Genomic DNA, 57,671 nt, shown 5'->3' on the forward strand with positions numbered 1-57,671 from the left:
CCATTGTGTCCCACACCGAAACCCTGAGCGATCTGCTTGAGATACTGGTGCTGCAGCAAGAGACGGGGCTCATCGTCCCCCCTTCAGGCCACGCCTCTGCGCAGGCCGACCAGGGTTTGATGGTGGTGCCGCTGTTTGAGACGATTCCCGATCTGGAACGCGGGCCCGAAATCATGGCCGCCTGGCTGGACCTGCCCGAAGTCGCAACACGCATACGCCGCACCCACGGCGGAATCCAGGAAGTCATGCTGGGCTACTCCGACAGCAACAAGGATGGCGGCTTCCTGACCTCGAACTGGACGCTCTATCACGCCGAGCGCCAATTGGTCGAAGTGTTCAAAAAACACAAGACGCGCCTGCGCCTGTTTCACGGCCGCGGCGGCTCGGTCGGACGCGGGGGCGGCTCGAGCTTTGACGCCATACTGGCGCAACCGCCGGGCACTGTCAACGGCCAGATTCGCCTGACCGAACAAGGCGAAGTCATACAAAGCAAATACAAGGATACGGAAGTCGGACGCTGGCATCTGGAGCTGCTGACGGCCGCCACCCTTGAAGCCAGCCTGACTCCGCACCAGCCGGCGTCTCAAACCGAAGACGAAAATATGGCTCGCTACGGTGCCGTGCTGAACCTGATGTCGGCCACGGCACAAAAAACCTACCGGGAACTTGTGTACCAGACTCCGGGCTTCGCCGACTATTTCTTTGCCTCGACGCCGATACTGGAAATTGCCGGCCTCAACATCGGTTCGCGGCCGGCCGCGCGCAAGCCCAGCCAGCGCATCGAAGACCTGCGCGCCATACCGTGGGGATTCTCATGGGCGCAATGCCGGCTGATGCTGACCGGCTGGTTCGGTTTGGGCACGGCCATGCAGTCTTACCTGGAACAAGGCGGGCCTGGCTGCCCTGTTCATCGCAGCGAACGCCTGGACCAATTGCGCAGCATGGCACGCGACTGGCCCTTCTTCTACACTCTGTTGTCCAATACGGAAATGGTCCTGGCCAAAACCGATCTGGCCATCGCCAAACGTTATTCAAAACTGGTGCCGGACAAATCGCTGCGCGAACACGTGTTTGGCCGCATCGAACAGGAACACGCCCTGACCCTGGCCATGTTCAAGCAAGTAACGCAACGCGAACTACTGGACGACAACCTGCCGCTGCGCGTGTCGCTGGGCGAACGGTTTGCCTACATCGATCCGCTCAATCACCTGCAAGTGGAACTATTGCGACGTCATCGCGCCCAGCGCCCGGCCACACGTCAAGCCGGCGAAGAAAGCAGCAGCCAGCGCGCCATCCACATGACCATTAACGGAATCGCAGCGGGGTTGCGCAATTCGGGGTGATTGTGGGATTCGGGGGATTGCGGAGTTTGTGCGATCACAGAATTTGAGCGAAAAATGGCAGCCACAAGGGCTGCCGCTACAAAAACGTGCCAGTAAGTTAAAAACGTGACGGTGACTCATGTAGCGGCAGCCCTTGTGGCTGCCATTTTCTATTTCATGATCCTGTAGCGCTATAAAACTATTTGGCCTTCAGGCAAGTGCTCATATATGTTTTGCGGGCATCGCCCTTCAATGCCTTGGCCGAGGCGTCGGCATTGCATGTTTTCATGCGTTCTTGCGAGGACGTCAGCTTTTTCTCGGGTTCGGCTTTCTCGCCTTTGAGGCATGAGCTCATGAACGTCTTGCGTTCATCGCCCTTTTTCCCTGCGGCGTCTTTGTTGCATGTGGTCATACGTTCTTGTTGAGCCGTTTTAGCCGTGGGAGCGGCGGATGCCGCAGGCGTGGCCGCAAAAACAGGGGCTGCGATGAAACCGCTTAAAGCAGTGGCAATCAGTAAGGCACGAGTCGATGCAAACATAAAACACCTCATTAAAAGTAAGGCATGAAAGGTATGCCCATCTTGAGGCAGCAGGTCAATCTGCGCAAGGCCGCAGCCCCCCGTCTTGACTATTCTTTTGCAACAAATCTTATATATCAATAAAGTATATATACATAACCAAAAATAATTATAATACGGCCAATCCATGTATTGCCAGTAACGCTAAAGGCCGCTTTCTTCTTGTTCAGAAACGTCAAATTTATGATCCAGCCTGCACACCGTCCATTTGTAGAGGCCGTCCTGGCTGTTCACGTTTCGGCAGTCATAAGGGCTGCCACTACATTTACGACACGTTTATGGCAGCCACAAGCGCTGCCGCTACATGATTCACGGGCATGTTTTTGTAGCGGCAGCCCTTATGGCTGCCATTTGTACGGAGAATGAGATGCTGCTGGTAACTTTTTTAGGCGCACTCATCGGCCTGGTCCTGGGCCTGACGGGGGCTGGGGGCGGCATCCTCGCCGTACCGGCACTGGTCGTGGGGTTGGGATTCAGCATGACGGCAGCCACTCCGGTGGCGCTGCTGGCCGTTGGCGCTGCCGCCATGGTTGGCGCCATGGATGGACTTGCGAAGAAAATCGTCCGCTACAGAGCCGCCTTGCTCATGGCGGTTTTGGGCTCGCTGGTTTCACACCTGGGCGTCAGGCTGGCCCACATCATTCCCGAAACGATTCTGATGACGCTCTTTGGCATGACCATGTTTCTGGTCGCCTATCGCATGATGCTAAAGGCCCGGCAGGCCCGGGGCGCCGCCCTTGCAGGCACGTCGGATGAGAAAAACTGCATGCTCAATCCCTCCACCGGCAAGCTGCTCTGGACGCGGCGCTGCGCGATCACACTGGCCGGCATCGGCGCCGCCACGGGTTTATTTGCAGGCATGCTGGGCGTAGGCGGCGGGTTCATTATCGTGCCCGCCTTCAAACGTTATACCGATATCGAGATGCACAGCATCGTGGCCACCTCGCTGATGGTTATCGCATTGATATCCATCAGTACCGTCATCGGCATATTGCTTGCAGGCGCTCACATATCCAGAACCGGCCAGATATTCGTGGCCGCCGCCATCCTGGGGATGATATTGGGCCGCCTGACGGCGGCCCACGTGCCGGCGCAACTACTGCAGATCACATTTTCAATTCTCACGGCCCTGGTCGCCGTGATTCTATTGACCAAGACCTACTTTCCAGGCGCATTGGCATAAACCCGGCTGTGCACCACCTAATTGCCGGACTCCCCACGACGCCCTTTATCGCCGCCCGAAGGCCGATCGCCGCCAGACCGGCGGGGATTGGCTTCACGCTGCTGAGGTGCTTGAGGCCGGGGCATTGCCGCCCGTTCCTGCGGCCCGGCATGCGGGACAGCCCGCTGCTGCTGCACTTGCGGGCGCTCGGCGGCAGGCTGTCGGGGCGCTTGTTCGCGTGGCACGACGCGTTGTTGAGGCGCTTGCTGACGAGGCATGGAGTCACGCTGTTGAGGCGCTTGCTGGCGAGGCATGGAGTCACGCTGTTGAGGCGCTTGCTGGCGAGGCATGGAGTCACGCTGCTGAGGTGCTTGCGGGCGAGGCATTGCCGCCCGTTCCTGCGGCCCGGCATGCGGGACAACGCGCTGTTGCTGTGATTCACGCGGCGCCGTATTCAATGACCGCGGCGCTACCTGTTGCGGCGCGACGGCATTGGGCCGGCCTGCCGCATCGTCCCGACGCATATCGCCTCGACCCGGCCCCGAGTTGGGCGCGCCACGCTGCGGGCCTGCCTGGGTTTGCCCACCGGAAACAGCGCGTTCAGCCGCCTGCCTATGCGCCGGATCGTTAAGCTGCTGACGCTGCGTATTCGCGGTATTGCGGTACTGTTCGCGCACGGCTGAACGCGCCCCGGACTGATCGCCACGCTGAAAACGCTCGGCCTGGGCCGGGCCGCGATAATCCACCCCACGCCGGTGATCCGCATTATGGATCCACCTGTTATTGGTAATGTGGGTATTGTTGAACCTGTTGTAACGAATGACATTGATATTTACGTCGCGCCGATGCCAATCTACATGGCCCCACAAGGCCGGCCCCACCACCAGGCCCACGCCAAAGGAGAAGAACACACCCGGAGCCGGAGAATACGCCGGGGGATACCAGTAAAAAGGCCTATACGCGGGATACATCCAGGGGCCATACACCACCAGCGGATTGTAGATAGGTACATAGACAATATCGGGTTGAACAGGAACGATCTGAATAATGGGGGTACTGTCATCGCTGACCAGCACCGTTTGCTGCGGACTCGTGCGCAAGTTTCCGGCCGCGCGGGCACGGGCACGCAAACGTTGCACCGCGTCCATCACATCCGGCTGCTGGCCCAGAAAGGCATCGCCCAATTGCTCGGTCCAGTCGATCTTGTCGCTCATCATGCGCAATACATCGGGAAACGCAGCCAGAGACTTGACGCTGGGGTCCCAGGGTTCGTTATACAAAGCCGCCGACAATTGCGAATCGGACATGGACCTGGGCTGCGTAGCCCGCCAACGCGCAGCCTCGACCACTTCCAGCGGATACGTTGACGCCATCAGCACCTGCGACAGCAGAGAATCCGGATACAAGGCCACGGGGGCCACCAATTGCTCGAGTTGAGGAGGGCTTAGCAGCACGGCCGCGCGGGCGGGCACTGTTGCAAACGCGAAGGCTGCCAGCAAACAGGCGCAGACCGACGCCACAGACGTCAGCTTGCGCCATACGACACTCAGCAGCGCGGGCCACGTGGTGCTTACGGTTTTCGACAAGCACATAGCATTCATTTTTATCTGGCTCCAAAACCAAGGAATGACACACACGGAATACGCAAAGGCTTTCCGGTAAGACTATGCTGCCCAGGTTTCGTTCACTGGCGTGAAACACAGCGAAACACTTCATTGCCTGTTCCTACCCAGGCTGGCGCCGCCTGTCCAAAATAACCACGGCAGCGCCGCCGAGTATTGCGACGGATGACACAATCAGATGCCAAGTGATGGGTTCGGCCAGAATCATCGCGCCGCCGCTTGCCGCAATGGCCGGCACGGTCAGCTGGGCCGTCGCCGCCTGGGTCGAGCTTAGCCCACCCAGTGCGGTGTACCAAACGGCATACCCCAGGCCAGAAGTAATCACGCCCGATGTGACGCCATACAAGACCCCAGCGGCATCCAGCGACAGCCATGGGAAGGCAAGAAAACCAAAACCTACCGCGAACGGGACGGCTCGCAGAAAATTCCCGGCCGTTGCAAGAATCGGATCAGCCGAGCCTTTACCGAGGATTGAATACACCCCCCAAGCAACTCCTGCCACCATCATCAGCAGCGAGCCCCTTAACGGAGGCGCGGACAAACCTGGCAGAACCAGCCAGCACAGCCCGCCAAAGGCAACCGTAAGGCCAACGATCTGCCGCACTGACGGACGCTCTCCGGACCACAAACCATGGCTGATCATGGTGATCTGCACCGTGCCGAACAGAATCAACGCACCCGTCCCGGCCGTAAGCGCCAAATAGGCAAGCGAAAATGAGGCGCAATAAAGAAATAATGAGCCCGCCGAGACCCAGTTTCCGTGACGACGCAACGCCGCACCGCGGAAATGAATAATCAGCCACAACGCCAAGGCTCCAGACACGATCCGAACGAGTGTAAAACTGGCCGGATCTATCACTGTCTGCGTCAGCGCCATGCGGCAAAGCAGCGAATTCGCCGCAAAAAACACCATTGCGAACATCGTCAGAAAAACAACTTTAGCGTGTTTGTTCATAACGACCCCCCTACGGGATTTTTATTCTACGCCGTCGGTCGACGCAAGCCCAGCCTTTGTGTTTTGCACATAAATAACCTTTCGACGGGCCATAATGAAGTTGCGCCACTTGCAATGAGTTGCCTCCAGAATAGCGGTTGGCAGTATCGATGAACAAGGTGCCATTCTCTAAGGGAAACCGCTAAGTCGAAAAGGCATGATTTCATTGGTCGTAATCGCATGAAATCGGTCCCAGAACAATATAATAGGCAGCAAATCCTGCGCTTCGCATGGGAAACCGCACATCAGCAGAAACTACATGGCCATTTTCCCTAGAAGAATAGCGCTACCCCCCACACCCCCATTCAAGCGCCCCCGCAACCTGGTGTACGCGTCGAATGAAAAACCACCCCGCTTTACCCTGTCTACACTGGCGCTCCAGCATGCCGCCACCGCGCTCGCTCTTATTGCCTACGTTCTGGCTTCGGCCAGCATAGGTGGCCTGGACGCCGAATCCACACGGCGCATGATCACGGCAACTGTTCTTGGCATGGCCCTGGCTACGTGCCTACAGTCGTGGGGTGGCCGCCTGGGATCGGGCACGTTGCTGGTGCAAATTCCCTCGCCGCTGCATGTCGGGATTGCGGGTATGGTGCTGGGTAAATACGGCCTTGGCGGTCTGGTCATGCTCGGCCTGGTGAACGGCGCCGTAGGGCTGGCAGCCAGCTCTATCGTTCCCCGCTTGCGAGCCTTATTGCCGCCTATAGTCGCCGGCGTAGTCGTTTGCATTGCCGGCTTGTCCCTGATCAAGCCCGCCCTGATCCACACCAGCAGCATGAGCGGCACGGGCACCATGGACGGGACCAATGCCCTGATCGGAGGCGTCACCCTGGCGGTAATCGTCACCTTGTCGGTTTGGGGAAACCATCGCATCAAGCTGTTCGCGTTGCTGATCGGGATTGCGACCGGCGTTGCACTGGCGGCTGCGCTGGGCACGCTGCATGGTCTGGAACAACTACAGGCCGCGCCCATTTTCGGGCTGCCCCGCCTGCCGACACCCGTCTTCAACGTCGACCCGGGCGTATTGGGTGCGGTCGGGGTACTGGCGTTAATGACCGAGCTGGATACCTTCGCCTGCGTCGTATTGATGCACAAGATGAACGACGCCGACTGGCGCCGACCCAATATGCGCATGGTGAGCGGCGGCATCCGCGCCAATGCCCTGAGCAACTTTCTGGCCGCCTGGATGGGCGGCTATCCAGGCGGCGTGTCTTCGACCAATATTGCCCTGAACCACATCAGCCGCTCGACGTCGCGCTGGGTAGGACTGCTTGCAGCCGCAATGTTGGCCTGCATCGCATTCCTGCCGCAAGTCACGCTCGCCCTGATCCTGATTCCCACGCCGGTCATCGGGGCCGTCGAATTGTATGCAGCGGCTTATCTGATTGTGTCGGGTATTGAGCTTATCGCATCGCGAGCCATGGACTCCCGAGGCATCTTCATTGTCGGCCTGTCTTTCGTTGCCGGCCTGGGCGTCATGTTCCTGCCTGAAATGGCGCAACTTGCGCCCGAGCCCATCCGGTTCATGGCAAGCAACGGCATCATCGTCGGCGGCCTCACGGCCATCGCATTGAATCTGGTATTTCGCCTGGGCATATCGCAATCGGCCCGGCAGACGCTCGAGTCAAAAGCCGGCCAGCCGACGCTCGCACAACAAGTGGTGGATTTCGTCGAAGGGCACGGCGCCAACTGGAGCGCGCGCCGCGATGTCGTGTCGCGCGCTGCACAGGCGGCACTTGAAGGGGCCGAGGCCATCCAGGCCGCGGGCGACGGCCGGCGCCTGTTGGAGGTTCGCGGCAGCTTCGACGAATTCAACCTGGATATCGAATTGCTGCATCACGGTTCCGCGCTCGTCCTCACCACGCAACACGCCACATCGGCCGCCAGCTTGCTCGACGTCGACGACGATGCTTTCGAAGCGGAGCTGGAGCGCACGCTGGCCAATGTGTCCGGCGTGTTGCTAAAGCGGCTGGCAGATCGCCTGAGCAGCGGGGCACAGGGCAAATATTCCTATCTCCGGCTGCATTTTGATCATTGATCTTTAGCGGTGGATATGCTCTATTTTAATCGAGCATATCGAGTCTAGGTGCCGCCTGCAGCATGGCCTCGATCTGCGCTTTAGCTTGCTCGTGCGAAAGCCCAAAGACGGCGCATTCTGACAGCAGGTTATAAAGGCTGGCGGACCATCTTCAATAATGCCTTACAACTGAACTCATAAAAATAGTGACTCATCAATTTTGTAGCACTGAAGGTACTAAATTATAAATTTGATCAATTATGATCCTCAAGAGCTACAAATAGCTTTACTGATTAGTATCTTATAGGCTACATTAATATGTAATTTGCCAATCTTTGATGCTTTAGGGCTACTTTTGTGACAACTCTTGCTGACATCGCCGCAATGTTGAAGGAAGCCCGCCGCGACGCGGCGCTAACGCAGAGCAATCTGGCCAAGCATGCCGGCGTGGCCCGTACGACCGTTGCACGCATGGAAACGCTGGCCAAAGGCGATATGAGCGTTTCTGCGCTAGTGCGCCTATTAGAAGCTGCGGGTTACGACCTGAAAGCGGTGAAACACGGCCATACCCGGACTCTTGATGATATTTTGGCTGAGCAGCGCCAAGATGATGTCGCACCATGAAGCTTGATGTGCAGGTTCTAGGCAAGATTGTCGCGCAACTGTACCGTGAGCGAGACGAATATGTTTTGAAATACCTCCCTGACGCATCAGCGGACGATTTCGTCAGCCTCACCATGCCGGTTCGCGAAGAGGCATGGAGGTGGCCACGAGATCTACATCCCTTTTTTCGGCAGAACTTGCCAGAAGGTTATTTACTAAATGTGATCCGAGAGGAGTTCGGCCCTTTACTGGACGGAACCGATTTGTCGCTACTGGCGATTATCGGCGGAATGGGAATAGGTCGGGTTACAGTTACCCCCGAAGGGGTTGCTCCGGGGACAGAACTGGAGCCTTTTCAGCTTGATGAGATTCTTACTGGAGAAAATGCGGCAGATCGCTTTACCACACTTGTGCATAAGTATGCGCGCGCGGCGATTTCGGGTGCCGTTCCCAAGTTTATTGCTCCAGAACGTCCTTCGCAAAGCGAAGCTATTGCAGCTTTGGGCAAATCGACGCTGCATACCAGTCACCATATTATCAAGGGATCCGACAACAACACGCCATTCCTCGGGTTCAACGAGTTTTATTCCATGCGGGTGCTGGAGCGTTTGAAGGTGGCTAACGTTGCCAACACACAGATGTCGGCGGATGGGCGGGTGCTGGTAGTCGAGCGCTTCGATGTCAATGAAAACGGCCTTCCAGTCTATGGGTTGGAGGATGCCTGCGGATTGCTCGGCTTGCCGCCCCATGAAAAATACAGCCCAACGACAGAAAAGGTGCTTAAGGCCACGCGACCTTATTTGCCTGCTTCTGAGTCTCGGGCGCAGCTCGCGCAATTTGGCTGGCTCTTGTTAAGCAATTATGTTGTCCGTAATGCGGACTGCCACGCGAAAAACATAGCCCTCTATTACACATCGCGTACCAACGTGGCGTTTACGCCTGTTTACGATATCGTGACGACACAGGCGTATCCTCGCTATGCGTCAAATACGCCTGGCTTATCTATTGATGGACGTAAAACATGGGCGGTGGGTAAAACGCTCGAACGGTTTTTTAATGCCAGGCTTGGCATAAGCCCGCGAGAGTATGCCAGCATGGTTGAGCGTTTATGCGAATCGGCCGTGGAAGTCGGGCGTGAAGTAATCGATGCCGCTAAAAACGAACCGCAATGGCATAACGTAGCCAAGCAAATGGTGCATGCTTGGAATGACGGGATGGAGTCGCTGCGCAGCTCCAGACCGGCGCCACAATTTAGAGGATTAAGCTCCGCGATCGAAGAGGCAAAGTTTTCCGATCCCGAACCGCCAGATACGTCGCGCGAGGTAATAGGATGGTCTGAGCTTCTGGCAAAGCCGCGCAGGCCGAAATAAGTACGCCCATCGCGGAAGATAAACCCAAGAAGTAATCCCATGACGCTAACCCGCAATTTCAAACACACCGTGGTCGAACGCGTCGAACGCGACCCGGCCTTTGCCAAGGTGCTTCTGGACGAAGCGGCCACACTATTTCTGAACGGTGAAACTGAAACCGCACGCCTTATTCTGCGCGACCCGGTCAACGCAACGTTCGGTTTCGAACAACTAGCGGAAATCACAGACAAGCCCAGCAAGAGCTTGCACCGAATGCTCTCCTCAAAGGGCAACCCAAACATGGACAATTTAGCAGCAATTTTCGGCGCCATGCGTCAGCGACTAGGGGTGGGCCTGGAAGTCCATGCGGTGGAAGCTCACGTCTAACGGCCAGCAATGACATTCCAAGATGGAAATTACGGTCGGGGCGAGAGGACTTGAACCTCCGGCAGGAACCTCGACGGAAACCAACATTTACTCCCGCAGTGCCTCATCAAAGTCATAGTTTGTAATAGGGTGGCCACCCAATAGCTCCTCCAAACGGGGCCGATCAATCAGCTCAACCTGATTGGCAACGGCCTGCCCGCAAGCACTAGGAGTGAATCGTTGATTCGTGACCGCCAACCTGCGAAAGCGCGTGTCACGATATTGCGACTGGTAGCACGCTGCGCCTGCCGTAACCTCTTTGATGGCATCCCATCCAATTTTGGCCGACTTTGAACTCTTACATTGAAGAAGCTCGCCATCTTGCCCCTTAAGAGCCACGACGTCAATTCCGCCATCACCACCACGCTTTTGCGTGACCGATGCTTGAAATCCTCGCTTGCTCCACATGAGGCAGCAAAATACCTCGAACGCCTCCCCATCCATCCGGTCGACGTCATCCATAGTGAGGTATCGCTTCGGAACATCATCGCCAACACCACCATCATCAACGAGATCCCTAAAAGTGGCATCCTTACCTGCCCCATTCAGCATCGACGTCAGTCCTCCATCATCCAATGTCGCTCCGGCGAGGCCAGCTTTGCGCTTCAATAGCTGATCGAGGCGAATCTCGAAAGTGGAGAAGTCGTCTGCCACTACCGTTGGGCAGTACACATATACGTCGCGCTCCTGGCCAATACGAAATGCCCGATCCGTCGCCTGTGTCTCCTTAGAGGGGTTCCAGGCACGCGTGAAGTGAAAAACGTGATTCGCTGCAGTAACGTTCAAGCCGGCACCGGCGGCGAGGGTCGACAAAATGATAACGTCGAAACCAGGCTTAGCCGAGAACTTGTCAATGTAGCTCTGACGTCCCTGCGAATCACCGTTGATAATGTAGGGCCGAAGGCCGAAGCTTTCCTTGAGAAAGTAGTGCAGCGCCGCCTGCACTTCACGGATCTCCGTAAACACGATAGCTTTCTCACCTACAGCTTTGACCTCTGCAAGCCTATTCAGTAGCCAACTGAGCTTTGGCGAGTTTGCCAAATGCGTATCCCACCCGGCCTTGTCCACGAGAAACTTGGCTCCCGGTAAACAATATGGTTCTGCACAGACTGCCTTCATCAGATGAAGCGCGCCAAACGAGAGTCGCGCTCGTTTACGCCCATCAGACTCACTCATGGCGTCCTGCAACTTTTTCAGGCCACCCTTGTAGAGAACACGTTGATGCTCAGCGAGCGGTATCTCTAGCCGCTCATCATCGCCAGGCAACAGCTTAAACTCGAGTGCCGCCTGAGCTACTTTCTTGACAGCAAAGTACTTCTTAGGAAGTTCATCCGCGATGTCCACCTTCGTACGGCGCAGAGTCTGGGGGATAATCGCAGCCTGCAAGCGCTGAAGAGCCTCCTTCTGTTCTTCTGTTTCGCACTCGATAGGCCGGCGATAGGTTTTGCCGAACCCTTCCAGTCCGCCCAACAAGCCCGGTTGCACCAAATCAAACAAGCACCACAGATCGGCCAGTGAGTTCTCCACCGGTGTTCCCGTACACGCAATACGGAAGTCTGCTTTCAGCTTCTTAGCAGCCAAGGTAACCAACGTACCAGGGGTCTTGATGCGCTGCGCTTCGTCGCATATGAGGAAGGCGAACGGTTGTTTGGCAAGCGAGAACTCGTAAGACGTCAGCATCTCGTAGGTCGTCACAATAACCTTCGCAGTTCCAACCCAACTTGGCTTAAGCAGATCGACGATTCCTTTGTCTCGAAGCTGACTGTCTATGAGTCCAAGAGGCTGCTTGCGATCCATTAGCTCGTCGCCATAAAGGACAAGCATCTCAGGAAAGGAATCATTAAAGAATTTATGCGACTCGTTAACCCAGTTCTCCAGAAGACTCTTCGGCGCAAAGATGATGGAAGGTGAGGCGTTGGGGTTGCCTTCGTAGTACCACGCCAGTACAGACAGTAGCTGAAGCGTCTTGCCAAGGCCCATATCGTCAGCGAGCAAGGCACCTCGACACTCTGTTACCCCTCTGGAAACCAAATGCTGAAACCAAGCGATGCCGTAACGCTGATGCTTCTTGAGCTCAATACCCGGACGCTGGCACCGTGGGATTTCTGCCTGCCAGTCGGCAGACAACGCAAGTGACGCCCTGCGTTCCTCAAGGTAGTCCACCCCATGAAAATTCATCTTCACCAGAAGTGTTTGCCGCGCGCCTTTTTGCTTCCGCTGTTGTGACAAACCATCACTTCGGACTTGGCTCTGAGCGCCAAGCATACTTTTGAATCCATCAACCAACGTGCGGGCGTGTTGCGTCGTTATAGAAGTTGGCAAACTATCGCTCTGGACCTCTGTAATGCTTCGCTGCTCCGCATCTGCCACCTGCGCATCAAACTGATCGACCCACTCCTTGGTCAAAGGAATGAGCACCTGCCCCTCATGCCCTTGCAGAATAACCTTCACCATCGGCGTAAGGTCTGAAGGCAGCCAACCATCGTCATCTTCGCCTTCCTTCTTCTCCTTCTGAAAGACCGGCACATAGATGGGTTTGGCAGCACCGATTCCTTCAATGCGGCCACTGTAGCCGTCGAGTTCGTATATGTCGTCGAATTCAATACGCTCCGCCGGCTGGGTTCGCCAAAGGTGCGCCAACTGTAGTCCTCGTTCAAGCTGTATGGTGGATTCAGCATCGACTGTCAAATCATACTCATCCCAGGGAAACTGCTCACGGTCCTGTTCCAACGCGCTACGAAGTGCCGCAAGGAAGGCATCCAGTTCCTCCTGCGTTTTGAATGCCTTACGGTGAGTTTGTGCCGAACCATCACCGTAATGCTCAGTGACCGAGAGGTCGATTGTGTTGATGCGACCATGATCCATGCGGCTAACGATGCTGAAGACGGCAGCAACAGAGCCAGCCTCCGCCCGGTCTGCCTCAAATTCGTCTTCCCTCAGAACGTCATGCGCCACATCCCCGAGGAACGCAAAGGGGTTATGAATGAGCTTCTCCGCCTTGGCTCCTGCCACACGGCGGCTGGGCATCTCCCGCTTGATGGCCGAGAGAACCTTGCGCACAGGGTCGGAGATAACCACCCGAACCCGGCCGGAACCCCGGGTCAGGTCGTAATGTGGTTGGACCGAATTGAACCCATCGAATGCATTCAACCAACCACTTGGAGCCCCTTCAAACGTCGGTGAAACTGTCAAGACTCGCCCGAATGGTGTTTCCTCTTTTGCTAGGGGTAAGCGTAGGGCATCCGGGGTCAAGACCAGCGTCGTTTCAAGGTAGGGACTCGCATAAAGAGCACCTGCTCGGTCGGCGATGCGCCGAATTCTTCCCCAAGCCAACTCCTGGGCGTGCTGTGTCCTCTCACCGTCGCCACGAGCACGGAAGGCTGACAGTTCCGAGACAGTTTCCCATGCTGCGGCTGACAGCAGTTGCGGCTTCCCCGCCACAGTGGCTACCGCACCATCCAGCCGCTCTAGCTGCACTCGCTGGTTACCATCAGTCCACGCAACGACCGCTAATTCAAAGTCACCGCCTGAAAGCGTTCCCGTGCTGTCGAGAACTGGACGCAGTGGCCCCTGCGTGGGCAGGCCTAATAGATTTATCGCCCCGACATGCTCAGTCGAGCCCTGTAGCTTGTATAGGTCGCGCCAAGGAATAGTCACACCTTTGCGATCTAGGCGACAGCGATTCTCCGTGGCCAGCTGTGCGAGATATGCGCCAAGTACTGAGTCCTCTGCGCCCGCTTCATGGATAGCTGCTAGAAGCCCCTCCGGTGACGCCTCCATCAGTTCACCCATGAACTCGATGCGAATCCCGTCGTTGATCCACGCTATTTTGAGCGACGGCTCATCAGACTTGGGTCCTGCGGGCCGCTTGAAAAATTCGAATAGACCCATCAGCGCTCCACGTAGTACCAGGCTTGGCGGCTGTTCGCCCACTTGAATCCACGCTCCTCCAGTCTTGAGGCGAGCGCGACTCTCTGATCCGGATCCTTAATCCACAATCGCCCGCCACCGTCGGCTTTACGCAAGTCATCCATGAGCGCTCCAGGAAACCGCGAAAGAAGGGCCCGCAAAGACGGGACATCAGAATCGCTGGCCGACGCCTCTTTGCGGAACACAGTCACGCCAGTGTCGGCATTTCGACCTCTCATTGTCGATGCGGTTGCTGCGCCAGTAGACACGGCACGCCGAACATCCGGTCGATCTGGGCTTATCCCAAGACGGCGCAAATCAGCTTCGGCTCTGGAGGCCCAGCCCTCCCGGTGAACGATGCGCAGTGCGCAGTTGGTGTTGTAGCCGGCAGCAAGATCCGAAGTCCCACCGTCATAGTGCCTGAGATACGGCTCGAAAGGCAGTTGGTCAGATTGGTAGACGTAGCAAGCATTAGGCTTTTTGCTGAATTCAATAAAGAGATAAGAGCCTATCCGCATCATGAATGCGTCTACCTCAGGCTTGCCTGTGAGTTGAGCATAGGCGCCCTCCTCGCGAGCAATCAAGTCTCTGATATTGGGATTTTCCCGTTTGAGTATCATGGTGTCACGCCCGAACACCAGTCTGGTCCAGGTGACTTGCGTGAGATACTTCGACCAGAAGTCCAGGCGGCCTTCATCGGCGTTGTTGCGAGCAGCGAGGATACCGAAAAAGTCCTCGAGGTTTTGTTTGTTCACCCAACCCAGTACCATTTCCCACACGGTGTCTGGCACTCGGTTCCAGGCAGTGGCAATCCCGGCTGCCTTGAGCTTTGGGTTCTTCCAGACTGTTGACTGACAAACGTAATCGCGAAGCTGCTCATCTTGAGGAGATCCCTTACACGCGTGGTATCGAATAAGAATCGCTTCCAAGGCTTCATCTCGAAAGCCAGGCTTACCCTGGATGAGGTTGAGAAGCCGTGGAAGTAATCCCCGAAACTCCGCATCAGTGTCGTCCGTAGCACGCTCCACCGTGTCAAGTACCAGCGCGTGCCAGAACCAACTCGAGGGAGGAATCCCGAGATCCGCAGCCAGACGATCCGTGACCTCTGTTTCACCTCGCAAGTAGGCGCGTGAGTATTTCTCGACAGGCGCCGCCGTCAACACTTCATGCTCCTTGCGAAGTATTCCTATCCAGTCCGGCACGAGCTCCCGACCGACCTGCTGGTCAATCAACGGCCAGGTGCGCTCCAAGAACGCCCTCAACGCCTCCCAACCCGCCTGCGTGCTTTCGTCCCTGGCAAGGCTCGGGACATAATTAAAGTAGGAATACAGCAATCCGTGCCAAGTAAGCCGCCAGAGATCGCCACGCTTAGCCTCGGCCTCGTATGAGCCTAGCAACTCCAAAAGCCGCCTGGACCCAAGAACCGTGACGCCCGACATTTCCTGAATCGGCTCAGCAACGGCGGAGGCCACCAAATCTTTCTGCCAGGCATCCAGCTTCTGTCCGCGTAGAAAGGCCCGAGCCGCCGCGTAAGCGTCCTCCTTACTCGGCTTGGCCTTCGCATATCCCTGGAAGATTTTCTCAGCCTCGCGCGCTGACATTTCAACCAACTCGGGCTTTCCAAACTCGCCCGTCTGTAACCCCATAGCTCCTATGGCCGCCGCTAGGTCATGTGTGAGTTGGCGAAGTGCTGCTACCTCTAACACCGTCCAAACTCCTTATCCTTGAGAATATCGGTAGCCTCAGGAAGCTTCTCATCAAGCCCCCAAAAGTCAATCTTGAACTCCACCCGACGGCTTTCAGCCTTGTCCTTCTTGATGGAATTGAACGAATATCCACCTACCAAGAACAGTTCCTGCACCTTGCGTAGTTCCTCCGGGCTGAGGGCGTTGGCGCCTGTCGCCTGAAACAGCGAGCAAACGACGCTGCGGCTACGATCCAAGCTTAGTTGCAAATTGTAGAGATACGTCCCGTCTTCGTCAGTGAAGCCTTCCACCACAATGCTGCGCATCCAGCGCCGCCCCTCCGGCGTGTCTTTCGCCCGCAGAAGAACTGGAACGTAGGCACGCAGGAACTGTCCCGCCTGGGCGTCGATAGTGTAGCTTCCGCTCTCGAAGCGCACCTCTTTGCCAAGATCGATTCGGTAGTTCATCTGGTCAACGCCAACGCCGGTGCTCTGAGGATCTTCAGCAATCATTGTCATGATTGTTTTGATGGCCTTATTACGCTTGATGATGGGACTAGTCATTACGTCAATGCGTTGAGTGACTGAAACCAGAGAGACAGCCATCATAACCAGGAACAGTATCATCAATGCAGACATAAGATCCGAGAAGGAAATCCAAAACGGACTTTCCCCCTCATGCCTTCCCCCACGCTTGACGAAGACGCGAGCAAACACCTCAGGCCCTCTTCATCCGCTGAACCGCGCTCGCGAGCTCCTGAACAACACCATTAAGATGACCCGTACCCTGGGCGAGGTGGCGATCAGTCTCTGCGATAGTCGACTTCACTTGGCTCACCAAAGAGTTACCAAAGTCAGTGAACGCCTTGACCAGGGCTACATTGACCTGATCGAGGTGACCACGAGCCTCCGTTTCCGACTTTCGCATTTCTTCGGCACTCGCCTTAATATTGTTAACCAATTCCTGGGAAATACCAGCCTCCTTCTTGGCCGCGTCAATGAGACCCATTAGAGCCACTACCTGGGTGTCGACGGCCTTGCGGGTAGAGTCGTACTGTTCAAATCCTTGCTGAACCGCAACAGAGGCTGCTCGCAGCGTGGCAGACGCCGAAGATAACGCTTCTACCACATTCGTCGATCGCTCTAACACACCGGTCACTGCCGTACCCGCAGTCTCGAAGCGCTGTGCAGCTGCACCCATCGTGAGGGCACCTTGGTTCATCCCGTCGATGGCATGCAGCGACACCTCGCCCAGCGCGTCAATGTTGCGTTGGGTCTTTGTGACTTGATCCGAGACGGCGCTTAGGAGAGTATCCACCTGCGCAGTCAGGCCACCAACCAATTGAGTGGTCTGACTCGTGAGGAGATCGTTCCGCCCATGCTCATCTACAGCCGCTGCTTTGCGGACGTTCTCCAGGCCCGCCATGGAGGTGGCGACTTCGCTGAGAACCTTCATCACTGCCTCGTCCATCGCCTGCTTTGACTTGTTCTGCTCCTCAGTGACTAGGCGCCGGAAGTCCTGAACAAACTCCCTCATCTGATCTGTCAGCAACTGCTGATTGTCTGCCGCCTTTCTCATCGCATCCTCAAGGGTGCCAGTCATCTGCGTGGAGGCTTGCTCGTTGGTGCTCTTGATGTCCGCTAGAAGGCCCTGGAGGGAAGATTGGACCGCCGACATGGAATCCATGGACCTCTGCATCTGCTCATTGATGCCTCGCATCTGACCACCGAAGGTGTCCTCCAGCTTAGCCATGAACCCCGTTAGCAACGTCTCAAGCATGGAGTTGACCTGGTCTCCATTACCCCGCGCCGTCACCTCCATAGCCTCACCGACGCGCTTCATGGGCTCCGCAATAGCGGTGGAGATGGCCTCCCCAATATGCTGACCCAGGGCCGCTACAGAAGCCTCTTGCGCCGCGATCTGCCGATCCACAAGATTGGTCATCATTTTGTGGAGATCTTCCACAAGGGCGTCTTTGAGCTGGGCAGTACTGGCGGCGTTCTGCTCAGAAGAGCGAACCAGCCGCGCAAGGTACTCTTCACCAGCGCCTGTCGAGTACAAGCTGTCGATGCCCTGATTGAGCTTTTCGACAAGGCCGTAAAGTTTGGCTAGAACCAGACGGCTGAAGAACACGACCAACATCGCGCAAAAGATAGCTATGCCGGAGACAATAAATGCGTGTTGTACTCCCAGTAACAACGGCCCCAGGCCCTTGACTGCTTCTTCGATAGGAAACGGCTTGAAGCCTTGTAGTCCAGCCAGCAGCCCGGCGAACGTGCCGATAATCCCCAGGCCCGTCAACACCCCAGGGAGGTGGCGTATAAAATCATCGAATAGGCGACCGTCTACGAGTACCTCGCGGGTGAACATAGTCTCTGCTGGAACTGTCGCTCGAAACTCTGTCAGCGCAATGGTTCCAGAGCCAGCCTTATGCAGTTCATGCAGAGTGTCTTGATACTCTTTCCAGAGATGCTGGAACGGTCCCCCTCGAAATGCCTTCTTGACGTCCTCGGGGTTGGGAGCCCGTTCCGCTTGGTGCACATATTTATTAACAGAACTAAGCTGCCACCAAACCCGCGTACCCTGGATAAGGTAGAGAACCGCGAACATGCCGGTGAGGACGATGACCAGCAGGAACATGTAGAGTGGAATACCGACGAGTGATCCCAGCGACGGATGCACCGTCCCGAGGAACTTCGATACCTCATCCATTCGCCCGACCTCCTCGCTTGATGCCTCTCAGGGGCATCCCTTCTGGGTCCTCAATATTATTCCGAGCACAGAAACCCTCTACAAGCACCTCGAGCATATTCGTCAGGCTACGATGCTCATGCTGTGTGGCTGCGTAAAGCAGACGCTTGGTCTTCATGGCTACCTGAAACGACAGCCTAATAGTTTTTTCGTCACTCATGGATACAATGTACTGTACTTTACAACACATTGCCCGTTGAATGGGGCCAAGCACAAAATATCTCTACTCCGCAACTGTCATCGTAGGACGGACCAAGATACTCAAGATGCGTTCAAATATTCGACGCAACTGAGGACCTCTGAGCCATAGCGGACTCCAAAAAACGTGAAGTACGGTACAGGCAAAAAAACCTGTTTTCATGCAAGGTTTTTGAAAAGATCTCGCGCATTGGAGCATAAGGCGATTCTTATGCTCCAACACCCCCGCAGTAAAAAAACAAAACCCTGAATAATCAGGGCTTTTTGTTTGAAATTATGGTCGGGGCGACATGATTTGAACATGCGACTCCTGCGTCCCGAACGCAGTACTCTACCAAGCTGAGCTACGCCCCGACTTAAGGCTGACTATGGGTTGGATTTTGCTTTGCTAATCCGACCTACTACATACATGGCACCCACTAGGGGTGCCGCTACATGTTTGGCGAAGGGGTGATTTTAGCAAATTCTGGCAGATGCGTTCGACCGCGATCTAATGATCCCTCTCGACAGCAAAAGCGCAAAACTTTAGCAACGTTTCCCGATAGGCCGAGGGCGGGTAGGCGGCGATGGCCCGGCGAGCCAGGCCGGCTTCGGCCACGGCGGCCTGGCGGGTATAGTCCAACGCGCCGGTATCGTGTATGGCTTGGGCCACGGCCGCGAAATCGGCTTCACCGGCTTTGATCGCCTCTTGAATCAACTGCTTCTGGGCGGGGCTGCCCGTTTCCATGACACGAATCAGCGGCAGCGTGGCCTTGCCCTCGCGCAGATCGTCGCCCACGTTCTTGCCCAGCGTGTGGACGTCGCCGCTGTAATCGAGCACGTCGTCGATCAACTGGAAGGCCGTGCCGATGTGCCGGCCATAGGCGGCGGCGGCCGCCCGCTGTTCAGAAGTCGCATGGGCGATCACCGCGCCGACCTGCGCCGAGGCCTCGAACAACTTAGCCGTTTTGAAACGCACCACCTGCAGGTAGCGATCCAGCGAAATGTCGGGGTCGTGCACATTCATCAACTGCAGCACTTCGCCCTCGGCGATGACGGTCGTGGCTTCGGACAATATCGACATGACCGCCATGGTATTGGTTTCAACCATCATTTCGAACGAGCGCGAATACAGGTAATCGCCCACCAACACGCTGGCGGCGTTGCCGAATACCGCGTTGGCCGTGTGCCGGCCGCGGCGCATGTCGGACTCGTCGACCACATCGTCGTGCAACAGGGTGGCCGTGTGTATGAACTCGACCACGGCAGCCAATAGATGATGATTATCGCCCTGATAGCCCAGCGCCTTGGCCACCACCATCAACAAGGCCGGGCGCATACGTTTGCCGCCCGCACCCACGATATAGTCGCCTATTGTGCGGATCATGACAACATCGGAATTCAGGCGTGCGCGTATCACCGCGTCAACCGCCTTCATATCGTCGGCAATAGGAGCCATCAGCTCGGCAAGATTCAAAACGTAGCCCGGGTTTAAGAGTAAGTATTAAGACAAGGCTTGGATTATACGGGCGCGCTGCGCTGCAAGAAAGCCGATAAATTGGCGATAATAGCGATTTGCCCCAGGTTTTCCGGAGAAATCATTGAGTGCCACCGACTTGAGCACACTTATCCACCGCGCCGAACGTGTATTGGCGCAGCTCGAGGCCTGGTTGCCTCCCGCACCCCCCGACACCGATTGGACCGCCCACGCGTTTCGCTGGCGCAAGCGCGGCAATCGCGGATGGCTCGACGCCGTCCAGCACGTATCGGTCATCAACCCGGGCGACTTGCAGCACATTGATCGCCAGAAAGGCATCATCGATCGCAACACGCAGCATTTCCTGCACAAGAAACCCGCCAACAATGTGCTGATGACGGGTGCCCGCGGCACGGGTAAAAGCTCGCTGGTCAAGGCCATGCTGGCCGCTTACGGCGCGCAGGGCCTGCGGCTGATCGAGGTGGACAAGGCCGATATGGGCGACTTGGGCGATATCGTCGACCTGGTTGGCGCGCGCCCAGAGCGTTTTATCGTGTTTTGCGACGATTTATCGTTCGAAGAAGGCGAGCCCGGCTACAAGGCGCTTAAATCGGTGCTGGACGGCTCAGTCAGCTCGGCGGGCGACAACGTCCTGATCTACGCCACCTCGAACCGGCGCCATCTCATGCCCGAATACATGAGCGAAAATTTAAGCGCTCAGCATCAGGCCGACGGCGAAATCCATCCGGGCGAAACCGTCGAAGAAAAGATCTCGCTCTCGGAGCGGTTCGGCTTGTGGCTGTCGTTCTACCCGTTCAAACAGGACGATTACCTGGATATCGTGTATTACTGGCTTAAAGAATCGGGCTGCACGCCCGCCGACATTGAAGCCTCGCGCACCGAAGCGTTGCAGTGGGCGCTGGAACGCGGCTCGCGCTCGGGCCGGGTCGCCCGCCAGTTCGCACGCGACTGGTCGGCCCGGCATGTCTAAACCGTTTATCGAAGTCGCCGCCGGTCTGATCCTGCGCCCCGATGGCTGGCTGCTGCTGGCTGAACGCCCTGCCGGCAAGCCCTGGTCGGGCTGGTGGGAATTGCCCGGCGGCAAAATAGAAGCGGGTGAAACCGTGCTGCAGGCCCTGACGCGCGAACTGAAAGAAGAGCTTGATATCGACGTGACCGACGCCACACCCTGGGTGACGTACACGCACGAGTATCCCAAAAACATCGTACGGCTGGCCTTTTGCCGCGTGACAGGCTGGAATGGCGAACCCGCGGGGATAGAGGGGCAAAGACTGGCCTGGGTTGATCCACACAAACCCATCACTGTCGGAACGCTATTGCCCGCCACCGAGCCGCCGCTGCGCTGGCTGCGGCTGCCCGACCGATATCTGATTACGTCGATCGGCCACACATCGAACCTGCCCGGTTTCCTGGAGCAACTGGACAACGCCTTGCAAAGCGGGATAAAGCTGGTGCAGTTTCGCGAACCCGCCTGGGCCAATGAGGCCGGGCTCGAAGAGGTCAAGGAAGGGTTTCGGCAGGTATTGCAACACTGCCATGATGGCGGCGCCCGATGTCTGCTCAATAGTGTTCATCCCGAATCCTGGCGCGCACAGGCCGATGGCGTGCACTGGCGCGCCTGCGATGCCCAAGCGCAAGAAACTCCGCCATCGCCCGCCAAGGGCCTGGTGGGTGTATCGGCCCACACGTCGGAAGATCTGGCCGCAGCGCGCCGTTTGAACGCCGATTTTGCGGTACTCGGACATGTACTGGAAACCCCGTCGCATCCCGATCAGCCAGGCATGGGCTGGGCACGCTTCGCACAGCTGGCCGAAGAGGCCAGCCTGCCGGTTTTTGCCATAGGCGGGCAATCGATGCAAACCCTGAACGCGGCGCGACAGTACGGCGCCCATGGCATAGCGGGCATGCGCTACTTATTGGCGGGCTGACTATCGACGGGCTGGCCGTCAGACGGCTGCGAAGCCTGCCAGCCGCCGCCCAAGGCGGCAATCAATTGCACACTGGCCACCAGGCGGCTCGATTGCAGCGCTAACGCCGAACGCTCGGTGCTGAGCGCCGTGGTCTCGACCTGGGCCACGCTCAGGTAATCGATCAACCCGGCCTTGTACTGGTTTTCGGTCAGGCGCAAAGACTCGCGCGCGGCCGCCAGGGCCCGGTCCTGGGTGACCTGCTCTTGCCCCATCACGCGCAACTGCACCAGGTAGTTCTCAACCTCTTGCAAGGCCGTCAACACCGTTAAGCGATACGCAGCCACCTGCGCGTCGTAGGCCGCGCGAGCTTGCGCAACCTTGGATTCGCGCGCTCCGCCATCGAAAATGGTCAGCGCCAAAGCCGGGCCCAAAGACCAGAAACTGATTGGCGCGCCCAGCCACGCGGCCCACTGACTGCCGCTCAAGCCAGCGTTGCCGCTGAGAGTCAGGTCAGGAAACCAGGCGGCCTGCGCCACGCCGATTTGCGCGTTGGCCTGGGCTGTACGGCGCTCGGCACCCGCCACGTCGGGGCGACGCTCCAGCAACTGCGAAGGCAGGCCCAGCGGAATATCGGGCACCTTGCCAACGGTCTGCGCCGGCTCCAACGTAAAACCCGAAGGCGCCTGGCCGGTCAGCACCGCCAGCGCATGCTCAAACTGCGCCCGCTGCCAGTTCAGTTCCAGCGCTTGCGTGCGTGCGTTTTCAAGCTGAGTCCGGGCCGCAGCCACATCGGCCTGCGCGGCAACCCCTGCCTGATAGCGATTCTGCGTTGTACGCAACAAGCGCTCATAAGCGGCAAGCGTTTGCTCAAACAACCTTTTTTCCGCATCCAGCGCGCGCAGTTGAAAATAACTTTGCGCCAGGGTCGATTGCATGCTGAGCCGGGTGCCCGCCAAATCGGCGGCGCTGGCCTGCACACCCGCCTGGCTGGATTCGACGGTGCGCCGAACCTTGCCCCATAGGTCCGGTTCCCAGCTAACGCTTCCCGTCAGGCTGGACTGGGTAGAACCGCTCGAACCCGAGCCGCTCAGACCGGAACCCGAACCTCCGCTCGAGCCGCTCCCACCCGATCGGGTGGCCGAAAGCCCCGCATTCAGAATAGGGAAAAACCCGGCGCGAGCCGACTGCACCAAAGCCTGGGCCTGCCGATACTGGGCCTGAGCCTGCGCAATATTCTGATTGGCGGCCAGCAAAGCATCCATCAGCCGGTCCAGAACAGGATCGTTATAGCTGCGCCACCAGTCCGCGCGCAGGGCCGTGTCGCTGGGCATTGCCTGCGTCCAACCCTTTGTTTCTTTGTAATTCGCGCCCACGGCAATGCTCGGCCGCTGATAGTCGGGCCCCACAGCGCACGCGCCCAGCAAACCCGCCAGCGCGAAAGCCACAGAGGCTTTCAGGATATTTTTAGTTGGATTAAGCATGTTCAGGCTGCCCCCGCTTGCGATTGGCCCATAAACGGAAACGATCCAGATATAAATAGACGACAGGGGTGGTATAGAGCGTCAGGGCCTGGCTTAGAATCAGCCCCCCCACAATCGTCAAACCCAAAGGCCGCCGCAACTCCACGCCGGCGCCCGAGGCGAGCACCAGAGGGAGCGCGCCAAACAGCGCCGATACGGTGGTCATCATGATCGGGCGAAACCGCACCAGGCAAGCCTGATAGATGGCATCATGCGACGATAGATGGTGCTCGCGCTCGGCCTGCAAGGCAAAATCAACCATCATGATGGCATTTTTCTTCACAATCCCGATCAGCAGAAACACACCTATCAGCGCAATCAGCGAAAACTCTTCGCCCAGCAGCATCAGGGCCAGCAAGGCGCCGATGCCGGCCGACGGCAGGGTCGATAGAATCGTGAGGGGATGCACATAACTTTCATACAGGATGCCCAGCACGATATACATCGTGACCAGCGCCGCCAGAATCAGCCATGGCTGTTGCGCCAACGACTGCTGCAAGGCATTCGCACTGCCCTGAAAGCCCGCCTGGATCTCCTGCGTAGGCAAGCCGCTGCGGGCCACTGCCTGCTCAATGGCGCGGACCCCTTGATCCAGCGACACGCCGGGCGCCAGACTGAACGAAACCGTATCGGCGGCAAACAGGCCTTGATGCTGCACGCTTAGCGGCGAGTTGCCTACTTCAAAATGCGTAAATGCCGACAGGGGTACCCGAGCGCCGCTAGCCGTTACGACCTGCACCTGCTTGAGCGATTCGGCATTCTGCGCATAGCGCTGATCCACCCCCATCACCACGTGATATTGATTCAGGGGGCCATAGATCACCGATATCTGACGCTGGCTAAAGGAATTATTCAACGTTGACGCGATCAGACTCATATTCACACCCAGGCGGGTGGCGGCATCGCGATCTATGACCAGATTGACCCGCGTGCCCTTGTCTTCCACATCGGTATCAACATCGACCAATTCCGGCAAGCCCACCATGGCCTGCTGTATTTTAGGCAACCATGTCTTGAGCAAGGTCAAATCACTGGCCATCAGGGTGTAGTCGTAAGACGCGGTGCTGGTCTGGCGGCTACCCATGCGTATGTCTTGCTGCGGCACCAGCGTCAGGCGTGCGCCGGGCACTCCAACGAACTTGCCGCGCAAGCGATTCACAACCTGCATGGCGCTGACCTTGCGTTGCGCCAAGGGTTTGAGCTGGATCAGCAGAAAGCTTGAATTGCTGCCCCCACGCCCGCCGGCAAAGCCCGTAACGCTATCGATGGCTGGATCTTGCAGCAATATTTTGCGGAACCCTTCCAGCTTGGGCACCATGGCTGTAAACGAGGTACCTTGATCGACCCGGAAAAACCCCAGCAATTGACCCGTGTCCTGTTGAGGGAAAAAACCCTTGGGCACGATCTTGTACAAATAGACATTAAGTCCTACGGTAATCGCCAGCAGCAGCATCATGAAACGGCCATGCGCCAGCGCCCAGGCCAGCGACGTTTTATAGCCGTCCCACAGCCAATCGCCAACCGCCTGGAAGCCCCGCACCAGTCTGCCGGGCGCTTTCTTTTGCCGGGGCTTGGAGCGCAGCAAGTGCGCGCACATCATGGGCGTAAGGGTGAGCGACACAATCAGCGAGATCATGATGGCGGCCGACAGCGTGACGGCAAATTCTCGAAACAGACGCCCGACGATGCCGCTCATCAGCAATATGGGAATAAACACCGCGACCAGCGATACGCTCATCGCCAACACCGTAAAGCCTACCTCTTTAAGCCCGCGCAAGGCGGCGCGAACAGGAGACGCGCCCCGTTCAATGTGGCGCATGATGTTCTCCAGCACCACGATGGCATCGTCGACCACGAAACCCGCTGCGACGATCAGGGCCATCAGGGAAATGGTATTGAGCGTAAAGTTGAACAGCAACATCAGGCTGAAGGTGGTGATGAGCGACACAGGTACCACAACGCTCGGTATAAGGGCTGCCCGCAGATTGCGCAGGAACAGCAACACCACCAGCACCACCAGCGCCACGGCAATCACCAAAGTAAGCTCGGCCTCCAGCAAGGACGCGCGTATGCTGGGAGTGCGGTCCTGTGCCACCGTCAACACAACGTTTGCAGGCAACATTGCCTGAAAGCTCGGAATTTCCGACTGAATGGCATCCACGGTATCAATGATATTGGCGTCGGACTGGCGTCGCACAATCAATAAAATGGCTTTTTTATCATTGAAGAAACCGGCGTTGAAAATATCTTCAACCGAATCCTCTACCGTGGCCACATCGCTCAAGCGCACCGGGGCACCATTGCGATACGCCACAATCAGGGGCCTATATTGCGCAGCCTTGGTCAATTGGCCGCCCGAGTTCACTACCCAGTGAAGCTTATCGTTTTCAACCATGCCGTTCGGACGCATGGTGTTGGCGTTGGTCAGCGCCGTGCGCACATCATCCAGAGCCACACCCGCGCTGGCCAGGGCCTGAGGATTCAAATCAACGCGTATGGCCGGCAGCGAACTGCCGCCTATGCTGACCTCGCCCACGCCTGAAACCTGCGCCAGTTTTTGCGCCAGAACGGTCGAGGCCAGGTCATACAGCTGGCCCTGCCCAACGGTGGATGAAGTCAGCGCCAGCACCATAATGGGAGCCGACGCCGGATTCACCTTGTGATAGGTGGGGTTGCTGCGCAACGCGCTGGGCAGCAGCGTGCGCGCGGCGTTGATCGCCGCCTGCACATCGCGCGCGGCGCTATTGATGTCGCGGCTCAGATCGAACTGCAAGAAAACGCGCGTCGAGCCCTCGGTGCTGCTCGAACTCATGTCGGTAATCCCGGCAATCGAGCCCAATGCCTGCTCCAACGGCGTAGCCACACTGGACGCCATGGTTTCCGGGCTGGCCCCGGCCATATTGGCCGACACCGAGATCATTGGATAATCAACCTGCGGCAAAGGCGACACCGGCAGCAGCCAGAAGGCCAGCCCTCCTGTCAGCACCAGGGCCAGACTTAATAGTGTCGTAGCCACCGGGCGCATGATGAAGATCGACAGGAACCTCATTGCGCCGCCTCGCCACTGCGCCGCCACGCCCGAACCCGCTGCGACAAGCCGTCAAACCACAGGTAAATAACCGGCACGGTAAACAGCGTCAGCAACTGGCTGCACAGCAAGCCGCCAACCATCACCAGACCCAAGGGCTGGCGCAACTCGGAGCCCGCGCCCGTCGCAAGCATTAAAGGAATGGCGCTGAACAAGGCCGCCAGCGTGGTCATCAGAATCGGCCGGAACCGCAACAAGGCGGCCTCGTGAATAGCCGCCTGGGGCGCCAGGCCACGCTCGCGCTCGGCATCGAGCGCGAAGTCGATCATCATGATGGCGTTCTTCTTGACGATGCCTATAAGCAAAATAATGCCAATGATCCCGATCATGTCGAGCTCGGAGCCGCTCAGCAGCAAGGCCAGCAAGGCGCCAATGGCAGCCGATGGCAGCGTCGATAAAATCGTGATGGGGTGAATATAGCTCTCGTACAGAATACCCAGCACAATATACATGGCCACCACAGCCGCCAGCAGCAGCCACAAAGTGCTGTTGAGCGACGCCTGAAACGCCCGGGCGGCCCCTTGGAAACTTGTGTCTATCGATGCGGGCATGGCCAGGCTGCTTTCAGCCTGTTGAATCGCCGCGACCGCGTCGGACAACGCTACGCCCGGTGCCAGATTGAATGAAATCGTCGCGGCCGGAAACTGGCCCAACCGTTCAATCGACAGCAAGGTGTTCGATTCAACGACCTGAGCCAGGCCAGACAAGGGAACCGGTCCGCCGCTCGTGGTCGGCACAAAGATCTGATTCAGCGACGCCGGGTCCTGGCGATATTGAGGCGCCACCTCCAGCACTACACGATACTGGGCCGACTGAGTGAAAATGGTGGAAATCAGGCGCTGCCCGAAGGCATCGTAGAGCGCCTCGTCTATCGCCGAAGTGGTTACGCCCAGGCGCGCGGCGGCATCGCGGTCTATTTTCAACGAAGTCTGCAGACCACCCGGCTGCAGGTCATCTCCCACGTCGGTCAGTTGCGACAAGGCCTGCAGCTTTTGCACGACCTTGGGTACCCATTGCTCGAGCACCGCGCTGTCGGGGTTGGACAAGGTCATCTGGAACTGGGCCCGGCTGACATGATCGTCGATGGTCAGGTCCTGCACCGGCTGCATATACACTTTGATGTCCGGCACCTTTTGCAGCGTTGTGCCCAGCCTTCGAATAATCGTGGCCGCATTGGCGCTGCGCTCACTGACCGGCTTGAGCGCAATCTGCATGCGCCCGGTATTCAGGGTTGAGTTGGTGCCGTCTATGCCAATGAACGAGGTCACGGCCGACACGTCGGGATCTTTCAGTATCTGATCCACCGCCTGCTGCTGACGTTTGGCCATGGACGGGAACGAAACGGTTTGCGGCGCCTGGCTGATGGCCTGAATCATGCCCGTATCTTGCTGCGGAAAGAAGCCCTTTGGCACCACTATATATAGCAAGCCGGTCACGATCAGGGTGCCCACGGCAACTATCAGCGTGGCCCGCTGATGCGACAGCACAAAAGTCAGGCCACGGTCGTACGCTTTGATCGAAGATTCAATCCAGGCGCCGGCCTTTTTCTGGAAGCGGCCGTATTTCATTTCCGATTCGGGCTTGAGCAGGCGCGCGCACATCATTGGCGTGAGCGTGAGCGAAATCAGCAGCGAAATCAAAATTGCCACCGCCAGGGTGATGGCGAACTCCCGAAACAGGCGGCCGATGACGTCGCTCATGAACAGCAACGGGATCAGCACCGCAATCAACGACAGGGTCAGGGACACCAACGTGAAACCGATCTGCGATGCGCCCTTCAAGGCGGCTTTCAGGGCCGTCTCGCCCGCTTCGATGTGGCGCGCGATATTTTCTATCATCACAATGGCGTCATCGACCACAAAACCGGTGGCGATCGTCAGCGCCATCAGGGTCAGGTTGTTGATGCTGAACCCGGCCAGGTACATGATGCCGAAGGTGCCCACCAGCGACAACGGCACCACCACGCTGGGGATGAACGTGGCCGTCCAACTGCGCAGGAACACGAAAGTGACCAGCACTACCAGAACTACCGCCAATATCAGTTCGATACGCACATGGTAGATGGAGTCGCGTATCGTTTGCGTCCGGTCCGTGGCCACGGACACATCCACGCCAACGGGCAATGCCTGTTTCAGCGTCGGCAGCAAGGCCTCTACGCGATCCACGACATCGATGACATTGGCCCCGGGCTGGCGCTGGATACTGAGTAGAATGGCCGGGGTTTTCCCCACCCACGCCGCCTGGCGTATATCCTGCGCATCTTGCCGCGTGCGGGCGACATCGCGCAGGCGCAGCGGCGCGCCATTCTGATAAGACAATATCAATTGATCGTAGTCTTTGGGCGAGGCGAGCTGGTCATTGGCGTTGATCGTGGTGGAGCGCTCCGGGCCGTCCAGATTGCCCTTGGGCTGATTGGTGTTGGCCGTCGTGACGGCCGTACGTATATTGGCCAGAGTCAGGCCATGAGCGGCCAATGCCTGCGGGTTGGCCTGTATTCGCACAGCCGGCCGCTGGCCGCCTGCAATGCTCACCAGTCCAACCCCGGATATCTGCGACAGCTTTTGCGCCATCCGTATGTCGATCAGGTCCCGGACCTGGTACAAAGGCAGGGTCGGCGAGGTAATCGCCAGGCTGATTACGGGCGTATCGGCCGGATTGACCTTGTTGTAGGTCGGCGGCGTGGGCAGGTCACTGGGAAGCAGGTTGGAGGCAGCATTGATGGCCGCCTGGACTTCCTGCTCGGCCACGTCCAGAGGCAAGCCCAAATCGAACTGCAAGGTAATCATGGACGAACCGCCCGAACTGGACGAACTCATCTGCGACAAACCGGGCATTTGGCCAAACTGGCGCTCCAGCGGCGAAGTCACCAGCGCCGTCATCACCTTGGGGCTGGCGCCCGGATACAAGGTAACGACCTGAATGGTGGGGTAATCCACTTCGGGCAGGGCCGACACGGGCAGAATCCGGTAGGCCAGTATCCCCGAAATAAGCAGCGCCAACATCGCCAGGGTGGTGGCGACGGGCCGCAAAATGAACAATCGCGAGAGATTCACGTGCTGCGAACCTAGTGGCGGGCGCGCGGGCCGGGCGTCGCGGCGGGTGCAGTCGATGGCTTGGCGGCGGTCGCCGTTGTGGATTTGGCCGAGGCGTCTGCCGCCGTAGCGGCCTTCATGACCTCCACCTTGGCGCCCTCGCGCAAACGATCCAGGCCCTCGACCACCACCTGTTGACCGGCCGCAAGGCCGGTCTTCACCGCTACCTGCTTGCCATCGACGGTGCCAGTGGTGATGGCTTGAATATGCACCGTTCCATCATCCTTCAGCACATACACGAATGCCCCAATCGAGCCTTGCTGCACAGCCATGGTGGGCACCACCAGCGCGTGATCGTCGCTGCTGACCAGCAGGCGCACATTGACGAACTGGTTGGGAAACAGGGCTTCGTCATCATTGGCAAAGCGCGCCTTGAGCTTGAGCGTGCCGGTGGTGACGTCGATCTGGTTATCGACCGACATCAGTTCACCGCTGGCAATTTTCAGCTGATCGTCGCGGCCATATAGATCGACAGCCAATTTCCGGCCGCTGTGCATGGCGGCCAGAACCGGCGGCAGCTGCGCCTGAGGCAAGGTAAAAATGACGGAAATGGGTTGGGTCTGGGTAATGACGGCCAAACCGGTGGTGCTTGCAGCCGAAATCAAATTGCCCTGATCAACCATGCGCAGACCCAGACGCCCCGAAATCGGCGCGGTGATGCGCGTAAAATTCAGCTGCAGCGCAGCACTATCGACGGCCGCCTGATCGCTTTTTTCCGAGCCCATGTACTGCTGGACCAGCGCTGCCTGGGTATCCACCTGCTGCTTGGCGATGGAATCCTGCTTGTACAGGGTCTGATAGCGTTGCAAGTCACGCCGGGCGTTTTGCAACAGGGCTTCGTTCTGCTTTTGCTGACCCTGGGCCTGTTCAAGCGCAACCTGGAAAGTGCGCGGATCGATCTGAGCGAGCAGGTCGCCCTGCCGGACTTTCTGCCCATCGGTAAAGTCGACCTTCTGCAATTCGCCGTCAACCCGGCTGCGTACCGTGACGGTATTGAACGCCGTGACCGTGCCAATGGCGTTCAGGGAAAAATCAATGCGGCCGATTGCCACCGGCTCGACCCGTACCGGCACCACATCGGAAGCACCGCCGCGGAATGCGGAAGCGGGCGTGCGTTTCGTATTTTTATTCAGAACCCAATACCCCCCGCCCAATGCAATCGCTATAAGGATGGCCCAAACCCAGACGCGGGTATGGCGAGGCCGATTTGGTTCGGCACGAGGGTCCAACATACACAACTCTCCGTTTCAGCACGTGATAACTACGTCATTCTCGCCGATTTAAGGTGTCCACGAACAGGAATATCTGAAAGCTGAAATCGGGTGCAACAACTAATTGCCGCGGCGATTGGCAGCCACAAGGGCTGCCGCTACATTATGGCGAGTACGTTTTTATTGGCGGATATGTTCTTATTGACGGATATGTTCTTATTGGCGGATATGTTCTTATTGGCGGATACGTTCTGTAGTGGCACCCCTTGTGGGTGCCAAGGCCCTGACAAACAAGATGTATCTTGCATAGATGACAGGCACAAGGCCTGTCGCTACATGCCTGCCGCTGCAACCCGATAGATCGGCCGAGGACGCAATTGAACCCTACACATTGCAGCGTGCCAGTTTGAAGGGCACATCGCGCGTAACCGGCTGCGGCTTCAGATCGGAATCCTGCGCCGCAAAACGGATCCATATGACGTATTTATTGGCGCTCATCTCGGGAAACACCCGCAGATCGGGGTCCACCCACACACGCAGCATCTGGAAGGTTTTGCCGCTAAGCATTTCCTGATAGGCCCCCTGCTTGGCCTCAAGATCGACGATATCGCTGGAATCCCGCAGCAGCCGCAAGCACAAGGACAAGCCCTTGTACAGCGGTAAAAAAGGGCTGATCCACTGCTTGAGGTCTTGCAAGCGGTCATCGTAAGGCTTGATCTGCCAGGAATAATACGAGGGCATGTCGACTTGCGAGGAACCGCCGGGCACGGCGATGCGTCCGCGCAGACTCGCCAGCCATTCATTGTCGCGCAATATTTGCCCCACCCGGCCCTGCGAACCAAGCTCTGTGCTGCTGGCCTGGATTTCGTCGAGCAAGGTATCGAGCGTACCCGAATCGACGCCAGGGTGCTGGCGCAAAGCGCCAAGCGCACTGCGCTGACGCTCGAGATCCTGCACAATCGAGCCTCGCAGATCGGTGCGGTCGCAGATATCGAGCACATCGAACAGCGTTGCAACGGCCACCTGCTGATGACGCGCGTCGGCGCCTTCCACGAAAAAAAACAGCCTGTCGAACAAGTGCTCGACCCTGAGCAGAGCCCTAACGCGTTCGTTGCAAGGATATTCGTAAAGAATCACGCGACAACAATCCCTTTTTTTAGCAGAAGCATCTCCAGCCGCCTAACCCCGCTGTCGTGCCGAAGAACACCAGCGCTTATGCACTACACAAGCGCGCTGCTCAAGTTGGGCAAGCGTCGTATGCGCATCGTTAAGCACCACATCGTCAGCAAGCGCCAACCTATCCTTACGCGAAGCTTGCACTGACATAATACGCGCAATAGCCTCTGGAGTCAGCCCGCTGCGGGCCTGCACCCGCGCCACCTGCGTCGCCGGATCGCAATCGACGACACATATCCGGTCGACACGATCGCGCCAGCGACCGGACTCAACCAGCAAAGGCACCACGAACACAAGATAACATCCTTGCGCCTGATAAGCGCGTTCTTGTGTAACGACACCTATCATTGGATGAATAATCGCTTCCAGTCGACCCCGGGCGGCCGGGTCGGAAAACACCAGATCACGCATGCTGCGCCGGTTCAGAGAACCGTCTGGAGCGATCACGCCAGGCCCGAACCGCTCACGGATGGCGTCGATGGCGGCGCCCCCCGCCGCCGTAAGCTCATGAGCGATCTGATCTGTGTCGATGACTGCGGCGCCCCATTCCTGAAAAAAATCGGCAACGCGGCTTTTCCCGGACCCGATGCCGCCCGTCAACCCTATCTTGTACATAGGCCAAGTCAACCTGCTTGCTAAAAGTAAGACTGTACCCCAGGACCCAGCGCCAAGGCAGTGGCCCCGCCGGCCGCCAGGAAGGGCCCGAACGGGTAGGACGAGCCTAGCCGAAAATTTTTCTGGCGTAAAAATGCCGCACCTATGCCCGCCAGGCACGCAGCCAGCAACACGTACGGCAAGCTGAAAATACCCACCCAGGCTCCCAATGCCGCCAACAATTTGAAATCGCCATAACCCATGCCGGCGCGGCCTCTGAACAAGGCGAACAGCCAGAACAAAACCCACAAGAATCCGTAACCTGCCACGGCGCCCGCCAGCGACTGATGCAAAGACACCGGGCCACCCATCCACGCCGCCGCCAGGCCCAGCCAAAGCAAAGGAGCAGTCAGTGCATCGGGAAGCAAGGCCAGTTGGGCATCGACCACGGCCAGGATCAGCAGCATATTCAGCGCGATCAGCGTCGACCAGAAGCCAAAGCCCAAACCGTAACGGTGCGCCAGAATCCAGGCCAGCCCGCCCATAACCATCGAAGCGCCGCAACGCAGCCACGGCGCCAACGGCGATAAACCGCAACCCGGATGCGCTCCATCGCCGGCTTGCAGTTCGACAGCGAGCCGAAGCGCATACCTGCACGCAAAACCTGCGCTCCACCACGCACCGGAAATTCCGGCCAATGCGCCTGCGGCGCAAACGACAACAAGCCCCCACCCGGTGGTTAAAACTGATAACAAGATCGGCTCCTCTCCCAATACAACAATAATTGCGTAGAATGCATAATGCCTTTAATTGATGGAATTTTCGTATGTCTGCCCATGTACCAATCACCTCGCGCCCCGTTGTACGTACCCTGTGGTTCGCACTGACGGCCCTGATTCTTGCCGGCTGCGCCCAAACGCGCACTCCCGGCTACTACGACGTACCGCACGACAGCACCCAAAGCGATGCCCAAATGCAGGCGCAAGGCCGCGACCAGGCCAAAGCCCCGTCACAGGTACAGCTGGGTTTTGGCAATAGCCGGAAAGCCGACCAAAACGACGCTACCAGCACAGCTTCATCTGCCGCTCAGGCCCCCACACCCGCCAAACCGCAGTTGCTCGCCGAAGCCAAAACCTTTCTGGGGACCATCCCGTGCCTGGTCAACGGCAATGCCTGCTCGGCCACCCGGGTAACGCTTACCTTGGCGCCAAACGGCGAATGGCGCTCCCGCACTCTTACGCTCGACGGCGCCAACGCCGGGCACAGCCAGGTCCAGCAAGGCTGCTGGCATGTCATAGGCGCGTCGCCGCTACGCGTACTGCTGCAGCTGAAAAACCAGAACGCCAAGGCAGATTTAAGCTTCGCCAACAACGAACAGCTGCATATAAACGCCATTGACAACATCACGCCGAATCTGGATTACCGCCTTACCCGGCAAGCCGACATCGATGCCATAAGCGAGCTGAAAGAGCCTGCCATGCATTGCGGCAATTAAGGAAATGCGATCAGGTGTTAAACGGCGTTGAAGGCGCTGGGTTGAAGGTGTGAAGTGATGTTTTGGGTAGAGATGGCAGCCACAAGGGCTGCCGCTACAAAAATGGTATAAAACGTACCCCCTAATGTAGCTGCGCCCCTGTGGCGGCACCCCTGTAGCGCCACCCCTTGTGGGTGGCAAAACCAAACAATCTGCCAAACCCCAACCAGGCATCAAAGCTCCGTCAACTAAGGCGCCAGCACGCAGTGCACCAGTTCTACGGCGTTTCGCACCTGCATTTTCTGGAATATCCGCGCGCGGTGGGCTTCGATTGTGCGCTGGGACACGCCCAGCTCGGCGGCAATGATTTTGTTGGGTTTACCCATGGCTACATACGTCATGACATCGCGTTCACGCGGGGTCAACATCGTAAAACGCGCATTATCCGTATCCGCAACAACGTCCATGTTGATCTCCTCATATTGTCTATTTATGTACGGCAGATTCTGGCATGAACAATCGGTAAAGTCGCCTGTCATTTCTGACACCAATACCGCTTGCAAAACGGCCGGATTTAGCACAAGAATGTAGCTTGTCCATGTGGCGCCAAAGCGCCATGGCACCCACAAGGGGTGCCGCTACAGAAACGTTGGCGAATAGGGCGACGCCTTGCGGCGATGACAGGCACAGGGCCTGTCGCTACAAAGACAAAAATGGCACCCACTAGGGGTGCCACTACAAAAGCAGGTGCCGCTCGCTATATTTCCAGATTATCGATCAGGCGCGTACCGCCGATCCGGGCGGCCGCCAGAACGACCAGGGGTTCGCCGGCCTGGATTTCTTCTGCCGTGGGCGAATTAAGATCGCGCTGCCGGCGCAACGACACATAGTCGGGCGCCCAGCCTCGCTCCACCAGCGCAGCGGCGGCCTGCCCTTCCAGCCCTGCCTGATCGAACCGGCCGGACTTGATCTGCGCCTGTATCTTCTGCAAAGTGGCGTATAAAAAAGGCGCTTCGCGGCGCTCGTCCGCCCCCAGGTACATATTGCGCGAAGACAAGGCCAGGCCATCGGTGTCGCGCACGGTTTCGTGAGCCAGGATTTCTACCGGCAACTGGAACTGCCGGCACATATTGCGCACCACCATGAGTTGCTGATAGTCTTTTTTGCCAAACACGGCCACCGCGGGTTGCACACAGGCGAACAGTTTCATCACGACGGTGCTGACGCCGGTAAAAAACCCGGGGCGAAAATGGCCTTCGAGAATATCGCCCAGATCGGCCGGCGGCAGCACCTGGTAGTTTTGCGGTTCGGGGTACATTTCGCGTTCGTTCGGGGCAAACAAAACATACACATCACGCTCGCGTTCCAACTTTTCAATATCGGACTGCAGGGTGCGCGGATAACGGTCGAAATCTTCGTTGGGCCCAAATTGCAGCCGATTGACGAATATGCTGGCCACCACCGGGTCGCCGTGCTGGCGCGCCAGCTTCATCAGCGACAAATGCCCCTTGTGCAAATTGCCCATGGTCGGCACAAACGACACACGCAATTGTCCCCGCAATTGGTCGCGCAGCTCTTCGATCGTATGAACAACTTTCAAGAAACCCTCCGTCCTGAAAAAGAATCGTGCCCGGCTTACGCTTCTGTTTGAGTGTATGACAAGCGCACATAAATAGGGGCATACGGCTCGGCCTGGGTAATATCCAGCAAAGACTCGCGGGCAAGCTCCAGCAGAGCCAGAAAATGCACCACAATCACCGCCGCCGTATCGCCCGCCTTGGCCCGCAGCATGAACAATTCCGTAAATTCCATAAATCGCACATCATGCAGAGCGCGCAGAATCTGGCTCATGTGATCACGCACGGAAAGCTGTTCACGCGTAATGTGGTGATGCGCGTTGAGCTTTGCGCGACGCATTATCTCCACCCAGGCGTTACGCAGATCGTCGGGGCTGACCTCGGGCAGCATGCGCGCAACGCTCAAGTCCATCAAGGCATGGCTGCGCAGAAAATCGCGGCCGGCCTGGGGCATGGAGTCCAGCTTGTGCGCGGCCAGCTTCATTTGCTCGTATTCCAACAAACGGCGCACCAGCTCGGCGCGCGGATCATCGGGCTCTTCTCCGGTATCGCTCTTTTTAACCGGCAGCAACATCCGCGACTTGATTTCAATAAGAAGCGCTGCCATCAATAAGTACTCGCCGGCCAGTTCAAGATTCTGGTCGCGAATCTGCTCGACATACGACAGATACTGCCGGGTGACCTCCGCCATGGGAATATCAAGCACATTGAAATTCTGCTTGCGTATCAGATACAGCAGCAGATCCAAGGGCCCCTGGAAAGTCTCCAGAAACACTTCCAGCGCGTCGGGCGGGATGTAGAGATCCTGCGGCATGGCGAACAGCGGCTCGCCATACAGGCGCGCCAGCGCCACGCTGTCGACGACATTGGGGGTACTGTCAACCGCAGGCTGAATCAAGGCGTCGATCTGGCTGGCCGCAACCACAGGCACGGGCGTCCCTGCGCTTAGAAGTTTTGGTAATATACGTAAGGCTCCTGGGGCACGCGAGCCGCACGAAAGCCATCCTGGTCTTGCGCATCGATTTGCTTGTCCCACAAACGAGCCCGGCCCTCGCGCTGGCGGGCCTCTGTGCCGGGGTGCTGCGCCTTGTACTGATTTATAAACTGAGTGATTTCTGATTGATAATTCTTGGCCATGATACGTCGCGCATTTGAGTGTCAAGACCCCAGTTTACTTCAGTCAAACAAAGTTATTCCATTTCCGGATCAAACGCGCGTTTTGCCCGCTCCGCATGATCCATGCGATGGATTGCCGGCGCATTCGCGTTCATGACAAATTCAGGTTTGGAAATGGAATTAGAATGCATTAATGGACTCTAGCGCGGCCCCACATCCCCCATCCCTCCCATCGGACCGCGAACGCGCCGCCATCCGCATGATTCCCTTCATCGTGGGTTGCGCACTGTTCATGCAGATGCTCGATTCAACGGTGGTGGCCACGGCGCTGCCGGTGATGGCCAAATCGCTGCATTCCACGCCGGTGCAGATGAACATCGTCATCACCAGCTACCTGCTTGCCACGGCGGTATTCGTTCCGATCAGTGGCTGGGCAGCCGACCGGTTTGGCAGCAAACGGGTGTTTATCGCCGCCATTGCCCTGTTTTCAATCAGCTCGATCGGCTGCGCCCTGTCGCAAAACCTGATCGAACTGGTGTTTGGGCGCATCGCCCAGGGCACGGCCGGCGCCATGATGGTGCCGGTCGGACGGATCATCCTGCTGCGCAGGATCCCCAAGACCGAACTGCTCAAGGCGATGGCATTCCTGTCGCTGCCCGCACTGATAGGCCCCGTCATCGGGCCGCCTCTGGGCGGCTTTTTAGTCGATTACGCCACCTGGCACTGGATATTCCTGATCAACGTGCCCGTAGGCATTCTGGGAATTGCGCTGGTCGTGCGCTATATACAAGAAGACTATCTCACCGAACGGCCCAAGCTGGACTGGCTTGGCTTCATCCTCAGCGGAGTCAGCCTGGCCGCGCTGGTTTCCGGCTTCGAGGCCGTGGGCCACAGCTCCATGCCGGTCGACTACGTGCTGATCCTGATCGGCATCGGCCTGGCTTGCGGCCTTCTATATATTTGGCACGCCAAACACGCCGCTTACCCGATTATCGACCTGAATCTGCTGCGCACCCCCACCTTCGCCATCGCGACCCTGGGGGGCAATTTGTGCCGCTTCGCCATCGGGGCCATGCCCTTTCTGCTGGCCATCTTGCTCCAGGTAGGCTTTGGCCTCTCGGCATTTTCGGCCGGCATGATTACCTTTACCAGTGCCGCGGGCTCAATGCTCATGAAACTGGTCGCCACCCCCATTATTCAGCGCTTCGGCTTCAAACGCGTGCTGATGTTCGACGCACTGGTCGCCGGCGCATTCGTCGCCATGTGCGGCCTGTTCCGGCCCGATACGCCGGTCTGGCTGATGGTCGCCATTTTGCTGATAGGCGGATTCTTCCGTTCCCTGATGTTCACCGCCGTCAACACCCTCACCTATGCCGACATCAGCTCCGAACACATGAGCCGCGCCAGCAGCTTCGCCGCCATGGCCCAGCAATTGGGCATCAGCCTGGGCGTCAGCTGCGCGGCGGTCACCCTGAATGTCAGCATGAGCTGGCGCGGCGCCACCCACCTGGCCATGGTCGACATCATCTGGGGCTTTATGGTCGTGGGCGCGTTGGCCGCTTCGTCGATATTTTCATTCGCCCGTCTAAAATCCAACGCCGGTGACCATTTGAACCAGAACAAGAAAATCGCGAAATTGCGATGAGCGGGTTTCCGAGGTACGTTTTGTAGTGGCAGCCCTTGTGGCTGCCATCGGCGTTCTATAAATATCGCCTCGACTATCAACGGTTTTGGCAGCCACAAGGGCTGCCGCCACATCGTCGACGACCATGCCAATATTCACCGATCGAGCATCGTGGGCGGTTAAGGTGGGGCGGGCGATTCGGGCACGCCGCGCGCAGGGCCGGCTTCGGGGATTCAAGGCGTGCGCTGTTTGAGTGGGACGTTTGCGAATAGCCCGGGGGGCTATTCGCCCCACGAGTTCGCACGCCGCCCCGAAGCCGGTCCTGCGCGCGGGAAGTCATGGCGCAGCCATGACCGTGCCCGTCAGAGCCCGATCCGCCTTAACCGGCCACGATGCGGGGCTAGAAGAACGCTCTAGGCAAAATAGGGGCAATGCGAAAGGATGAATGCCACCCACAAGGGGTGGCGCTACGGGGCTGTCGCTACGAATCGGTCAACAACATCACCAGCTTGCAATCAGGGCGGGTGGCCAAGCGAAATGTAATCTGCCGGTAGCTCAGAATACCCAGATCGGGATGCTTGAACTCGCGCCGGCCACCCTCGCGCTCCACCACCGTCTGGCGTGTCCACCAACGCATGAACACCGAACTGGTTTGCACAAGCTCATCGACCAAAGCCCGGATATCCGGTTCATCCGCATGAGCCCCGGCATCGGCCCGGAACTCGGCCACCACCCGACGCGCCCGTTGCTCCCAGCCCACCACCAACTCACGCGCCGCGACATCCTGAAAAATATAGCGCAGCAAATTAGGCCGCTCGCTGCGATCCGGCCAGCCGTCGAACAAACGCAGCATGGGTTGATTGCGCGCCAGAACATTCCAGCAGCGATCCAGTATATAGGCGGGCGCCGTAATACTATGCACACAATCCGCCAGATCCAAAGGCAGTTCAGCCGCCTCCCCGCGAGCATGGTCGGGATCCGTACATTCGGCCAGCTCAAACAAATACTGGCGCTCGGCACGCACCAGCTGCAGCACATTGGCAAGCCTCGCCCACACACCCGGTGAAGCCGACACGTCGCGCCCCTGCTCGATCCACGTATACCAGGTAACACTGATGCCGCACAGCTGTGCCACCTCTTCACGCCGCAACCCCGGCGTGCGCCGCCGCGAACCCGCAGGCAGCCCGACCATCGCAGGCGCCACACGGGCACGCACGCTACGCAAAAAATCGCCCAAGGCGCGTCGCCGCGCCGAACTGACCTGAGCTTCGGCGGGCGCGGAAGAAGAAGCAGGCAGCCTGTCCGTCACCTGGCCTGGCGCCTATCGCAAGGTACTGGCCAGCGTTCGACGCACATCTTCCTCACTGCGGCCGCTGCGTTTGACATAGTCTTCCACCTGATCCGCGCCTATCGAGCCCACATTGAAATATTGCGATTTGGGATGGCTGATATAAAAGCCCGACACACTGGAGGCTGGATACATGGCGTAGCTGTCAGTCAGCTGCATGGAAATATCGTCGCACTCCAGGACTCGGAACATATCCTTCTTGACTACGTGTTCGGGGCAGGCCGGGTAGCCCGGCGCCGGCCGTATGCCCTGATATTTTTCGGCGATGACCGCCTCGTTGCTAAGGTTCTCGTCGGGGACATAACCCCACAGATCCTTGCGCACCCGCGCATGCAGACATTCGGCAAAGCCTTCGGCCAGACGATCGGCGATCGACTTGAGCATGATGCTGGAGTAGTCGTCGTTATCGGCCAGAAATGCGGCGTCGTGTTTTTCAATGCCGATGCCGCCGGTGACCGCAAACATGCCGATATAGTCCATGACGCCCGTCGATTTAGGGGCGATGTAATCGGCCAGGCATTTATTTTCAACACCTTCACGCTTGACCGTTTGCTGACGCACGCCGCGCCACGTAAACAGCACCTCGGAACGCGACTCATCGCGATACACCTCGATATCGTCGTCGTTGACCGTGTTGGCCGGATAAAACGCCACCACCCCGTTTGCCGTAAGCCAGCGGCCTTCGACCACTTTCTTCATCATGGCCTGGCCTTCGATGAAGATCTTGCGCGCCTGTTCGCCCACCACCTTATCGTCAAGAATGGCCGGGTATTGGCCAAACAGACTCCAGGTCTGGAAAAACGGCGTCCAGTCTATGTAATGCAGGACCTCGTTCAGATCATAGTGCTTGAACGCACGCCGCCCAATAAACTTGGGACGCGGCGGCGTATAGTTGCTCCAGTCGATAACAGGCTTGTCGGCGCGCGCCTCGGCCAGGCTGACCAAGGGTGTCGCCTTGCGATTGGCATGACGGGTACGCACCACTTCGTACTCGGCGGCCACCTCGGCCACATACGCGTCAGCCCGATCCGACATCAAATTGGTCGCCACGCCCACCGACCGGCTGGCGTCGGGCACATAAATAACCGGCCCCTCGTAATGCGGCGCAATCTTGACAGCGGTATGAACACGGCTGGTCGTCGCGCCGCCCACCAGCAAGGGCAGCTTGCGGCTGCGGAAATAATCGTCGCGCTGCATTTCGGAGGCCACATAGGCCATTTCCTCGAGGCTGGGCGTAATCAAACCCGACAGGCCGACCATGTCGCAATTTTCTTCCTTGGCTTTCGCCAGAATATCGGCGCAAGGCACCATCACACCCATATTGATGACTTCGAAGTTATTGCATTGCAGGACAACAGTGACGATATTCTTGCCGATATCGTGCACATCGCCCTTGACTGTGGCAATGACGATCTTGCCCTTGGCGCGCACATCGCCGCCGGAGGCCGCCACCAGGCGTTTCTCTTCTTCAATGAAGGGAATCAGATGGGCGACGGCCTGCTTCATGACCCGCGCCGACTTGACCACCTGCGGCAAAAACATTTTGCCCGCGCCGAACAAATCGCCCACCACATTCATGCCGTCCATGAGCGGGCCCTCGATCACTTCAATAGTGCGCCCACCCGCGGCATCGATCTTTTGCCGAACTTCTTCGGTGTCTTCCACAATAAAAGTGGTAATGCCATGCACCAGCGCGTGCGACAGCCGTTCTTCGACCGACTGCTCGCGCCAGGTAAGATCCTCTTCTCTTTTGGCGCCCGAGCCTTTAACGGTTTCGGCCATCTCCACCAGGCGCTCGGTCGAGGTCCGCTCATCGGCCGGATCGGTTTTACCCACCGGCTCGGCGCGATCGAGCACCACATCTTCCACATAATCGCGCAGCTTTTTGTCGATGTCCTGATACACGCCCAGTTGGCCGGCATTGACGATCCCCATCGTCATGCCTTCCTGAATAGCGTAGTACAGAAATACCGTATGGATGGCTTCGCGCATCAGTTCATTGCCGCGAAACGAGAAGCTTACGTTGGACACGCCGCCTGAAATCCGCGCATGAGGCAGATTGTGCGTAATCCAGCGCGTCGCCTCGATAAAATCGACCGCATAATGATTGTGCTCGTCGATGCCGGTAGCGATGGCAAACACATTGGGATCGAAAATAATATCTTCGGGCGGGAAACCTACTTCGTCGACCAGCAAACGATACGCAAGCTCGCAAATCGTCTTGCGCCGCTCCAGGCTATCGGCCTGCCCTTTCTCGTCAAACGCCATGACCACCACGGCGGCGCCATATTTGCGGCACAAGCGAGCCTGCTTCAGGAAGGGCTCAACCCCTTCTTTCATGGATATCGAATTGACGATCGACTTGCCTTGAACGCAACGCAAGCCTGTCTCGATAATGGACCATTTGGAGCTGTCGATCATGATCGGCACCCGGGCGATATCGGGCTCGGAGGCGATCATGTTCAGAAAACGGTGCATGCACGAAACCGAATCCAGCATGGCCTCGTCCATATTGATATCGATGATCTGCGCCCCGCTCTCCACCTGCTGACGCGCCACGGTCAGGGCTTCGTCGTATTTTTCTTCGCGGATCAGGCGCAGGAACATCTTGCTGCCCGTCACATTCGTGCGCTCACCCACGTTGATGAACAGCGTATCGCTATCGATATTGAGCGCTTCCAGGCCCGAGAGACGGGTTTTGACCGGGATTTCCGGAACCTGCCGCACCGGCAGCCCCGATACTTTCTCCGCTATCGCCTTGATATGCTCGGGCGTCGTGCCGCAACAGCCACCGGCCATATTCACCATGCCGGCCTGGGCGAACTCCTGCAACAAACCCGAAGTATCGGCCGGCGTTTCATCAAAGCCGGTATCGGCCATGGGGTTGGGCAGGCCGGCGTTGGGGTACACGCAAATATACGTGTCGCAGATTTTGGACAGTTCTGCAATATAGGGACGCATCAACGCCGCCCCCAGGGCACAGTTCAAACCAACGGTGATCGGACGCGCGTGGCGCACCGAATTCCAGAAGGCCTCAACCGTCTGACCCGACAGGATACGGCCCGAGGCATCGGTGACCGTGCCCGATATCATTACAGGCAAGCGCACGCCGCGCTCTTCAAATACGGATTCCACCGCAAAAATGGCCGCCTTGGCATTCAAGGTATCGAAAATCGTTTCGATCAGCACCAGATCGATCCCGCCATCGAGCAGGCCGTTCATCTGCTCGGTATAGGCCACACGCAACTCTTCAAAACTGACATTGCGCGCGCCGGGGTCGTTCACATCGGGCGAAATCGAGGCCGTTTTGGGCTGCGGGCCCAGGGCGCCCGCCACAAAGCGAGGTTTGTCCGGCGTACTGTACTCATCGCAGGCCGCGCGCGCCAGCTTGGCCGATTCCAGATTCAGCTCGTAGGCCAGCTCCTCCAGACCGTAATCGCCCAGCGCAACCGTGGTGGCGCCAAACGTATTGGTTTCAATGACATCGGCGCCGGCCTCAAGGTATTGCTTGTGGATCTCCGAAATGATATCGGGGCGCACCAGGGACAAGAGTTCGTTATTGCCCTTGACATCCTTGCCGTGATCCGCAAAGCGTGTGCCGCGGAATTCGATTTCGCTTAACTTGTACTGCTGAATCATGGTGCCCATGGCGCCATCGAGGATCAGTATGCGAGAGCCCAGCAAGCGCGCAAACTCGGCGCCGCGGGTATATGAGGAAATCGGATAAGGCAAAGAAGGATAGGACACGGTTTACCTGGAGCGGAAAATTTAGCGCTTGCGCGCCGGACAGCTATCGGGCCGGCACGAGGCGTGCGCGGCCGATGCGACCCTTTATTGTAACGGCTTCGCCCGGAACGCTCCGGGTGCCCGCACCGGGCCGAAATGTGAAAATGGCACCCACGAGGGGTGCCGCTACAAAAACGTACCAGCCGCTCTTGTAGCGGCAGCCCTTGTGGCTGCCATACAATCTCAATGCGCGCGCATGCTACATTTAAGCCTGAGAGAGGTGCTTTCGGAGCAGGAAATACACAAGGTTGTCCTCAAAACAACGCCACCCTGCCCTGCGAAAGTTAAATGGGAAACACCCCGCGCAAGATCGCCTACCCGGCGCATCCCGCGCGCCAACTGTGCTGCCCCCGCAACGGTAATCATGCCCCAGGCATGAAGCCCGATACCGGCCTTGATCGCAAAGGCTCATTCCTGGCTGAAATGTGGAGATGGCGCCTATTAGGGACGCCGTTGCACATGTAGCGGCACCCCTTGTGGGTGCCATCTCTACCATATGTGTAGATGGCACCCACAAGGGGTGCCGCTACAGATGCGGAGATGGTGCCCATATCGGGTGCCGTTGCCGGGAATGATTTACTCACCAATAACGTGCGGGGACGCGCGTTGTGATCAGATCGCACAATGAAAATCAAACTCTCCCGGCGCACGCTTGCCGTGCTTGCCTGTTTCGCCCCTCTGGCCGCCTCGGCTCAATCCACCCCAACCATTGCCCAGCTTGACGATATCGTCGTGACCGCCAGCCGTTCGGCGCAATTGCAAAGAAACGTGCTGGGCGACGTAACGGTTATTGACAGCCAAGAGCTGCAGCAGGCCGGCCAAAACAGCATCGCCGAAGTCCTGGCTCAACATCACGGCATCGAGTTCTACAACAGCGGCGGCCCCCAAACGGCGACCGGCGTTTATATACGCGGCGCCAATGCCGCTCAAACCCTCGTACTGCTCGACGGCGTTCCCATCAACGGCGCCACCAGCGGCCTGGGCGCCTTGAACGCGCTGCCCGCGGCAAGCATCGACCACATCGAGATACTCCGAGGCTCGGCCAGCAGCCTGTATGGCGCCAACGCCATCGGCGGCGTTATCAACATCATTACCAAAAGCGGAGCCGACCGCCCTTTTACGGCCCAAGCATCGGCCGGCGTAGGGACCTACGCCACCAGCCAGTACAAGGCCTCTATTGCAGGCAGCAAAGACGGCTGGAGCTATAGCCTGGGCAGCTCATATGAACAAAGCGGCGGATACAACGCCACGAACCAGAATGCCAAATTCATTTACAACCCCGACAAAGACAGCTACTACGCCAGAAACCTGAACGGCTCTTTGGGATATGAATGGAAAAAAGGCCAGAAGTTAACCTTCCAGGCCTACAACAGCATCATCAACGGCGGTATCGACGCCGATAGCTTCAACCTCTATAACGACCGCAGCATCCAGACCCTGGAAATGTACAGCCTGGCGAGCGAAAACCAGCTTACCGACAGTTGGAAAAGTACGCTGCGATACGCCTACACCCTGGACAAGAACCAGACGCGCCAGGCAACCAGCGACACCACGTTCAGCACCCGGCAAAACCAGTACACTTGGCAAAACGAACTGAAGTTTGGCGACCATCAAAAGCTGGTACTGGCCTACGAGCACCTGGATCAAAGAGCCTCGGGCGATATCCCGACGTTCGACCCGGTTACGTTCGCACCCGGCCCATTCATCAATTTCAACCAGACCAAACGTCATAACAATGCCTACACCGGCGTGTATACGGGCGACTTCGGCCGCCACCATCTGCAGGGCAGCCTGCGCTCGGACAACGATTCTCAATTTGGAAACGCCACCACCTGGGGGCTGAGCTACGGCTACGATTTGACGCAAACCCTGCGCGGGTACGTTGCCGCCAACACCGGTTTCAAAACGCCGACCTTCAACGACCTGTACTACCCGGGGTTTGCCAACCCCAACCTCAAGCCGGAAAGATCGCGCAACGTGGAGCTTGGCCTGAAATACACCGGCGACACCACTCGCCTGGGAGCCGTCGCCTACCAGAACAAAGTCCGCGACCTGATCGTATTCGACCCGGCCGTTTTCATGCCCAACAACCTCGATAGCGCCACTCTGCGCGGCATTACCCTTACCGCGGAACAGGACTACGGCAATACGACGGTACGGGCCAGCGCCGACTTCCAGGATCCCCGCAACGATGCCAGCGGCAACCAGCTTAATCGCCGCGCACGGCAGATCTATAAACTAAGCGCCTCGCACCGCATCAAGTCCTGGACACTGGGCGGCGAATACGCCTTTGTGGGCCGGCGCTACGACGACGTGAGCAATACAGTGAGCCTGGGCGGATACGGCCTGCTGGCCCTGACAGCAAGCTACGATCTGACCAAAAGTCTCGCCGTTCAGGTCCGCTGGAACAATGTGTTGAACAAGGACTATACCAATGCCTATGGCTACAACATGCCGGGTTCCAATGTGTTTGTGAACCTGTCCTGGCGCATGTAAATGCGGACGGCGCTCCTGGGCCGCATTGCCCTGACGCTGCTGGCGCTTTGCGGGGCGGCTTGCACCGTGCAAGCCGCCGGCAGCACGATTGCGTCGCAGCGCGCGGGCCCAATCGCCCACAAGCCCGCCACCCGGGTCATCACCCTTGCCCCGCATCTGACCGAGCTGGTATTTGCCGCCGGTGCCGGCGATAAAATTGTCGCCACCGTAATCAGCAGCAACTACCCGGCCGCCGCCGAACACATACCCAGAGTCGGCAACGGACTGAACATCAGCGTTGAGCAAGTCATCGCCTTAAAGCCCGATCTGGTGCTGGCGTGGCAACCTTCAGGCGCGGCACAAACGCTCGCCCCGACGCTTGCCGCCCTGCACATCCCTCTGGTTTACATCGCGCCCAAACAGCTGGCCGATATACCCAAGGCCGTGCTGGAACTGGGGAAGCTTCTGGGCACCGGGCCGCTGGCCCAACCCGAAGCCGGCCGCTTGCAGCAGCGAATCGCGGCGCTGACCAAACGGTATGCGGCGCTGCGCCCTGTTTCTGTGTTTATCGAGGTGGGCACGGCGCCGATCTATACGATAGGACGCGATCCCCTCATCAATGACGCCTTGCGCATATGCGCGGGGAAGAATGTTTATGCACGCGCCGTTTTGGCCGCGCCGCAAGTCAGCGCAGAAAACGTGCTCGCAGCCGGGCCGGATGTGGTCATTACGTCTGCCACGCAGGCCGGCGGCCTGGAGGGGCGCCAGGCTTATTGGTCCAGGTTGCGGTTGCCTGCAGCATTGCGCCATCACATTTATGCCATCAACCCCGACGAGCTGTTCCGGCCCGGGCCGAGGTTGGTTGATGCAAGCGAAAAATTGTGTCGTGATCTGGATCGGGCGCGTTTGACGCCTTGATGGCAGCCACAAGGGCTGCCGCCACATTAGCCGCGACCGCGTTTTTGCAGACAAAACGTATTCGTTGCAAAATCGTTTATCCTTGCAAACACGGACACATCTCAATCATCTACATAAACACATCCACACCACGCAAGGCATGATTCCCAATACCCTTACCATCGCCGGCATCGACCCCTCGGGGGGAGCCGGCATACTGGCCGACATCAAGACCATGAGCGCGCTGGGCGCCTACGGCACCGCGGTCGTCGCCGCCTTGACCGCCCAAAACACCCAGACCGTCGCGGGCATTTCGCCCGTTCCCGCCGCGTTTGTCGCCCTGCAAATCAATACTCTCTTTATCGATGTGCGCATCGATGCGGTCAAGATCGGCATGCTGGGCCAGCAAGCCGTCACGCGAACCGTGGCTGAACGCATGGCGCACTGGCAGCCCAAACACCTGGTCATCGACCCGGTCATGGTGGCCAAAAGCGGCGACCACCTGCTCGAACGCAGCGCCATAGCCGAACTGCGTGAAAGCCTGCTGCCGCTTGCGACCGTGATCACTCCCAACCTGCCCGAAGCAGGCGTACTGCTTGGTTCCAGCCCAGTTGAAAACCTCAAGGAAATGCGCCGCGTCGCCGAAAGACTGCGCCGGCTGATGGGCGACAACGGCGAGCGCTGGGTGTATCTGAAGGGCGGCCACTTGCCGGGAAACGACACCGTCGACGTACTGCATAACGGCGACCGGCTGATTGAACTGCCGGGCCAGCGCATCGACACCCCGAATACGCACGGCACGGGCTGCACCCTATCGGCCGCGCTGGCCGCCCTGCTGCCCCAGACAGCCGACCTGCCCGAAGCCGCGCGACGCGCCAAAGCCTACCTGGTAGCAGCCATCGCCCACTCGGGAACCCTGGCGGTCGGACACGGACACGGCCCCGTTCACCATTTTCATGAGTGGTGGCAGCCGTAAATTCCACCTGCGGCAAACATTTCGGCACCGCCGGCAACGAATTAGTACAATACCCTACCTCTTTTCAGCCTTCCTGCGCCCAAGCCATGAACGTTATTGCTACACCCGAAATCGAACACGCTCGTTTCAATATGATCGAGCAACAAATCCGGCCATGGGAAGTGCTCGACCCGCGCGTGCTGGAGGCGCTGTTCGCCATGCGCCGTGAACGCTTTGTACCGCCGGCCATGCAGGCCCTCGCATTTTCAGACGTTGAACTGCCGCTCGAAGTCAACGCGGTCAACACACGCGAAACCATGCTTTGCCCGAAAGTCGAAGCACGTCTGGCTCAAGAGCTGCAACTTAAACCCACCGATTGCGTACTCGAGATCGGAGCGGGTTCGGGCTACCAGGCCGCGTTGCTGGCGCATTTGGCCCAGCAAGTCACCAGTATCGAAATCAATAGCCGCCTGGCTGCGTTTGCCCAACAAAACCTGCAGCGCAACCGCGTAGGCAACGTCAAAGTGGAAACGGGCGATGGGCATTCCGGATGGGGAACCACCGAATACGATGCCATCCTGCTCTCCGGCTCAGTGCCCACGGTGCCCGACGCGCTCAAGTATCAATTGCGTATCGGCGGTCGCATGGTAGTGGTGGTGGGCCAATTGCCTATCATGACCGCCCGGCGCATTACACGCACCAGTGCGGCCAGCTTCGAGTCGATCAGCCTTTTCGATACGGTCATCAAACCGTTGCGCGGCGTGGCGGTATCGCAGTTCAAGTTTTAAGAAGCCCGGCTACCGCGGCGGCCGATCCAGCCCGCGAATTCGACAAAGAAGCGCGGTTGTAGAGCGCTCGAATTCGAAGGGTATGGCCACCGCCTTGCCGCCCCAGCTCCGGACGCGGGCGGTTTCGGGCAACACATTCATATCGTAATCCCCGCCTTTGACGATGATATCGGGCCGCAACTGCTCGATAAGCTCCAGCGGCGTATCTTCATCGAAATCGGTCACTATCGATACGCAGGAAAGCGCCGCCAGCAAGGCGGCCCGGTCTTCCAGACAATTGAGCGGGCGGTCTGCACCCTTGCCCAGGCGCCGCACCGATGCATCGGTATTGACGGCAACGACCAGGGTCGCCCCCAACTGAGCAGCGGCATCCAGATAAGCCGCGTGGCCGCGATGCATAATATCGAAAACACCGTTGGTAAACACCAGGGGCCGCGGCAGCCGGCCAGCCACCGCCGCGGCCACGCAGGCCTGGCGGTCAAGTACTTTCGAATCGAAACGCGCCATCATGAACAAGCCGGCAAGTTGAGCTCCGTCGGGCTGGAATCAGGCACCGGCCGGCATTTCGCGCAACAGCCCCTTGCGATAGCGGTTCAGGTCCTGCACGGTATTGAAGGTGCTATCCATCAACAACGACATATTGTGCAAAATACGCGAGCTGACTTTGATTTCCCATTCGTGATCGAAGCAAATCTGATTATCCAGCCAGTTTTCCAGCCAACCCGGAGTAGGCAACTTGGACTGCACGGTATCTTCGGGATACATGGCTTTATTGACGTGCAGATTGGTGGGATGCAACGCCTGAGGAGTGCGGTGCGCCGAGGCCATCAGTACGCCGATTTTTGCAAACGCAATGCGCGCCTGGTGACCCAGCTCTTTACCGTGGTGGATGAGAGCGCGCTTCATGTAGCGTAAATAAGCCCCCGCGTGGCGCGCTTCATCCTGGGAGATAATCCGGTAAATCGCCTTGATGACCGGCTCTGAATGCCATTCCGCGGCGCGGCGGTACCAGTGATTAAGACGCACTTCACCGCAAAAATGCAGCATCAGGGTCTCGAGCGCCGGGGCCGGATCGAATTCAAACCGCACCCGCTCGAGCTCTTCCTCGGTGGGCACGAGTTCGGGGCGGAATCGCCGCAAATACTCGATGAGCGCCAGCGAATGCTTTTGCTCTTCGAAAAACCAGATCGACATAAAAGCGCAAAAATCGCTGTCATCACGATTGTCGCGCAGGAACATTTCGGTCGCAGGCAAGGCCGCCCATTCGGTGATGGCGTTCATCTTGATGGTGTAGGCCTGCTCGTCTGACAGCTTGCTGGAGTCGAAATCCCCCCAGGGGATGTCAGTGGCCATATTCCACCTCACCGCTTCCATGGATTTGAACAATTCTGGATAAAGCATAGAGATCTCTCTTAAATTTGACCCATTTATACTTATTAATAGTAGAACGGCTATGTATCAATGATATGTCAGCAACTGTGCCGAAGACGGCATGCCCCTTTTTAGGGACGGGTCAAGGCCCAGATTGCGACCCCCACGGCTACGGCCAGTACCGCCGCACAGGTTGCCAGCAGGCGATTCGTCTGTTCCTGGGCGCGGCGCATCTGTTCAATTTCGGCGTGCAAAGCTGGCGCCATGTCGGGACGCACCAGATTTGCGTGAATCAGGCGCGGGATTTGCGGCAACAACTGCGTCCACTGTACGGCTTCTTTTTCCAACCGCTGGCGCAAGCCGGCCAGACCCACCCGCTCACGCATCCATTTTTCAAGATAGGGCTTGGCGGTTTTCCATAAATCAAGCCCCGGATCAAGCTCGCGCCCCATGCCCTCGACATTCAGCAAGGTTTTCTGCAAAAGCACCAGTTGCGGCTGAATTTCGACATTGAAACGGCGCGATGTCTGAAACAAACGTAATAATACCTGCCCGAGCGAGATTTCGGCTAGCGGCCGGTCGAAATAGGGTTCACATACCGCGCGCACGGCGCCCTCGAGCTCTTCTTCACGGGTGTGCGGGGGCACCCAGCCAGACTCGATGTGCAATTGAGCAACGCGGCGATAATCACGCTGGAAAAACGCCAGAAAATTCTGGGCGAGATAATTTTTGTCGAATTCGGACAAAGATCCCACAATACCGAAGTCCAGCGCGATATAACGCCCCAACGTAGCCGGCGCATCCGAGACGTAGATATTCCCAGGATGCATATCGGCGTGGAAAAAGCCGTCCGTGAATACCTGCATGAAAAAAATCTCAACCCCAAGACGCGCCAACTGCGTGATATCGATGCCTGCGGCGCGCAGCCTGTCGATCTGACTGACCGGTATCCCGTACATGCGCTCCATGGTAAACACAGACGTGGTGGTGTATTCCCATACCACCTCGGGCACCATCAGCAGGTTTTCGCGGCCGGTGCCGGGGGCGAAATTCCGACGCAACTGACTGCAGTTGGACGCCTCGCGGACCAAATCCAGCTCATCGTGCAGGTACTTATCGAACTCGGCCACCACTTCGCGCGGTTTAAGCCGCCGCCCATCGGGAGCCAGGCGCTCGACCACGCCGGCCAAGACGCGCATCAGCGTCAGATCTTTCTCGATAACGTTGAGCATGCCGGGCCGCAATATCTTGACGGCCACTTCACGGCCATCGTGCAGCACGGCCAGGTGCACCTGAGCGATAGAGGCTGACGCGACCGGATCGATATCGAACTGCTTGAATAATTTGTGCGGCGATGCCCCCAGGGCGGTCTCCACGCAAGCGGCGGCCTGATCGGAAGGAAACGGCGGCACGTTGTCTTGTAGATGCGCCAACTCAATGGCGACATCCAGCGGAATCAAATCGCGGCGTGTGGACAATACCTGGCCGAACTTGACGAAAATGGGCCCCAGAGACTCGAGAGCCAGGCGCAAACGCACGCCACGAGGCATTTTGGGAGCGCGGCCAAAACGTACAATGCGCAACAAGCCATAGGCAACAGGATGCTTGATCCCGGACAGCACCAACTCATCGAGCCGGTAACGCAAGGCGACAAAGACGATCCGGATCAGGCGCAGCAAAGTCAACATCATCACGCCTTGCGCTTGGCGTTTCGAGCGGCTCCGCGGGCCTCGAGCCCGGCCAGGCGCGACTCAAGCGCATCGAGCCTGGCGCGCGCCGCATCGAGCCGATCGTTCCATTCGCCGTACGCGGGGCGCGCCGCCAACAGCTGTGCCTCCTCGGACAAGTACTCGCCCACATTGGCGGCAAATCGGCCGGCGGCCTGCCCAAACCCGGTGGAAAGCGAGCGGGCGCCATTGACCACCCGAAGGGCCGCCACATCGCCCACCACACGAGCCAGATCGGCCTCGATATCCCAGCGTAAATCCCGCGCCAGATCGGACACGACACTGGCCAGACCTGCGTCGCCCTGCACATGCAAAAGCGCGGCAATGGCGTTGGGATCGCCCGCGCGCAACACCGCCGGCAATTGTCCAAGCTTCTGAGTCGGGATGGTCAGGGTCACATCGGGCACAATCGCCGGATCGCAGCTTTGCACATAACCATCGGCCTGCACCGTCAGATTCAGCGTCAGGCGCCCCGCCACAAAGCGAGTGGTCTTGCCCGCCTGAAGGCTTAGGCGCGCCCGAGCCCAGTCTTCGCGCTGCAACAACTTGTTGAGCGCGCGCGTACTGATTGCGGCAGGAGTTAAAAAGGATGGGATTGGAAGCATTCGTAGGAACTCGCGACAAGCGCGAAGCCATGTTGGGCGGGCGAAAGCTCAAGTTTAACGGTTTTGACAAAAAAAATGCCTGGGCGATCCGGCCCAAGCATCCAAGCACAACAGACCCTCGTATCAAGACACGCGCATGGCATGCCTCAAATAGTGTTTCAACTGGCAAATTTGAGCGGAATTTGCTGTATGCCGGCCAACAGCCAGCCAGCACCATCGGCCTTGTAGAGGTTCCAGACCTCTTCGAAGCGGAATGCCTCGGTATCGGCGGATTCTCGCAGCATGCCCGAATAACGCACGCTGGCCAGGTGGCCGCCCGACACGGCTTCGATACCCAGCAGCTCGGCGTTGAGCAGTACGACCTGAGTCTGAGTCAAGCCGTCGCGCGACAATACCTGCGGCTTGATCTCGGCGATCAGATCGTCGGTTAGGTATTCGGCCAGCTTTTTGACGTCGCCGCTATCCCATATGGCCTGTATCGCCACGAACTGCGCCTTGGCCTGGGTAAGAAAAGCAGGGGTGTCGAAATCGCCGGGAATAAACCACTGGCTGTCCGGCGGCGGAGCAGGTGTATACGGCTGAGCTGCGACCGGTGCGACGGCAGCCACAGGCGCCGGCGCGGCGGGTTCGGGCGCCGCGAAAATCGAACGTTGCAACGGTTGCCCGCCGGCCTGATCGGGCGGGGCCGATGCGCCCGCCGCGACACTGCGCAGGGGCGAGCCGGACGAGGCGCCGCGCAAACGACGCACCAAGGCGATAACCGCAAACACCAGGATGCCGATCAGTACCAGGCTGGAGAGCATTTCAAGAAAGGCGCCCGACAAGCCCAAATGCGACAGCAAGGCGGCAATGCCCAAGCCCGCCGCAATGCCCGCTATGGGGCCAAGCCAGCGCGATGCGCCGCTTTTAGCCGCTGCACCCGCTGTCGCCGCGGTGCCCGCCGCTGCCGCAGGCGCCGCCGCACGCGGCGCTGTGGTGGCCGCCGGAGGCGTGACAGCCTGGCGCTTTTGCGTCACATTGGACGACTGCCGGCCGAAACTGCCCCCGCTACCCAACCGCCGGGCCTGCGCGTCATACGACACCGAGAGCATCGCGCCGGCCGAAACTACCAGCATGGCTATGGCAAAAAGCCGTGAAAACCGTTGGGACATTCAATACTCCTGCTGCACCGGGGTACCGGGCTAGTCTGTGGATGGGGGGTAGAGAAGAGATAATCTTACTATAACCTGAACGCTATCTTAAACTAAGACGAATCGCTCGGCAATAAGTTCCTTGCGAGATGGCAGCGGTGGATACGTTTTTGTAGCGGCACCCCTTGTGGGTGCCATCGGCGCAAAAACCTGCACCCCGTTTAGCAAAAATGGCAGCCACAAGGGCTGCCGCTACAAGCGAAGAATGCGTTTTTGCAGGCAGAGTCCAGAGCGCTGGATTCACGCCTCTTTCAGTTAACCCAGATTCACGCCTTCGTGAAGGGCAACCAAGCCGGCACTGAGATTGAAGAAGCGCACGCGCGACAGGCCGGCGGCTTCCAGCATGCCGGCCAAGGTAGCCTGGTCGGGATGCATGCGGATCGATTCGGCCAAATACCGGTAGCTGGCCTCGTCGCCCGCCACCTTTTTGCCCAGCCACGGCAATATATGGAACGAATACCAGTCGTAGGCCGGAGCCAGCGGCTTGGCGATTTTAGAAAACTCCAGCACCAGCAGCTTGCCGCCGGGCCGCAGCACCCGCCGCATCTCGGCCAGAGCGCGTTCCTTGTGCGTCATATTGCGCAGGCCAAAGGCCACGCTGACCCGATCGAAATACCCGTCGGGAAAAGGCAATGCCTCGGCGTCGCAAACCATCGCGGGCGTGAGCAGCCCCTTGTCGATCAGGCGATCGCGCCCGACACGCAACATGGAATCGTTGATATCCGTAAGCCACACCTCGCCCGAAGCCCCCGCCCGCTTGGCAAACGCACGGGCCAGGTCGCCGGTGCCCCCGGCGATGTCCAGCACCTTCATGCCGGGACGCACATCGGCCCGGCCGATGGTGAAGGCCTTCCAGACGCGGTGCATGCCCGCCGACATCAGATCGTTCATGATGTCGTAGCGACCAGCCACCGAATGGAACACTTCGGCGACCTTGGCGGCCTTTTCAGCCTCATTGACCGTTTTGTAACCGAAATGAGTGGTGGCGTCGGAAGCCGCGCCGGACGCGTTGGGGGAAGAATTTTGCATGGTAACTATCGTACCTCATTCATAATGAGGCGATTTTCACAAACCTGAAACATTAACGCCATATTATCGCGTTTCAATCCCATCGATTACTTTTTATATACTATCGAGCGCCATGAGCACAACCATACTTGTTGTTGAAGACGAGCCCGCCATACAAGAGTTGATTTCCGTCAACCTGAGTTTCGCCGGCCACAAGGTTCTGCGAGCATTCGATGCCGAACAGGCGCAAACACTGATCCGCGCCGAATTGCCCGACTTGATTCTGCTGGACTGGATGCTGCCCGGCGCTTCGGGCATTACCCTGGCCAAAAAGCTGCGTGCCGATGAACGCACCCGCCAGGTACCCGTTATCATGCTGACGGCCAAAGGCGCCGAACACGACAAAATAGAAGGTCTGGAAGCGGGCGCCGACGACTACATCACCAAACCGTTTTCACCCAAAGAACTGGTCGCTCGCATCAAGGCTGTTTTACGGCGACGGGCGCCGCAGTTGACCGACGACATCATCAAAATCGGCACACTCACTCTGGACCCCACCACCCATCGGGTCATCGGCCGCGATACATCGCTGGTGGTCGGCCCGACAGAGTTTCGCCTGCTCCATTTTTTCATGACGCACATCGAGCGCGTATTCTCGCGCGCCCAACTGCTCGATCAGGTTTGGGGCGATCATGTCTTTGTCGAAGAGCGCACCGTCGATGTCCACATCCGGCGATTGCGCAAAGCGCTCGAGCCCAGCCACCATGAAAATCATATCGAAACCGTGCGCGGCGCGGGTTATCGTTTCACGGCGCAAATCACCAACCCAGTCTGAGCCTGGCCAAGCCCGCCGGGCACCGGTAGTGAGACAATAGGCACATGATTAAAACCCTGATATCGATCGGCTTGTGGGGCCTGCTGGGCTGGGCCTGCGGCGCCTGGATCGACCCGGCCGCGGGCTGGCCGATATTCGCGTTCGGCCTGATTCTGATGATACTGGTCAGCGGCCAGCAGATTGCGCGCATTGCAAAGTGGGTCAAAGACATCAGCAGGCCTCCGCCTCCCGCGGTGGGACCCTGGGACGACATCCTTGCTCCCATCTACCGGCAGTTGCGCAAAAATTCTGCGCAAATCGAGCAGCTCAATCGCCATGTAGACGGCATTATGCTGGCCGCCGAGGCCCTGCCCGACGGCGCCATCACGCTCAACGAAGAGATGCAGGTCACCTGGTGCAACCAGACGGCCACCGAACATACCGGACTGAATTTGCAAACCGATCGCAATTTCAGCATCTTGAACATCTTGCGCGCGCCCGAATTCGCCCTGTACGCCAGACAAAACAGCTGGCCTGCCCCGGTATTGCTGCATCTGAGCCAAAGCGGCCACGACAAATCGCTGCTTGTGCAACTGACCCCGTATGGAGTCGGACAGTTCCTGATTGTGACGCGCGACGTCACCCAGATCGAAAAAATGGAAACCACCCGAAAGGACTTCGTGGCCAATGTTTCTCACGAGCTGCGCACGCCGCTCACCGTCCTGACGGGTTTCCTGGAAACACTGCACGACATGCCGCAGGCCTCGATCAGCGATGAGCAAAGAAGCCATTATCAAACGCTCATGCTCGATCAGGCGCAACGCATGCAAGCCATCGTCAACGACCTGCTCACCCTGTCCACGCTCGAATCCTCACCCACGGTCGAAGGCGAGCCGGTGCGGGTCAGCGCACTGATCCACAACGCATTAAAGCAGGTCGAGATGCTGTCGCACGACCAGCACATTTTCGTTCAAAATATTGCCGAAGACCTGGGCATTGTCGGGATTGAATCCGAACTGGCCTCGGCGATCTCCAACCTGCTCACCAACGCCCTGCGCTACACGCCGAAAGACGGAACCATTACGGTCAGCTGGTATACGACCGAAACCGGCCAGGCCTGTTATTCCGTGCAAGACACAGGCATAGGCATTGCCTCGCAGGACATCCCGCGGCTTACCGAGAGGTTTTACCGCGTCGACCGCGGACGCTCGCGCGCCACCGGCGGCACCGGCCTGGGGCTGGCCATTACCAAGCACGTCGCCATGCGCCACGGCGCCGAGCTATCCATCCACAGCCGACTGGGCGCCGGCAGCCTGTTCACCCTGCATTTCCCGGCCGCACGCGTCGTCACCATCAAAGAGGACCGGAATCAGGCGCCGCCCGTTGTTGTGGCGGCACCCCTTGTGGGTGCCACAAAACCTTGACAACCAAGATCGGCGTCTTGCATGGATGACAGGCACAAGGCCTGTCGCTACAGGCCTGCCGCTACAGACGCGACGGACACCTTTTTCACAAAACCATTCGCAGAACAATTAACGATTAGAATTAAGTTTTGCACCCCTGTGAGGAGCACTCCATGTCTAATCCGACCGCCATCCCTCCCTTTCATCTTGCATTCCCGGTACGCGACCTGGCCGAAGCGCGCGCCTTCTACGGCGACTTGCTGGGCTGCCCGGAAGGCCGCTCGTCCAACGAGTGGGTGGATTTCAATTTTTACGGCCATCAAATCGTCACGCACCTGGCGCCCGACGAATGCACTTCACACCAAACCAGCCCCGTCGATGGCCATAACGTGCCGGTGCGCCATTTTGGCGCGGTGCTCGAAATGAGCGTATGGGAAGCCCTGGCAAAAAAATTGCAGGCCGCACACACCCGGTTTGTCATCGAACCCTATGTGCGTTTCAAAGGTGAAGTCGGCGAACAGGCCACCATGTTCTTTATGGACCCGTCGGGCAACGCACTGGAATTCAAGTCGTTCAAAAACATGGACGCCCTCTTCGCCAAATAAAGCCAAGCGCCTTTTCGGAAAACAAGCAGCCTCGCATGGACCCCTCCTCCGCCGCTTCACCGACAGCCTGGCGCATCGTTGCCCAGGGCGACCGTACCCTGCTGGTGATCTTCGGCGCCCACATCGATATGGCCGTCGGACAGCGCTGCATCGCCGCGGCAGCGGCTTTGCGAGCGGCCGGGATCAAAGGCATAAGCGATATCGTCCCCACCTTCAACACGGTCG

At 58.3% G+C, this 57,671-nt stretch carries 45 protein-coding genes and 1 tRNA gene (2 of these 46 running past the window's edge); 18 read left to right on the forward strand and 28 right to left on the reverse strand.

The annotated features are described in order from the left end of the window. Positions 1–1,343: the 3' portion of a phosphoenolpyruvate carboxylase gene (ppc, locus tag EDC26_RS01905; protein WP_165930878.1), read on the forward strand. It extends 1,513 nt beyond the left edge of the window; the window shows 1,343 of its 2,856 coding nt (coding positions 1,514–2,856); its start codon lies beyond the left edge, outside the window; the stop codon is at positions 1,341–1,343. A 178-nt stretch (positions 1,344–1,521) separates the two neighbouring features. On the opposite strand, the gene EDC26_RS01910 is transcribed toward ppc, so the two are convergent. Then, entirely contained in the window at positions 1,522–1,860 is a 339-nt protein-coding gene (locus tag EDC26_RS01910; RefSeq protein WP_132579552.1) for a PsiF family protein, read from the reverse strand. Positions 1,861–2,266: 406 nt separating this feature from the next. Here EDC26_RS01910 and EDC26_RS01915 point away from each other — a divergent pair, with 406 nt between their 5' ends. After that, complete coding sequence (locus tag EDC26_RS01915; protein WP_132579553.1) at positions 2,267–3,082, forward strand: sulfite exporter TauE/SafE family protein; 816 nt, start codon at positions 2,267–2,269, stop codon at positions 3,080–3,082. A gap of 17 nt (positions 3,083–3,099) precedes the next feature. Here the strand turns inward: EDC26_RS01915 and EDC26_RS01920 are convergent, their stop codons facing one another. Next, positions 3,100–4,662 carry a DUF3300 domain-containing protein gene (locus EDC26_RS01920; RefSeq protein WP_132579554.1) on the reverse strand — a complete coding sequence of 521 codons (1,563 nt, stop codon included), beginning with the start codon at positions 4,660–4,662 and terminating at the stop codon, positions 3,100–3,102. Between the two features lie 124 nt (positions 4,663–4,786). Continuing rightward, a complete protein-coding gene (locus tag EDC26_RS01925) occupies positions 4,787–5,638 on the reverse strand; it encodes a DMT family transporter (RefSeq protein WP_132579555.1) in 852 nt (283 codons plus the stop codon). A gap of 298 nt (positions 5,639–5,936) precedes the next feature. Between EDC26_RS01925 and EDC26_RS01930 the strand changes: the two genes are divergently transcribed. The 4 genes from EDC26_RS01930 to EDC26_RS01945 all read left to right on the forward strand — a co-directional run bounded on the left by EDC26_RS01930 (position 5,937) and on the right by EDC26_RS01945 (position 10,033). Then, positions 5,937–7,715, forward strand: coding sequence for a uracil-xanthine permease family protein (locus EDC26_RS01930; RefSeq protein ID WP_132579556.1), 1,779 nt, complete (start codon positions 5,937–5,939; stop codon positions 7,713–7,715). Between the two features lie 336 nt (positions 7,716–8,051). Then, positions 8,052–8,318: a helix-turn-helix transcriptional regulator gene (locus tag EDC26_RS01935; protein ID WP_132579557.1), complete on the forward strand. Its 267-nt coding sequence runs from the start codon at positions 8,052–8,054 to the stop codon at positions 8,316–8,318. Next, positions 8,315–9,667, forward strand: a complete 1,353-nt coding sequence (locus EDC26_RS01940; RefSeq protein WP_132579558.1) for a type II toxin-antitoxin system HipA family toxin — start codon at positions 8,315–8,317, stop codon at positions 9,665–9,667. The genes EDC26_RS01935 and EDC26_RS01940 overlap by 4 nt, the downstream gene beginning before the upstream one ends. Before the next feature lie 39 nt (positions 9,668–9,706). Beyond that, complete coding sequence (locus tag EDC26_RS01945; RefSeq protein WP_132579559.1) at positions 9,707–10,033, forward strand: helix-turn-helix domain-containing transcriptional regulator; 327 nt, start codon at positions 9,707–9,709, stop codon at positions 10,031–10,033. A gap of 87 nt (positions 10,034–10,120) precedes the next feature. Here the strand turns inward: EDC26_RS01945 and EDC26_RS01950 are convergent, their stop codons facing one another. The 6 genes from EDC26_RS01950 to EDC26_RS01975 all read right to left on the reverse strand — a co-directional run bounded on the left by EDC26_RS01950 (position 10,121) and on the right by EDC26_RS01975 (position 20,071). Then, positions 10,121–13,963, reverse strand: coding sequence for an SNF2-related protein (locus EDC26_RS01950; protein WP_132579560.1), 3,843 nt, complete (start codon positions 13,961–13,963; stop codon positions 10,121–10,123). Next, a complete protein-coding gene (locus EDC26_RS01955) occupies positions 13,963–15,627 on the reverse strand; it encodes an EH signature domain-containing protein (RefSeq protein ID WP_132579561.1) in 1,665 nt (554 codons plus the stop codon). The genes EDC26_RS01950 and EDC26_RS01955 overlap by 1 nt, the downstream gene beginning before the upstream one ends. A 53-nt stretch (positions 15,628–15,680) precedes the next feature. After that, positions 15,681–16,382 (reverse strand): OmpA/MotB family protein, encoded by a 702-nt coding sequence (locus EDC26_RS01960; RefSeq protein ID WP_132579562.1) that lies wholly within the window; start codon positions 16,380–16,382, stop codon positions 15,681–15,683. Position 16,383: 1 nt separating this feature from the next. Further along, positions 16,384–18,378, reverse strand: coding sequence for an anti-phage ZorAB system protein ZorA (zorA, locus tag EDC26_RS01965; RefSeq protein WP_132579563.1), 1,995 nt, complete (start codon positions 18,376–18,378; stop codon positions 16,384–16,386). A gap of 514 nt (positions 18,379–18,892) precedes the next feature. Beyond that, a tRNA-Pro gene (locus EDC26_RS01970) sits at positions 18,893–18,969 on the reverse strand. A 136-nt stretch (positions 18,970–19,105) separates the two neighbouring features. Further along, positions 19,106–20,071: a polyprenyl synthetase family protein gene (locus tag EDC26_RS01975; RefSeq protein WP_132579564.1), complete on the reverse strand. Its 966-nt coding sequence runs from the start codon at positions 20,069–20,071 to the stop codon at positions 19,106–19,108. A gap of 124 nt (positions 20,072–20,195) precedes the next feature. On the opposite strand from EDC26_RS01975, the gene EDC26_RS01980 reads away from it, so the two are divergent. Together EDC26_RS01980 and EDC26_RS01985 are read left to right on the forward strand one after the other, a co-directional pair. Further along, positions 20,196–21,062: an ATP-binding protein gene (locus EDC26_RS01980; protein WP_132579565.1), complete on the forward strand. Its 867-nt coding sequence runs from the start codon at positions 20,196–20,198 to the stop codon at positions 21,060–21,062. Further along, positions 21,055–22,020, forward strand: coding sequence for a Nudix family hydrolase (locus tag EDC26_RS01985; protein WP_132579566.1), 966 nt, complete (start codon positions 21,055–21,057; stop codon positions 22,018–22,020). Before EDC26_RS01980 ends, EDC26_RS01985 begins: the two co-directional genes overlap by 8 nt. Here EDC26_RS01985 and EDC26_RS01990 read toward each other — a convergent pair. The 7 genes from EDC26_RS01990 to EDC26_RS20440 all read right to left on the reverse strand — a co-directional run bounded on the left by EDC26_RS01990 (position 22,002) and on the right by EDC26_RS20440 (position 33,438). Next, complete coding sequence (locus tag EDC26_RS01990) at positions 22,002–23,483, reverse strand: efflux transporter outer membrane subunit (protein ID WP_132579567.1); 1,482 nt, start codon at positions 23,481–23,483, stop codon at positions 22,002–22,004. The genes EDC26_RS01985 and EDC26_RS01990 overlap by 19 nt on opposite strands. After that, positions 23,476–26,571, reverse strand: a complete 3,096-nt coding sequence (locus EDC26_RS01995; protein WP_132579568.1) for a multidrug efflux RND transporter permease subunit — start codon at positions 26,569–26,571, stop codon at positions 23,476–23,478. Before EDC26_RS01995 ends, EDC26_RS01990 begins: the two co-directional genes overlap by 8 nt. Continuing rightward, positions 26,568–29,663: a multidrug efflux RND transporter permease subunit gene (locus EDC26_RS02000; protein WP_132579569.1), complete on the reverse strand. Its 3,096-nt coding sequence runs from the start codon at positions 29,661–29,663 to the stop codon at positions 26,568–26,570. The genes EDC26_RS01995 and EDC26_RS02000 overlap by 4 nt, the downstream gene beginning before the upstream one ends. Positions 29,664–29,674: 11 nt before the next feature. Next, complete coding sequence (locus EDC26_RS02005) at positions 29,675–30,934, reverse strand: MdtA/MuxA family multidrug efflux RND transporter periplasmic adaptor subunit (RefSeq protein WP_132579570.1); 1,260 nt, start codon at positions 30,932–30,934, stop codon at positions 29,675–29,677. 363 nt (positions 30,935–31,297) lie between these two features. Further along, entirely contained in the window at positions 31,298–32,050 is a 753-nt protein-coding gene (zapD, locus tag EDC26_RS02010; RefSeq protein WP_132579571.1) for a cell division protein ZapD, read from the reverse strand. Between the two features lie 42 nt (positions 32,051–32,092). Further along, on the reverse strand, positions 32,093–32,704 hold the full coding sequence (gene coaE / locus EDC26_RS02015; protein WP_132579572.1) for a dephospho-CoA kinase: 612 nt from the start codon (positions 32,702–32,704) through the stop codon (positions 32,093–32,095). A 20-nt stretch (positions 32,705–32,724) separates the two neighbouring features. Beyond that, positions 32,725–33,438 (reverse strand): prepilin peptidase, encoded by a 714-nt coding sequence (locus tag EDC26_RS20440; protein WP_132579573.1) that lies wholly within the window; start codon positions 33,436–33,438, stop codon positions 32,725–32,727. Positions 33,439–33,509: 71 nt separating this feature from the next. Between EDC26_RS20440 and EDC26_RS02025 the strand changes: the two genes are divergently transcribed. After that, positions 33,510–34,178: a hypothetical protein gene (locus EDC26_RS02025; protein ID WP_132579574.1), complete on the forward strand. Its 669-nt coding sequence runs from the start codon at positions 33,510–33,512 to the stop codon at positions 34,176–34,178. A gap of 227 nt (positions 34,179–34,405) precedes the next feature. On the opposite strand, the gene EDC26_RS02030 is transcribed toward EDC26_RS02025, so the two are convergent. The 4 genes from EDC26_RS02030 to EDC26_RS02045 form a co-directional block, all read right to left on the reverse strand. Beyond that, positions 34,406–34,624 carry a response regulator transcription factor gene (locus EDC26_RS02030; protein WP_132579575.1) on the reverse strand — a complete coding sequence of 73 codons (219 nt, stop codon included), beginning with the start codon at positions 34,622–34,624 and terminating at the stop codon, positions 34,406–34,408. Between the two features lie 290 nt (positions 34,625–34,914). Beyond that, a complete protein-coding gene (gene panC / locus EDC26_RS02035; protein WP_132579576.1) occupies positions 34,915–35,757 on the reverse strand; it encodes a pantoate--beta-alanine ligase in 843 nt (280 codons plus the stop codon). A gap of 35 nt (positions 35,758–35,792) precedes the next feature. Further along, positions 35,793–36,665 carry a segregation and condensation protein A gene (locus EDC26_RS02040; RefSeq protein WP_132579577.1) on the reverse strand — a complete coding sequence of 291 codons (873 nt, stop codon included), beginning with the start codon at positions 36,663–36,665 and terminating at the stop codon, positions 35,793–35,795. A gap of 14 nt (positions 36,666–36,679) precedes the next feature. Continuing rightward, the gene (locus EDC26_RS02045; protein ID WP_132579578.1) at positions 36,680–36,871 is read right to left on the reverse strand and encodes a DUF3460 family protein; all 192 of its coding nucleotides are present in this window, start codon (positions 36,869–36,871) and stop codon (positions 36,680–36,682) included. 172 nt (positions 36,872–37,043) lie between these two features. Between EDC26_RS02045 and EDC26_RS02050 the strand changes: the two genes are divergently transcribed. Then, positions 37,044–38,495 carry a DHA2 family efflux MFS transporter permease subunit gene (locus tag EDC26_RS02050; RefSeq protein ID WP_425012169.1) on the forward strand — a complete coding sequence of 484 codons (1,452 nt, stop codon included), beginning with the start codon at positions 37,044–37,046 and terminating at the stop codon, positions 38,493–38,495. A 460-nt stretch (positions 38,496–38,955) separates the two neighbouring features. Here EDC26_RS02050 and EDC26_RS02055 read toward each other — a convergent pair whose 3' ends face one another. Next, the gene (locus EDC26_RS02055; protein ID WP_279432671.1) at positions 38,956–39,783 is read right to left on the reverse strand and encodes a helix-turn-helix transcriptional regulator; all 828 of its coding nucleotides are present in this window, start codon (positions 39,781–39,783) and stop codon (positions 38,956–38,958) included. Positions 39,784–39,795: 12 nt separating this feature from the next. Further along, positions 39,796–43,569: a methionine synthase gene (gene metH, locus EDC26_RS02060; RefSeq protein ID WP_132579579.1), complete on the reverse strand. Its 3,774-nt coding sequence runs from the start codon at positions 43,567–43,569 to the stop codon at positions 39,796–39,798. 663 nt (positions 43,570–44,232) lie between these two features. Here metH and EDC26_RS02065 point away from each other — a divergent pair. The 4 genes from EDC26_RS02065 (at position 44,233) to EDC26_RS02080 (ending at position 48,723) form a co-directional block, all read left to right on the forward strand. Next, entirely contained in the window at positions 44,233–46,104 is a 1,872-nt protein-coding gene (locus tag EDC26_RS02065) for a TonB-dependent receptor domain-containing protein (RefSeq protein WP_132579580.1), read from the forward strand. Beyond that, positions 46,105–47,001, forward strand: coding sequence for a cobalamin-binding protein (locus EDC26_RS02070; RefSeq protein WP_132579581.1), 897 nt, complete (start codon positions 46,105–46,107; stop codon positions 46,999–47,001). 139 nt (positions 47,002–47,140) lie between these two features. Continuing rightward, positions 47,141–47,956 (forward strand): bifunctional hydroxymethylpyrimidine kinase/phosphomethylpyrimidine kinase, encoded by an 816-nt coding sequence (gene thiD, locus EDC26_RS02075; protein ID WP_132579582.1) that lies wholly within the window; start codon positions 47,141–47,143, stop codon positions 47,954–47,956. Between the two features lie 86 nt (positions 47,957–48,042). Continuing rightward, on the forward strand, positions 48,043–48,723 hold the full coding sequence (locus EDC26_RS02080) for a protein-L-isoaspartate O-methyltransferase family protein (RefSeq protein WP_132579583.1): 681 nt from the start codon (positions 48,043–48,045) through the stop codon (positions 48,721–48,723). 9 nt (positions 48,724–48,732) lie between these two features. Here the strand turns inward: EDC26_RS02080 and EDC26_RS02085 are convergent, their stop codons facing one another. The 6 genes from EDC26_RS02085 to ubiE all read right to left on the reverse strand — a co-directional run bounded on the left by EDC26_RS02085 (position 48,733) and on the right by ubiE (position 54,645). Then, positions 48,733–49,233 carry an adenylyltransferase/cytidyltransferase family protein gene (locus tag EDC26_RS02085; protein WP_132579584.1) on the reverse strand — a complete coding sequence of 167 codons (501 nt, stop codon included), beginning with the start codon at positions 49,231–49,233 and terminating at the stop codon, positions 48,733–48,735. Between the two features lie 36 nt (positions 49,234–49,269). Continuing rightward, positions 49,270–50,124, reverse strand: a complete 855-nt coding sequence (locus EDC26_RS02090; RefSeq protein ID WP_132579585.1) for a ferritin family protein — start codon at positions 50,122–50,124, stop codon at positions 49,270–49,272. A 101-nt stretch (positions 50,125–50,225) separates the two neighbouring features. Then, on the reverse strand, positions 50,226–51,782 hold the full coding sequence (gene ubiB / locus EDC26_RS02095) for a ubiquinone biosynthesis regulatory protein kinase UbiB (protein ID WP_132579668.1): 1,557 nt from the start codon (positions 51,780–51,782) through the stop codon (positions 50,226–50,228). Between the two features lie 2 nt (positions 51,783–51,784). Next, positions 51,785–52,426, reverse strand: a complete 642-nt coding sequence (locus EDC26_RS02100) for a ubiquinone biosynthesis accessory factor UbiJ (RefSeq protein ID WP_132579586.1) — start codon at positions 52,424–52,426, stop codon at positions 51,785–51,787. Between the two features lie 158 nt (positions 52,427–52,584). After that, a complete protein-coding gene (locus EDC26_RS02105; protein WP_132579587.1) occupies positions 52,585–53,577 on the reverse strand; it encodes a Tim44 domain-containing protein in 993 nt (330 codons plus the stop codon). A gap of 294 nt (positions 53,578–53,871) precedes the next feature. Beyond that, on the reverse strand, positions 53,872–54,645 hold the full coding sequence (gene ubiE, locus EDC26_RS02110) for a bifunctional demethylmenaquinone methyltransferase/2-methoxy-6-polyprenyl-1,4-benzoquinol methylase UbiE (RefSeq protein ID WP_132579588.1): 774 nt from the start codon (positions 54,643–54,645) through the stop codon (positions 53,872–53,874). Positions 54,646–54,757: 112 nt separating this feature from the next. Here ubiE and phoB point away from each other — a divergent pair, with 112 nt between their 5' ends. The 4 genes from phoB to pxpB all read left to right on the forward strand — a co-directional run. Next, positions 54,758–55,459 (forward strand): phosphate regulon transcriptional regulator PhoB, encoded by a 702-nt coding sequence (phoB, locus tag EDC26_RS02115; RefSeq protein WP_132579589.1) that lies wholly within the window; start codon positions 54,758–54,760, stop codon positions 55,457–55,459. A gap of 44 nt (positions 55,460–55,503) precedes the next feature. Then, positions 55,504–56,862: a phosphate regulon sensor histidine kinase PhoR gene (gene phoR / locus EDC26_RS02120; protein ID WP_132579590.1), complete on the forward strand. Its 1,359-nt coding sequence runs from the start codon at positions 55,504–55,506 to the stop codon at positions 56,860–56,862. Positions 56,863–57,014: 152 nt separating this feature from the next. Continuing rightward, on the forward strand, positions 57,015–57,446 hold the full coding sequence (locus tag EDC26_RS02125; RefSeq protein WP_132579591.1) for a VOC family protein: 432 nt from the start codon (positions 57,015–57,017) through the stop codon (positions 57,444–57,446). A gap of 35 nt (positions 57,447–57,481) precedes the next feature. After that, on the forward strand, positions 57,482–57,671 hold the start of the coding sequence (gene pxpB, locus EDC26_RS02130; RefSeq protein ID WP_132579592.1) for a 5-oxoprolinase subunit PxpB. The gene runs 542 nt beyond the window's last position; only the first 190 of its 732 coding nucleotides appear in the window; its start codon is at positions 57,482–57,484; its stop codon lies beyond the right edge, outside the window.

The sequence above is a fragment of the Paralcaligenes ureilyticus genome (assembly GCF_004346225.1).
Taxonomy (GTDB): Bacteria; Pseudomonadota; Gammaproteobacteria; order Burkholderiales; family Burkholderiaceae_B; genus Paralcaligenes; species Paralcaligenes ureilyticus.

Coding starts and splice junctions, on each gene's coding strand:
- EDC26_RS01955 (WP_132579561.1), bottom strand. CDS start 15,627: ATGGGGTTACAGACGGGCGAGTTTGGAAAGCCCGAGTTGGTTGAAATG.
- EDC26_RS01915 (WP_132579553.1), top strand. CDS start 2,267: ATGCTGCTGGTAACTTTTTTAGGCGCACTCATCGGCCTGGTCCTGGGC.
- EDC26_RS01945 (WP_132579559.1), top strand. CDS start 9,707: ATGACGCTAACCCGCAATTTCAAACACACCGTGGTCGAACGCGTCGAA.
- EDC26_RS01925 (WP_132579555.1), bottom strand. CDS start 5,638: ATGAACAAACACGCTAAAGTTGTTTTTCTGACGATGTTCGCAATGGTG.
- EDC26_RS02105 (WP_132579587.1), bottom strand. CDS start 53,577: ATGTCCCAACGGTTTTCACGGCTTTTTGCCATAGCCATGCTGGTAGTT.
- coaE (WP_132579572.1), bottom strand. CDS start 32,704: ATGTACAAGATAGGGTTGACGGGCGGCATCGGGTCCGGGAAAAGCCGC.
- EDC26_RS02030 (WP_132579575.1), bottom strand. CDS start 34,624: ATGGACGTTGTTGCGGATACGGATAATGCGCGTTTTACGATGTTGACC.
- ubiE (WP_132579588.1), bottom strand. CDS start 54,645: ATGCAAAATTCTTCCCCCAACGCGTCCGGCGCGGCTTCCGACGCCACC.
- EDC26_RS01985 (WP_132579566.1), top strand. CDS start 21,055: ATGTCTAAACCGTTTATCGAAGTCGCCGCCGGTCTGATCCTGCGCCCC.
- phoB (WP_132579589.1), top strand. CDS start 54,758: ATGAGCACAACCATACTTGTTGTTGAAGACGAGCCCGCCATACAAGAG.
- EDC26_RS02025 (WP_132579574.1), top strand. CDS start 33,510: ATGTCTGCCCATGTACCAATCACCTCGCGCCCCGTTGTACGTACCCTG.
- EDC26_RS01930 (WP_132579556.1), top strand. CDS start 5,937: ATGGCCATTTTCCCTAGAAGAATAGCGCTACCCCCCACACCCCCATTC.
- EDC26_RS02050 (WP_425012169.1), top strand. CDS start 37,044: ATGGACTCTAGCGCGGCCCCACATCCCCCATCCCTCCCATCGGACCGC.
- EDC26_RS02090 (WP_132579585.1), bottom strand. CDS start 50,124: ATGCTTTATCCAGAATTGTTCAAATCCATGGAAGCGGTGAGGTGGAAT.
- thiD (WP_132579582.1), top strand. CDS start 47,141: ATGATTCCCAATACCCTTACCATCGCCGGCATCGACCCCTCGGGGGGA.
- EDC26_RS02085 (WP_132579584.1), bottom strand. CDS start 49,233: ATGATGGCGCGTTTCGATTCGAAAGTACTTGACCGCCAGGCCTGCGTG.
- EDC26_RS01920 (WP_132579554.1), bottom strand. CDS start 4,662: ATGAATGCTATGTGCTTGTCGAAAACCGTAAGCACCACGTGGCCCGCG.
- EDC26_RS01995 (WP_132579568.1), bottom strand. CDS start 26,571: ATGAGGTTCCTGTCGATCTTCATCATGCGCCCGGTGGCTACGACACTA.
- EDC26_RS01940 (WP_132579558.1), top strand. CDS start 8,315: ATGAAGCTTGATGTGCAGGTTCTAGGCAAGATTGTCGCGCAACTGTAC.
- phoR (WP_132579590.1), top strand. CDS start 55,504: ATGATTAAAACCCTGATATCGATCGGCTTGTGGGGCCTGCTGGGCTGG.
- EDC26_RS02080 (WP_132579583.1), top strand. CDS start 48,043: ATGAACGTTATTGCTACACCCGAAATCGAACACGCTCGTTTCAATATG.
- EDC26_RS01950 (WP_132579560.1), bottom strand. CDS start 13,963: ATGGGTCTATTCGAATTTTTCAAGCGGCCCGCAGGACCCAAGTCTGAT.
- EDC26_RS01910 (WP_132579552.1), bottom strand. CDS start 1,860: ATGTTTGCATCGACTCGTGCCTTACTGATTGCCACTGCTTTAAGCGGT.
- EDC26_RS02100 (WP_132579586.1), bottom strand. CDS start 52,426: ATGCTTCCAATCCCATCCTTTTTAACTCCTGCCGCAATCAGTACGCGC.
- EDC26_RS02065 (WP_132579580.1), top strand. CDS start 44,233: ATGAAAATCAAACTCTCCCGGCGCACGCTTGCCGTGCTTGCCTGTTTC.
- EDC26_RS02045 (WP_132579578.1), bottom strand. CDS start 36,871: ATGGCCAAGAATTATCAATCAGAAATCACTCAGTTTATAAATCAGTAC.
- EDC26_RS02125 (WP_132579591.1), top strand. CDS start 57,015: ATGTCTAATCCGACCGCCATCCCTCCCTTTCATCTTGCATTCCCGGTA.
- ubiB (WP_132579668.1), bottom strand. CDS start 51,782: ATGTTGACTTTGCTGCGCCTGATCCGGATCGTCTTTGTCGCCTTGCGT.
- EDC26_RS02070 (WP_132579581.1), top strand. CDS start 46,105: ATGCGGACGGCGCTCCTGGGCCGCATTGCCCTGACGCTGCTGGCGCTT.
- zorA (WP_132579563.1), bottom strand. CDS start 18,378: ATGGATGAGGTATCGAAGTTCCTCGGGACGGTGCATCCGTCGCTGGGA.
- EDC26_RS01990 (WP_132579567.1), bottom strand. CDS start 23,483: ATGCTTAATCCAACTAAAAATATCCTGAAAGCCTCTGTGGCTTTCGCG.
- EDC26_RS02005 (WP_132579570.1), bottom strand. CDS start 30,934: ATGTTGGACCCTCGTGCCGAACCAAATCGGCCTCGCCATACCCGCGTC.